This window comes from Chryseobacterium sp. WG14 (genome assembly GCF_024586945.1).
GTDB lineage: Bacteria > Bacteroidota > Bacteroidia > Flavobacteriales > Weeksellaceae > Chryseobacterium.
Genome location: NZ_JALCZD010000008.1, coordinates 115343 through 173013 on the forward strand (window position 1 = coordinate 115343; position 57671 = coordinate 173013).

Sequence of the window (57671 nt, forward strand, 5' to 3'; positions counted from 1 at the left end):
ACTTGAATATTTTTAAGATTTAAAGTCAAATCAGCCTGTCCAGAATAGATTTTATAGTCCACTGAAGATAGATTTCTGACCATTTGTTCTGAATGATCTGTCCTATTTATGGTTTTAAAATTGACCTGAGTATCCGGAAGGTTTCCATAATAATTAGCTCCAAAACTCAGCTTATGACCTCCTAGCTTTTGATCAAAATAAAGGTTCAGCATTTGGAAAGTATAATCAGAGCGGTGTTTAGAATCAGTTTGGGTCTGGAAGTTTAGAGTTTCACCGGTAACGTAGTTTTGCCCCGAATGAATATCCATATTGGAGTGTCCTTTCATCATATCATAAACCATTCCTATATTGGATTTTTCGGATAATGAGTAATCCAGTATCACATTAAACCCAAGCCCATCATTCATATCCCTCCTGTCATCTCTGCTAACCGAAGAACTTTTTCCTATGACCTGATAATTTTCTACAGAACGTTTTTCTTCATCAAATCCCTGTAGTTTTATTGCTGCTTTTAATTTTTCATTCTGATAATTAATTCCTGCCATACTCCCAAATCCGGCATAGGTTTTTTGTTTATAATACGTGGTAAGATAACCGTTCCAACCAATAAGTTGATTTTTTTTTAAAACAATATTAATAATCCCGCTGTTTCCTTGGGCTTCATACTTTGAAGGTGGAGTAGTGATGACTTCAATTTTCAGGATGTTCTCAGAACGTAGGTTTCTTAAATAATTGATGAGCTCAGTACCTGAAAGGGTAAGCATTCGGTCATTAACCATAACAGAGACTCCATTTTTGCCGGCAATAGAAAGAAGACCTTTATCTTCATCCACTTTAAGAAAAGGAGTTCCTGCTAATACTTCTGTTCCTGAGCTTCCCTGGGATAGCATAGAGTTCTGAACATTATAGACAAGACGATCTACTTTACGTTCTACCAAATTTTTTTTAGCGTTCACCGTAACTGTTTCGATCTTTTTTACCAGTGCCGAGTCTTTAGTCTGCCCTATCGCAAAAGAATAAAATAACACTGAGATATAGAAAATATTTCTTTTCATTGTATGTAAGAGAGTTTTTATTACAGCTCTGGGACAAAGGTATAAGGTGGGTATTCTTGTAAAAACAGGGATTAGACGAAGGCTTGTTTCATGGGTGTGAAAATAGTTTTATCGGAAAAAAAGAGCCTTTCATCGAAAACTGTAGATAAATTCCTTGGCGGAGCTTTATATTTGAGTATGAAAAAACAGCAAATTATCTGGCTTCAGATTATCTATTGGAGTTTTGATTTTTTTGGAACGGTTATTACTCCTAATTTCTTTTTCCCGGAGAGAAGTAGCTATGAAGTAAGTATCCTCAGGATTACTTTTTTTATGGTAAAGATTCTTAGTTTCTATATTTCATATATATTTATTTTCCCAAAGTTCTTCAAGCTGGATAAGCTTTACTCAGCTGTTATAGTTTTTGTATTGACTCTTCTTTGCTTTGCAGGACTGCGTTATATTCTTGAAGAAATAATTTTGCAGGAGATCGTTGGATTCCGAAACTATGGTGAAGGGACAGGACTTACATACTATTTTTTTGATAATATTTATAGCAGCTCTCTCACCACTTTCATTGCGGGAATTCTATGGATATTAGAGCAATATGGGGTGGCTGAAAATGATAAAAAACGACTTTTGATAGAGAAGAGACAAGCAGAACTTCAGGCATTGAAAACACAGATCAATCCCCACTTTATTTTTAATTCTTTAAATAATATTTACTCCCTTGTTTATCAGAATTCGGATAAATCATTACCCGCAATTGAAAAGCTGAGTGAGCTGCTCAGATACAGCACGAAAGATCTTGAAAAAGATGTGATCAGCCTGGATAAAGAAATTGGATATATTGAGAGCTTGATCGGGCTCGAAAAACTGAGAATTAAAAACGCTGAAATGCTGGTTTTTGAAAAAAATATCACCCATCCGAAACTCAATATTTCTCCTATGCTCTTGGTTCCATTTGTCGAAAATGCTTTTAAACATGGTGATTTCAGGGATAAAGGTTTTGTTCTGAAAGTTTCCGATAAAAACAGGACCCTTCACTTTTCTCTTCACAATTTTAAAAATCAAAGGATGAAAGATACAGCGTCCGGAATAGGTATTGAGAATGTGGAAAAAAGACTGGAAATTCTTTATCCTCAAAGATATGAACTGAATATAAAAGATTCAGAAACAGAATTTATGGTAGATTTAAAGATTGATTTACGAGATGAATACAATTAAATGCGTCGTTGTAGATGATGAGCCTCTGGCTATATCTCTCCTTGAAAATTATATCCGGAAGACCCCTTTTTTGGAACTGGTATTTTCTACAGAGAATCCTATACTGGCTTTGGAATATAGTAAAGATAATGATTCGGACCTTATATTTTTAGATATTCAGATGCCGGAGCTTACAGGGATTAATTTCATGAAAATTGTGGGAGCCAGGCAAAAGTATATCTTAACTACTGCTTATTCAGAATATGCACTGGAAGGATACGAACATAACATTATTGATTATTTGCTGAAACCTGTTTCTTTTGACCGGTTTCAAAAAAGTGCTCTAAAAGCCAGAGAGCGTTTCTCCGTTAATGAGAAAAAAGATTCCCATTTCTTTGTCAAATCTTCCGGACGGCAGCATCGTTTGCTCTTTAATGATATTCTTTATATTGAGAGCATTAAAGACTATGTAAATATCAGGACAGATGATGAAGAATATATTGTGCTGGATACGCTTAAATCAATGGAAAATCAACTTCCTGATCAATTTATACGTATCCATAAATCCTTTATTATCAATCTGGATAAAATAAAAAGCATAGGAGCAAAAAAGGTGATGCTTTCCAAGCAGGAAATTCCAATAGGAGATATCTACAGAGCTAACCTTTTGGATAAACTGAAATAAAAAGACGGCTTCAACAGAAGCCGTCTTTTATAGTAATCTAACAAGTAATCTTAATTTTCCTGTTGCTTAATCAGGTTCAGTGCAGAACCAGCCTTAAACCACTCGATTTGTTGGTCGTTATAAGTATGGTTGGCCATGATAATGTCCTTAGTTCCGTTAGCATGAACGAATTCTAATGTCAATTGTTTCCCTGGAGCAAACTGATCAAGATCTAAGAAATTAACCGTGTCATCTTCTAAGATTTTGTCATAATCAGCTTCATTAGCGAAAGTTAATCCAAGCATACCTTGTTTTTTAAGGTTGGTCTCGTGGATTCTCGCAAATGATTTTACCAGTACGGCTTTTACACCAAGATGTCTGGGCTCCATGGCAGCATGCTCTCTTGAAGAACCTTCACCATAGTTTTGATCCCCTACAACAATAGTTGGAATACCTGCCGCTTTATAAGCTCTTTGTACAGCCGGAACTTCACCATATTCACCGGTGATTTCGTTTTTCACGTGGTTCGTTTCCATGTTGTAAGCATTTACAGCTCCAATCAACATGTTATTTGAAATATTGTCAAGGTGACCTCTGTATTTCAACCATGGCCCAGCCATAGAAATATGGTCGGTAGTACATTTTCCGAAAGCTTTGATCAATACCTTGGCCCCTTCAATATTTTTACCGTCCCAGGCAGGGAATTCTTCCAATAGCTGAAGTCTGTCTGAAGTAGGACTTACATTTACCACAATACCAGATCCATCTGCTGATGGAGCCTGATAGCCATTGTCGTCTACTGCAAATCCTCTTGCAGGAAGCTCAGAACCTTTAGGCTCATCAAGTTTTACCTGCTCACCAGCTTCATTGGTTAATGTGTCAGAAATTGGGTTGAAGTCTAATCTACCGGATATTGCCACGGCAGCTACCATTTCTGGAGAAGCTACAAAAGCGTGAGTATTTGGGTTACCGTCAGCTCTCTTTGCAAAGTTTCTGTTGAAAGAATGGATGATAGAATTTTTCTCACCTTTATCAGCTCCTTCTCTGTCCCATTGTCCGATACATGGTCCACAAGCGTTCGTGAAAATTCTTGCATTTTCAAATTTTCTGAAAGAATCTAAGAAACCGTCTCTTTCAGCGGTAAATTTCACCTGCTCAGAACCTGGATTGATCCCTAAAATAGCTTTAGGTTTTACACCTTTTGCTACTGCATCTTCAACGATAGAAGCAGCTCTTGATAAATCTTCGTAAGAAGAGTTGGTACAAGAACCGATAAGAGCCCATTCCACTTCTATTGGCCATCCGTTTGCTTCAGCTTTAGCTCTGAATTCAGCAACCGGAGTTGCCAAATCCGGAGTAAAAGGTCCGTTTAAATGGGGTGTTAATTCAGAAAGGTTAATTTCGATTAATTGATCAAAATAGTGTTCCGGGTTTGCATATACTTCAGCATCACCTGTTAAATGTTCAGCAATTTTGTCAGCTGCATCTACAACATCCTGTCTTCCTGTTGCAGCTAAATATCTTCTCATGGAATCATCATACCCGAAAGTGGAAGTCGTAGCCCCGATTTCAGCACCCATGTTACAGATAGTACCTTTACCTGTTGCAGAAAGAGATTCTGCACCTTCACCGAAGTACTCTACAATACATCCTGTTCCTCCTTTTACAGTAAGGATTCCCGCTACTTTCAGGATTACATCTTTTGCAGAAGTCCAGCCGGACATTTTACCGGTCAGTTTTACACCGATAAGCTTGGGCATTTTAAGTTCCCATGCCATTCCCGCCATTACATCTACTGCATCAGCACCACCTACACCGATAGCAACCATTCCCAGACCTCCTGCATTTACTGTATGAGAGTCTGTACCGATCATCATCCCTCCAGGGAACGCATAGTTTTCTAATACTACCTGGTGAATAATACCTGCGCCGGGCTTCCAGAAACCTATTCCGTATTTATCACATACAGAACTTAGAAAGTTGAATACCTCGGAGTTTTTGTTGATACCTTCCTGCAAATCTTTATCAGCACCTACTTTCGCCTGGATCAGGTGATCTGCATGAGCAGTTGACGGGACAGCTACTTTCGCTTTTCCTGCCTGCATGAATTGCAAAAGTGCCATCTGTGCAGTTGCATCCTGCATGGCTACCCTATCTGGTGCAAAGTCTACATAAGAGTTTCCTCTTTCATGTGCCTGTGTAGCATTTCCTTCCCAAAGGTGGGTGTAAAGGATTTTTTCTGAAAGGGTAAGAGGTTTTCCCACGATCTGTCTTGCTGCTGCAATTCTTTCAGGGTAACGCTCGTACACTTTTTTGATCATATCAATATCAAAAGTCATATCTAAATTTAGTTTTTGTTCTTTTTCCGTTAATGCTTCTTCCTCTGATTTTGAGAGAAAACTGCTTGCAAATACATCAAAAAATGTTCCTATAATTTATAAATGAGGACATTTCTGATGCTAAATCAAGAGATTTTATAACTTTCAATTTAAGAAAAAATAGAATTTATTTTATCGGTTTTCTTGAAAAAAAATTGTATTACTCTTAAAATAGAAGTATTCTAAACAAAAAAATGAGAGATTTTAATCCTGGCAGGACTAAAATCTCTCAATTCTATACTTTTTAAAACTGTTGTCAAGCCTGTTAATGACCCACCTGAACCAATTCCTTAATAGGTGGAGCAAACTTAGTAAGGTCAATACCTTCAACTGCAGTTTTATATTCATCGATATTAGGAATACGTCCGAATATAGCTGAAAGAACAACTACCGGTGTAGAAGCTAATAAAGATTCTCCTTTTTTACGTTCAGAATCTTCAACCACTCTTCCCTGGAAAAGACGGGTTGACGTTGCCAACACGGTATCTCCTTTAGCCGCCTTTTCCTGGTTACCCATACAAAGGTTACATCCGGGACGCTCAAGGTACATTACATTTTTATATTCTGTACGGGCCTCGCCTTTAGGAGCCTTATCATCAAATTCAAAGGCTGAATATTTTTCTAACAGTTCCCAGTCTCCTTCTGCTTTTAATTCATCAATGATGTTATAGGTGGGTGCTGCCACTACAAGAGGAGCATTAAATTCTACTTTACCTTGTTGCTTTTCAATATTTCTAAGCATTTGAGAAACAATTTTCAAATCTCCCTTGTGAACCATACATGATCCTACGAAACCAAGATCTACTTTTTTCTCTCCTCCATAATAAGAAAGGTCCCTGATGGTATCGTGAGTATATCTTTTAGAAACATCATCATTGTTCACATCCGGGTCAGCAATCATTGGTTCAACGATGATATCAAGATCAACCACCACTTCAGCATAATATTTAGCATTAGCATCAGGGGTTAAAGCTGGTTTTTCACCAGATCTGATCTCTGCAATTCTTTTATCAGCTTTATTAATTAATCCCTGAAGAACCTGATTGTGATTATCCATACCTTTATCAATCATGATCTGGATTCTGCCTTTTGCAATTTCCAATGATTCAATTAAAGTATTGTCTTCAGAAATGTTGATCGAAGCTTTTGCCTTCATCTCTGCAGTCCAGTCTGTAAATGTAAATGCCTGGTCAGCAGGAAGTGTTCCGATATGAACCTCAATGATTCTACCCTGGAATACATTTTCACCTCCGAATTGTTTTAGCATTTGAGCCTGTGTTGCATGAACAACATCACGGAAATCCATGTGTTCTTTCATATTTCCTTTGAAAGTTACTTTCACAGACTCTGGAATTGGCATAGATGCTTCTCCGGTAGCCAGTGCAAGGGCTACTGTTCCTGAATCAGCTCCAAAAGCCACCCCTTTAGACATTCTTGTGTGGGAGTCTCCACCAATAATGATGGCCCATTCGTCTACGGTAATATCATTAAGAACTTTGTGAATTACGTCGGTCATAGCATGGTATTCCCCTTTAGGGTCACGAGCTGTGATCAAACCGAATTCGTTCATGAATTTCATTAATTTCGGAATATTTGCCTGCGCTTTTTTATCCCATACTGAAGCGGTATGACAGCCTGATTGGTAGGCACCGTCAACAATTGGAGAAATTACTGTGGCAGCCATAGATTCAAGCTCCTGAGAAGTCATAAGACCTGTTGTATCCTGAGACCCAACGATATTAACTTCTACACGAACGTCTGAACCTGCGTGTAACACTTTTCCAGGTGTTATTCCCACAGCATTTCTGTTAAAGATCTTTTCTACAGCTGTAAGACCTTGCCCTTCATGAGAAATTTCTTTTGATGGTGCAAAAACAGCCGGAGCTTCAACTCCCAGAAGCTGAGCTGCAAATGTCTGTAATTTTTTACCAAATACGATAGCGTAAGATCCACCAGCCTTAATGAATTCCATTTTCTGAGGGGTCAATGCCTTAGAAATGTCAATAAGCTCCTGATCTCCGTTATATAATTTTTTCTCTTTTATATTAATAGTAAGAACTGTACCTGTGGCAACAGAATAAGCCTGCTCCAGAATAGGTTCTCCATTTTCATTACGAACCGGATTTCCATCTGCATCCAGCTTTTTTACCCAGTTCTTAAGGTCGATACCGATACCACCTGTAACATCAACAGTGGTAAGGAAAATTGGAGAAATACCGTTTGTTCCCCCTACAATGGGAGCAATATTTACAAATGGCACATATGGACTTGCTTGTTTACCTGTCCAAAGAGCAACATTGTTTACTCCTGACATTCTTGATGAGCCTACACCCATTGTCCCTTTTTCAGCAATGAGCATAACGCTTGCGTCAGGATGTTTAGCCTGTAAAGCCTTGATCTCTTCCTGAGCCTGAGGCGTGATCATACACTTACCATGAAGTTCACGGTCTGATCTTGAGTGAGCCTGATTTCCCGGAGATAGTAAATCCGTTGAAATGTCTCCTTCACCAGCGATGAAGGTCACCACTTTAATTTCTTCAGCTATTTCCGGAAGTTTAGTAAAGAACTCAGCCTGTGCATAGCTTTCCAGGATTTCTTTTGCGATTTCGTTACCACTAGTAAATGCTTCCTTTAGACGGTTAGTATCTGCTTCATAAAGGTAGACTTGCGTCTTAAGAACTTTTGCTGCTTCTTTTGCAATAGCTGCATCATTACCTAAAGCGAGATCTAACAATACTTCAATAGAAGGACCTCCTTTCATGTGAGATAACAATTCAAAGGCATAAGCCGGTGATATTTCTTCTACTACGGATTCACCCAGAATGATCTCCTTTAAAAATTTAGCTTTAACACCCGCTGCGCTTGTTGTTCCCGGCAAAGTGTTGTAAATGAAAAATTTAAGAGAATCTGTTCGATCTGCATTACCTGAATCTTTAATTTGTGCAATGATTTCGCTTAGTAATTCAGCACCATCAATTGGCTTTGGATGAAGCCCCTGGTTTTTTCTTTCTTCAATCTCTTTGATGTAATCCTTATAAATATTCATAATAGAAGTCTTTCTCTTTTAAAGGTAGATATATGAAACAGCTGTTAATACTGTCACTCCTTTTTACCGGTCTGTATAATAACATTTTGAGTTTCCGCATTTTGGATATGCGATATAGTCCGGAGAAAAGCAAGTATAATCTACAATTTTTTTAAAGTTTTAAAATTATCAAACAATTCAAAATGTTCCCAAAATTACGAAATTTTACTATTTTATGGGAATGAATTTATTTAGATTCTTTATAAATATGAATTTGATAAATTCTATATTTGGCCGTAATTTTGCAGACAAATGACGAGTATGAAAAATATCCTGAATGTTTTGTGCATTTTTATTTCGATTTCCATTTTCTCACAGACCAAATCTGTGAAGAAATTGGCTGTTAAAAATGTTGCAAAAACCACGGTGAAGAAAGGAAGTACAGTGACAAAGCCTAATCCTGATCTGGTAGTTATTAATAAGGATCTTCCTCTTCTTATTCCTAAAAAGAAAGAAGATAAATTTGGATATGTGAACCAAAACGGGAAATTTATTATCCAGCCGGAATATCATATTGCTGTGTTTTTTTATGAAGATTGTAATCTTTTAAATTCTCCGAATGAAAAAATCAGAAAATTTGGGACGAAAAACTATGCAACAGTAGAGAAAGATATGATTTCTTACCGAATTGATGCCAAAGGAAAAAAAGTATATCAGTTCAAAGACTCAGATCTTGGAAAATGTAAGTTTGGAGACTACAAACAGCAGTTATTTCAGGCTTACGTTCTGAATGGATTTTACGGAATCATCGAAAAATCAAAATTCGTCAATGCCGCGGACTATAGAGATTATCAGATTTACCCTCAATATCAATACCTGTACATCATGGAAGGTGATGATGTGGCAGATCCCATGATCGTGGCTTCCCAGAATGATAAATTTGGGGTAATAGATGTGAATAATAAAGTGATTGTTCCTTTCGAATATTCCAATATAAAAAGAAATTTCAGCTGGAAACTGGGCAAAATGTTTGAAGTAACCAAGGACGGCAAAGAATATTATTATATTGACGCAAATAATAAAACCTACTAGTGATGAGCTATGAGTCGTAATCTGATAATCTACCATATTTTCTAAAACAAAAAACTTTCTATCTTAAGTCACCTACCCACATCCCGTACCTGATTCTCACATCTCGTATATTTTTTGTAATTTTGCAGCTGAAATAAAGGGGTGCTTTAACAGGCTGAGATTATACCCAATGAACCTGGAACAGGTAATGCTGTTTAGGGACACACCGACTGTTATAAGTCGAAATGTATAATATCTTATCGATCCCCTTTTATTCATTAAATGTTAAAGATTTATAGAATGAAAGGATTATTTTTTTTAGGGCTTACCGTAGGCTCAGCAGCCTTTATGCAGGCTCAACATAAGGACTCTCTGAAGATAAGAGAGATTGAAGGGGTAAATTTCACCAAGAGACTTCCGGTTGCGAAGGAGATTATTAATGTTCAGAAAGACTTAGACGGAAAAAACCTCGGTCAGGACCTTCCTATTCTTTTAAAAAATCAAACCTCGGTTATTGCTACTTCAGATGCTGGTAATGGCGTGGGGTATACCGGTTTTAGAATTCGTGGGGTATCAGGATCAGCAATTAATGTAATGATGAACGGGGTTCCTTACAATGATTCTGAAAGCCAGGGTACATTTTTCGTAAATGTTCCGGATCTTACAAGTTCTGCTTCACAGATTGTCATTCAAAGAGGTGTGGGAACTTCCAATAATGGAGTTTCTGCTTTTGGGGCAAGTATCAATGTGATCTCAAAGGAGCCGGAAGAAAAGTTTTATTTTAAAACAGATGATAGCTACGGTTCTTTTAATACCTATAAATATTCAGCTGAAATAGGTTCCGGAAAGTTCTGGAAAAATCGTCTTTCCGTGATGGGAAGATACACCCGTATTCATTCTGATGGATATATAGACCGGGCTTCATCAGACTTACATTCTTACAATTTTACGGCCTTATTTGAAGAAGGGAAAACAAAAATACGTTTAATGGCTTTTGGTGGAAAAGAAAAAACCTATCAGGCCTGGGGCGGGATTAGCCGGCAAATGTGGGAAACAAACCCTAAATTTAATGGTTCAGGGGCTATCTATGATGCCGGCTGGGAGAATGTTGTAGGATTCTATGATAATGAGACAGATAATTACAAACAGAATCATTATCAGTTGCTTTGGGAGCAAAAGCTAAATGATCGCTGGAATCTGGAAACAACTTTTCATTATACCAAAGGGAAAGGGTACTATGAAAATTATAAACAGGAAAATACTTTTTCAAGATATAATCTGCCTGATATTATTGAAAACGGACAAACCATTAAATATTCAGATTTTATCAGAAAAAAATGGCTGAATAATGACTTTTACGGAGTGGTTTCAACGCTTTACGGGAAGTTTGAAAATCTTGATTTAAATTTTGGAGCAGTGGCCAACCAGTATTACGGAAGACATTTTGGAAATGTTACCGGCGTATTTTATCCGCAGATTGATGAAAGTGAATATTACAGAAACCGTTCTGTAAAGAATGAAGTCTCAGGATTTGCAAAGGCTTTGTTTACAATGGATGATTTTGAATTTTTCGGTGATTTACAGCTAAGAAATATCAGTTACAATACCAAGATTTTAATGGCTGGAGACAAAGAAGGTGCTGATCTTGATAAAAACTGGCTGTTTTTTAACCCAAAAGCTGGGGTAAATTACAGGATCAGCGGAGGAAAAGTGTTTTTATCTTATGCCCATGCCCATCGTGAGCCAAACAGGGAAGATATAATGTCTAACCATGATATTAAACCTGAAAAGCTTCATGACTTTGAAGCCGGTCTGGAAAAGCAATTTGGATTTTTATCCTTTACAGCAAACATTTATTATATGTACTATGTCAATCAGTTAGTGTTGAATGGAGAGCTTAGTAATGTGGGGGCATTTATCAGAACCAACTCAGGAAAGAGCTACAGAAGAGGGATGGAAATCGGAGCATTGGCAAAATTATCAAAACAATGGGAAGTTTCAGGAAATGTAAGCTTAAGCCAGAACAGAAATCAGGATTTCAATGTCAAGAATGGAGAGGTGCCAGTAAACCTGGGAAATACTCAAATTTCATTCTCTCCGGATGTAGTTGCCAATCTAGGGTTAAAATTTAATCCAACTCAAAATTTCCAGTTTGCCCTGATGAATCAGTATGTTGGAAAACAGTATCTTGATAATACAGAAGATAAAAATTTCGAGCTTAAAGATTATTTCCTGACAGATTTTAATGCACAGTATCAATTTAAAATTGCTAACAATGATATTGCATTGAAGTTATTGGTCAATAATCTGTTCAATAAAAAATATGTTAACAATGGTTCCGTATATGAGGGAGCGCCTTATTATTTTTCGCAGGCAGGAACAAACTTTATGTTTGGAATCAGCTGGAAAATTCAATAATGTGTAATGAGTTGTGATAAAGAATTATAGAATTGTATAGTGAGTTATGTTTACAGCCTAATCTGATTTTGAATTTTATACAATAGCTTTTTGTAGTTAAAAGGTATTATAGGTAACGTTATCCCTATTTTAATAGATAATAGACAAAAGACTGTTCCGGCAGTCTTTTTTTATATAGGATTAAATGTCTTAAAAAGTCATGAAAAAGTTATAAATTTGCTGCCAAATGAATATTTCAGCATATATTTTAGAATACTTGAAACAATTTGGAACTGCTACAGTTCCAGGCTTTGGCGTGTTTTCCCTGAAAAATTCTAAGGCCATTATTAATTCTGAAAATGGGAGTATACTTCCGCCAGCCAGTCAGATTGATTTTACCATAGATTATGAAGTACAGTCTGAAGAGCTGATTGCTTTTATAGCCGGACAAAAACAAATGTCTTTGGAGGCTTCCAGAAGCGATCTTAAGATCCAGACTGATTTTTGGAAGAAAAAACTTCAGGCAGAACAGATTCTTGAAATTCAAAATCTTGGAAACATTTTCATTGAAGAAGGGCATACCCATTTCAAGGGAAAAAGAATAGAATCAGGACATCCTGATTTTTATGGATTAGAAGAAATCAGGTTTTCAGATATCAATAATGGAGAGAAAGTACAAGCTTCAGAAAACAGGGAAAAGGACTATAAATTCAAGAAAACAATCCTCTGGGTTTTTCTGCTGATTATTCCGGTGGCGGGAATTTTATACCTGGCCTATGCTAAACAGGAGTTTATTTTTGGAAAGAAATCCTTTAATAATGTTTCTGTACAGACTTCTACCCATAGAATTGTGAAAGATACAGTAAAAGTGGTAGCCCATACCCCGGAAATGGCTGTTTCAGATTCCCTGAAAAAAGATTCATTAGTAAAACCTGCCGTAAAAGGAACAAAACCTGCTCCGGCTGCCCGAAACAACACTAAGACTAGATGGCAAAAATAAAAAAAGCGTCAGAATCTCTGACCATTATGACTAACATTGTTCTTCCGAACGAAACAAATTCTTTAAGAAACCTTTTTGGTGGTGAGCTTTTAGCAAAAATGGACCGTTGCGCGTCTATTTCTGCAGCAAGACACTGTGAAAGAAGAGTGGTAACAGCTTCTGTAAATCACGTTTCCTTTAATCATCCCATTCCGGAAGGTGGAGTGGTAGTCCTGGAATCTAAAGTTTCCAGAGCATTTTCCACTTCTATGGAAGTTTATGTGGATGTATGGCTGGATGATCCGATCAATCAGAAGAAAATTCACACCAATGCGGGTATTTATACTTTCGTTGCAGTAGATGAATTTAACCGTCCTATTCCTATCCCGGAAATGGTTCCGGAAACAGAAGAGGAAAAAGAAAGATTTGCTGCGGCATTCCGTAGAAAAGAACTTTCTTTAATTCTTTCCGGAAGAATGAAACCGCTGGAGTCTGTAGAGCTTAAAAAATTATTTCAGGAGCCACAAGAGCCAAAGAAGGATAAAAAATAAAAATAAATATTTTATAGGAATAGATGCTTTTAAACTTTGCTGAGTGCTAACGCCTTTGCGAGCTTAAGAGCATTTGTTTTTTCTAAATCTTAGCGGAATTTGCGTTAAAATAAAATAGCTAATCATTCAGAAATAAGGATTGTTATTTTCTGAATTCCTAAATTTTATATTAAAATGAGAATACTTCTTTTAGATAAAAATCACCCTCTTATTACAGAACAGCTTCTGGCCAGGAGCTTTATTTTGGAAGAAGATTTTACTTCTTCTTATGATGAGGTTTGCCATAAAATCGAACATTATGATGGTATTATCATCAGAAGCAGAATTCCACTGGATAAAAATTTCCTTGAAAAAGGCAGGAACCTGAAGTTTATAGCAAGAGTAGGAGCGGGAATGGAGAATATCGATATTCCTGTTGCTGAAGAATTGGGAATTCAGCTGATCAACTCTCCTGAAGGCAACAGAGATTCTGTTGCAGAACATGTAGTAGGAATGCTGCTGGTGATAATGAACAGGTTGTTTATTGCTTCTCAGGAAGTAAAAAACGGTATCTGGAAACGCGAAGAAAACAGAGGTGATGAACTGTTGGGAAAAACAGTAGGCCTTATAGGATACGGAAATATGGGAAAAGCTACCGCCAAAAGATTCTCAGGCTTTGGATGTAAAGTGATTTTTCATGATATCCTTCCGGGACTTTCCGATGAATTTGCCACACAGGTTAGTATAGAAGAACTGAAGCAGTCTGCAGATATTGTAAGCCTTCATATTCCTCTTACTTCAGAAACTCATTACCTGATTGATGAAAGCTTTATTGCTGAGATGGAGAATGACTTTTATTTTGTGAATACAGCAAGAGGAAAGAATGTAAAGACTAAAAGTTTAGTAGAGGCTTTAAAATCAGGAAAAGTAAAAGGAACCTGCCTGGATGTTCTGGAATATGAAAAATCTTCTTTTGAAAATATAGAAACGGAAAATGAAGATTTAAAATTTCTTCTAGAATCAGAAAAGGCTATTGTAACACCTCATATTGCCGGCTGGACTCATCAGAGTAAAGAAAAACTGGCACAATTCATTGTAGATAAAATAATAGCCTCTTTTGGCTAACACAATAAAGAATCAGTAAATTTTCCTATTGCTGATTCTTTCGTTTATGTTAAATAATTCATAATATCACTCTATATTTATTATTTATTTTTGAGTTTTATTAAATTGCCGCTCATTTTTGAATCTCATGAAGACGCGTAATTTTGTATTTATTTTAACTGTTCTTTTATCCCTATTTTCCTGTAAAAAAAAGTCTGAGGCCAAAGAAGTTTCAGCGGAAAATGATACCAATCTCCCTAACTACGGAAATGTAGATCTTGGAAAGGTTTTTACCCAATCAGATAGCCAGGTTTTAGACAAACCAACAATGGTAAATTATATAGATCAGTATTACAAAAAGATCTGGGATGGAGGAGATCTTAGTGGCGGAATACTTGTTGCGAAAGGGGACGAGATTTTGTACGAAAATTACAGAGGTTTCGGAAGAGAAGGAAACCAGATGCCTATAGATAAAAATATACCTTTGCATGTTGCATCGGTATCAAAAACATTAACGGCGATGGCGATGATGAAGCTGGTGGAAGCAGGGAAAATAAAGCTTTCAGACCATCTTAGCCAATATTTTCCAGGGTTTCCATACCCGAATGTTACTATTCAGACCTTATTGGATCAAAGAAGCGGACTTCCGAAGTACGAATATTTTATCACCAAAATACAGCCTGCGCCAGCAGAACTTTCCAAACCTTTTATTACCAACCAGGATGTCCTGAATATGATTATCAAATACAAGCCGGATCTGGCTAGAGATACAGATACAGGATTCATGTACTGTAATACCAACTTTGCTTTATTGGCTTTATTGATTGAAAAAGTGACCAAAACTCCGTTTCCTCAGGCCATGAAAGAAATGGTTTTTACACCACTAAAAATGACTAATTCTTACATTTTTCAGGAAAAAGATATTCCTACAGCGGCACAGTCTTTCTACTATGGAGGAAGTAAATTATATCCTTTAGACAGATTGGATCTTATTTATGGGGACAAAAACGTATACACTACACCAAGAGATTTATACAACTTCTCAAAAGCAATGTTCTCAAAAGATTTCCTGAAGCCTGAGCTGATGCAGATGGTATTTACACCTTACAGCAATGAAAAGTCCGGAATGAATAACTATGGATTAGGGTTTAGGATGAAAATTTTTGACAATGGGGAAAAACTCACTTACCATAATGGATGGTGGCACGGTAGTAATTCTGTATTTGCCCATCTTCTGAAGTCCAAGGTTACTATTGTCGCAATTGGCAATAAATATTCAAGCAAAGTATATACGGCGCTTGCATTGTCCGGATTATTTGAAGATTTCCCTTTACAGAAAGATAAGCTTCATTCGGTAATGAACGACAATAAGGATACTTTGAATTCAGGACATGAAGTTTTTGGAGAATAATGTTTACTTTTGCCTAAACATTTTCATGAAAAGGTTTCTTTTATTATTCGTTATCAGTTTTCTTGTTCATTCATGTGCAAGAGTAGGTTCTCCTGTAGGGGGACCGAAAGATACTTTGGCTCCAAGATTTTTAAGTTCAAATATTGATACCACAAGAATCAATGTAAAAAGAGATATTCACGAACTCCGCCTGGATTTTGATGAGTACGTAACATTGAAAGATATCAATAAGAATCTGATCATTTCGCCGCCAATTAAGAATATAAAGCGAATTCTTCCTTCCAATATTGCCAATAAATATGTTCTGATCCAATGGACGGATACTTTACAGGCCAATACCACTTATAATTTCAATTTTGGAAATTCAATTGTGGATAATAATGAATCCAACCCACTGCGGTATTTTAATTTTGCTTTTTCTACAGGCGACAAATTGGATGACTTGTATGTAAGTGGTGAAATAAAAGACGCTTTAGACATCAAAAAGAAAACAGGAAGTACTGAAAATAAATTGGTGGTAGGGCTTTATCAGGTTAAAGATACCATGAATTATAAGCAGAAGCCTTATTATATTACGAAGGTAGACGATGATGGATATTATGAGATGAATTACCTTTCTCCGGGAAAATATAAAATTATAGCATTTGCTGATGAGAATGGAAATTCCGTTTACGATCCCGGAAAAGAGAAAATAGGTTTTCAAAAAGAAGCGGTAGAGGTGGAGAAGTCTGTTTCAGGATTAAACTTAAAGGTATATCCTTCTAAAAAGCCTTTGAAATATTCTGAAATGAAAGAGGCTCCGGGAGGAATTCTTATGACATTTGAAGGCCATCCGGATGATGTAAAAGTAGAATCACTGAATGACAAACTTAAAGATATAAAGGTAACACACAACCCAAAATCAGATTCTGTGAAAATCTGGTTTGATGCCGTGAAAAATAATGTAGGGCAAGAGACCACAGAAAAACTGGTGTTCACGCATGATAAGGGTCCGAAAAAAGACAGCGCCTATACTGTTTCCTTATTTTACAAATACAATAAGAAAAATGTGATGGATCTTAACAGTGACAACGGAGGAGGTTCACTAGCTCCGAAAACTGATTTTAAGATCTCTTCCAATTATTTTATTGATAAGATCGACCCTGCAAAATGGGTATTGAAAAGTGACAGTTTAACCACGCAGGAATTTACAGCCAAAATCTCTGAAACCAACCCGTATCAAATATTGATTCAGTCAGACTTTGTCAGCGGGAAGAAATATCAGCTTACCGTTCCAAAAGAAACAGTGTCATCTTTCTATGCTAAAAATACACAATCAAAACGTTTTGATTTTGACGTCGCTAAAGTAGACCAGTTTGGTAGCCTTGAATTTACCCTTCTGAATGCACCGTCTTCCAGCTATTGGATCCAGCTTCTTGACTCTTCTGAAAAAGCAATTTACCAGAGATATACAAAAGGGGATAAAGTGAAATTTGATATACTGAAACCTGAAGAGTATATTGTCAGAATATTGGTAGACAACAATGAAAATAAATATTGGGATGAGGCTGATTTTGCTACTGAAACTTTTGCCGAAGATGCCTATATTTTCTATAAAAAAGTTGTTATAAGAGGATTGTGGGAAACAAGAGAAGAATGGGACCTGAAAGATACCAGAACGCTTGATAATCCTAAAGCAGCGGTAGCTCCTGCTGAGCCTGTGGTTCCTGCTCCTGCTGATGACAAGAAGGAAGCCGTAGATCAGAACGTAAAAAAGGAGATTAAATCTGATAATGCCGTTCTAACTCCGGTAAAGTAAACGTATGAAAATCGCAAAAAAAATAGTGTTTTGGAGTTTGGTAGCTTTTGCTCTCATTCAGTTTATTCCTATTGACAGAGTAAACAAACCGGTAAATTCAAAAGTAAACTTTGTAGATTCCAGGAAAGCTCCGGAAAAGATTAAAACATTACTTAAAGGAGCATGCTATGATTGTCATTCCAATGAAACGGTTTATCCCAAATATGCTTTTATTGCTCCTGTTTCATGGTCTGTGAAAAGCCATGTAAATGAAGGTCGTCAGCATCTTAATTTTTCTGTTTGGGGTACCTATAATAAGGAATTAAAAGAGAATATGCTTGACAGGTCTATTGAGGCTCTTAAACATAAAACAATGCCGATGCCTGGTTATATTGTTTACCATAAAGAAGCAAATCTTTCGGAAGCAGAAAGATCACTGCTGATCCAGTACTTGGAAGAAATGCTGAAGGCCAAAACGTATTGATTTTAATAGGAGAGAGCGGATCAGTCTCAAAAGTCATGACTAAGCAAACTGAATTAAACTAAAACTTCTTGTTTGGATGACATTAAAATATGTGATTTTTATATTTTGACTTGAAAACAGGATGGAAATAACCTTTTATTCACGCAAAGGAAAAATAATTCGGATACTCTATTGTAAGAAAGCAAAAAAAAGCGACTTATCGCTGAATAAGTGATATAAAAAGTTAGCTTCATTAAAATAGATTTCTAATCGATTTATTCTTGGCTCACTTAAAATCAAGCGTAATAAAAATAGAACTTTGCGTCAAAGAGAAGGTTATTGATGTTAGTTTATATTACCCCCAACTTTTGCACCTGATCCGAGAGCGCACAGCGACTATCTGTTTTTTTCTGTTAAAATAAATTAGAATGCCTTCACAGCTGAAGCAGACTTCAAAAAGTAATTATCTGCCTGATCCTTAAAATTAGCAGGGAAAAAAAACTCCCACAGATTTTAAATCTGCAGGAGAATATATTACAAAAATTATTTCCTTACATAATTCTCAAAAAACCTCTTCTGAGAATCAAAAGCTATATCATCAAGGTTAAGTTCCCTTAAAGGAATCCATACCGCTTCTGATATTTCTGAAAGCTCAAGGTTTACCTCAAATTTTTCCGAAACAGTATACTCATAAAAAAGATCAATCGTATTATAATCAATTTCTTTATATTGATAGATGTTAGGAAGACTGGTAAGGTATTTTAAGTTTGAAATATTGATACTAAGCTGAAGCTCTTCAAAAAGCTCTCTTTTGCAGGTTTCTTCTGCGCTCTCTTTAGGATCGACAAATCCTCCCGCAAGATCGAGTTTTCCCTTTTTAGGATCTCTGTTTCTCCTGGTAAGATAAATTTCGTCACCACATCTGATCACCACAGCTACAGCGCCTGCTACATTATTATACAACCTGAAGTCACATTCAGGACAGTTCCATTTCTTTTCACCATCCCAGTGTAAAGATTCTTTGCCACAGCTTGGGCAATATTTCAATAATTTCATCTGTTTATAATTACTTTTTTAAAGTTCAGATGGAACTTTATTTCATTGAGTAATATTAATATTTCTCGGGTGATAACTCAAAATAACATCCCGCAATTCTTCAGTTTTTAAATGAGTGTAGATTTCCGTTGTTGTAATACTGGAATGTCCCAGCATTTCCTGAATATAACGCAAATCTGCTCCATTCTGAAGCAAATGTGTTGCAAAAGAATGCCTGAAGGTGTGTGGAGATATCTTTTTGTTAACCCCTGCTTTATCCGTAAGTTCTTTGATGATAAGAAATACAATAACCCTTGACATCGAGGTGCCACGGCTGTTCAGGAACAGTGTATCTTCATATTTCTTATTGATTTTACCTTTAGAACGTACTTCCTTGATATAATTTTCCAGTAATTCAGCTGTATAGTCAGCCAACGGAACGAAACGCGTTTTGTTTCCTTTTCCATTGACTTTAATATACTGCTCTTTGAAATTGATATTGGATATTTTCAAATCAATAAGTTCAGAAACACGGAGTCCGCAACCATACAGTACCTCAATGATACAGTTGTTCCTTTTCCCCAGATCTGTATTGATTTCAATAGCAGCAATAATTTTGTTGATATCAAGCAGGCTTAAAGTGTCTGGTAGATAGAGTCCTAATTTAGGACCTTCGAGTAACGCTGCAGGGTTGTCTTCCCGGAATTCATCCTCAAGCAGAAATTTAAAGAAAGCTTTAATGGAAGAGATCCATCTCGCTTGAGATCTCTCACTGAATTTCTGTTTAGAAAGATTGAAAATGTATTCCTGCAGGTTTTCGTAACCGATAGAATCTGGACCGACGTTTGCCAGATCTTCTTCTGCGTAATCTTTTAATTTTTTAATGTCCCGAACATAGGCGTCGAGTGTGTTGTCTGAAAAATTTCTTTCGAAGCGAAGAAATATTTCAAAATCTTTGATCTTTTCATCCCAAGTCATTTGTGCTTATTTTTTTAGTTCACAGTCCGATATTTGTTCTATTTCAATACCATGGTTTTTCAGGAACGAAATGCCGTCTTCATCCGAGTATTCATTAATATACACCAGTCTTGTAATTCCTGCCTGCAGGATTAGTTTACTGCATTCTTTACAAGGCGACAGCGTTAGATATAGCGTTGCCCCTTTTGCAGACTGAGTAGAAGCTGCCAGCTTTAATATAGCATTAGCCTCCGCATGCAGTACATACCAGTGCGTTTTTCCCTCTTCATTTTCACAGCAGTTCTCAAACCCCGAAGGAGTTCCGTTATAACCGTCTGAAATAATCATCCTATCTTTTACGATAAGAGCTCCCACCTGTTTTCTCTTACAGTAGGAGAGTTTTGCCCATTCCTGAGCCATTTTTAGATAAGCCTTGTCAAACTTATTCATACCGCAGCATTAGTTTTTTCGAAATAATTGGATTAAAAGCTTGAAAGTTTAGAAGTTCGGCTTTCTTTTCTCTAGGAAAGCAGTCACTCCTTCTTTCTTATCGTCCATTTCAAAAAGTTCCCCGAAATACTTGATTTCAGTTTCAAAACCTTTCTCCGTGTCAGATAAATTCACGGCGTGGATAGCCTTAGATATTGCCATTGGTGAATTGTGGGCAATAGTGTTCGCTAATTCTTTCGTTTTGGTTAATAATTCTTCAATAGGGTATACTTCATTTACCAATCCGATTTCTTTTGCTTTTTGAGCAGGAATCATTTTGGCTGAGAAGATCATTTCGTTGGCAATACCTTTTCCCACAAGCTTAGGAAGCCTTTGAGTCCCTCCGTATCCCGGGATTAATCCCAGCGTTACTTCAGGAAGACCCAATCTGGCGTTTTCCGATGCATATCTGATATGGCATGCCATAGCAAGCTCTAAACCTCCTCCCAATGCAAAACCGTTTACGGCTGCAATGACAGGTTTAGACATATTTTCAATTTTATTAAACAGTGAATTTTGTCCGTTTCGGGCAAGCTCTTCAGCTTTTTCTTGCCCAAACTCGCTGAATTCTTTGATGTCAGCACCAGCTACAAAAGACTTTTCACCACTTCCCGTAAGGATAATAACCCTGCAGGAATGGTCGGAATTAAGCTCGTCCATTGCTGTACTGATCTCTTGAATAGTTTTTGCATTTAACGCATTTAAACTCTCAGGTCTGTTTATGATAATGATAGATACTTTATCTTCTTTTTTTAATAATATATTTTCGTAACTCATTTTTCCACTTTGAAATATCATCCTCTGCAAATTATGAATTTTTTGCAAAAAAAAGGAAAAAATATTATTTTTTTTTCCTTTTTTTTAATTTATTGTTCAATATGATTATTTGGAATGATTCATCATATTTGCATCGATATTGACATTTAATTGGGAAGCCACTCTCATGCCAAGTTCGATATTAGCCCTAAAAAAGTGACATAATTGCCTGTTGATGATCTCTTCTCTCTTGGGCCCGGAGATCCCTTTCATGCTTCCTACGATGTTGTTAATCAGGTGTTCCCTGTCTTCAGTATTCATTGCTTTTGAGTAAAGAAGGCCCGGTTGAGTATAATGATCACTGTCGTTTTCATTTCTGTTATAGTTGGCGACATGAGCGCTGTCCAGTTCATACTCATAGTTTTTATAAGACGGATCAGGCGTGATATCATCAAAGCTGTTGGGGTGATAATTGGGTTTATCCTGATATTGGCTTGAATCTGCCATATAGCCGTCTCTCTGATAATTATTAACAGCAAAAGGACATCTGTTCACCTCCAGCTGATGGGCATTTACTCCAACCCTGTATCGGTGAGCATCAGGATAAGAAAACAGTCTTCCCTGAAGCATTTTGTCCGGTGAAAAGCTGATCCCGTTAATCAGGCTGCTGGGAGAAAACGTAGACTGCTCAACATGGGCAAAATAATTGACAGGAACTTCATTGAGCTCCATTTCACCTACCTCAATAAGAGGGAAGTCATCATGGAACCAAACTTTGGTAACATCAAAAGGATTCCATCTGAAATCTTTTGCCTGGTCTTCTGTCATCACCTGGATATACATAGTCCATTTTGGGAAATCTCCATTTTCAATAGAATTGCAGAGATCTTCCTGGGCAAAGTCAGGATTTTCTCCTGCCATTTTTACGGCTTCTTCATCCGTAAAGTTTTTTACCCCCTGTTTTGTTTTGAAGTGAAACTTTACCCATACTCTTTCGTTCTGCTCATTGATCATGGAAAAAGTGTGAGATCCAAAACCATGCATATGTCTGAAACCATAAGGTGTTCCTCTGTCTGACATTAAAATAAGAACCTGGTGAAGAGACTCCGGATTGAAACTCCAGAAATCCCACATCATAGTGGCACTCTTTAGATTGGTTTTAGGAAGTCTTTTTTGAGTATGTATAAAATCCGGAAATTTTTTAGCATCCTTAATAAAGAAAACAGGAGTGTTATTCCCTACAAGATCCCAGTTTCCATCTTCTGTATAAAATTTTAAAGCAAATCCCCTTGGATCTCTTGCCGTATCTGCACTTCCTTTTTCTCCTCCTACGGTAGAAAATCTTGCAAACATTCTGCATGAATTACCTACTTTTGAAAATAGCTTTGCTTTTGTATATTTACTGATATCATGGGTTACGGTAAAGGTTCCGTACGCTCCACTTCCCTTAGCATGTACAATTCTTTCAGGAATCCTCTCCCTAACGAAATGGGCAAGGTTCTCCTGAAGAACAAAGTCTTGCAGCAATACCGGGCCTCTTGGTCCTACCGTCTGGGAATCCTGATGCTCAAAATAAGGCGTGCCGTTACTTAACGTTAATTTTTTAGAATCCATATATCGATGATTTGAATAATTGTTTTCTTTATTTCTAAATACCTCTGTAAAGGTAGTGAATATCAAATTTACTTGAATTTTTAATTGCTAATAGCAAAAACATTATATCTTTGTAATAGATAATATTAATCAAATGAACATTCAGCAACTGGAGTATCTTATCGCTGTTGATAAGTATAAACATTTTGGAAAAGCAGCCCAGGCATGCTTCATTACCCAACCTACCTTAAGTGCAATGATACAGAAGTTTGAGGACGAACTGGATGTGAAGGTTTTTGACAGAACTACACACCCGATCCGTACCACGGATGTAGGTCTTCAGATCATTGATCAGGCTAAGGTTATTATAGAATCTGTCAATGAACTGAAAAATAAGGCCAATCTTTTGAATAATATTTTAGGAGGAACTATTAATCTGGGTATTATTCCAACTGTTTCTTCTTTTATTCTGCCTACAGAAATTTTTAAATTCCTGGAAGATAATCCTAAGATTCAGATGAATGTAAAGGAAATGACAACCGATAATATTATCAAAGCGTTAAAAGCAGGAGAACTGGATGCGGGCATTATTTCCACTCCTTATGATACGGCTGATGAGTTTTATCAGGATTTCCTATTCAATGAAGAGCTGATGATCTACAGTTCCAATACTGAAGCTAACAAAAAGAACTCTTATATTATTCCTGAAGACCTGAATGTAGAAAAGGTATGGTTGCTTGAAGAAGGAAACTGTCTTAGAAACCAGTTCGAAAATATCTGTCATCTGAAAGAAAATACATTAAAGCCTAAAAACTTAGATTTCTTGGCTTCCAATATTCAGACGTTGGTACATATGGTAGATAAAGTAGGAGGAATCAGTATTTTACCGGAACTTGCCTTAAGCCAGCTTTCAGAAGAGCAGAAAAAAAATGTCTTCAGATTTAAGAAGCCATTCCCATACAGAGAAATCAGTATTATATATTATAAGCCAACCTTTAAGCAGAAAATTATTGACGAATTATCACATTCTATCAAAACTTCTTTAGAGCTTAAATTGAACTATCATGAAAGTCCTAAAGAATTTGTAAGCATAAAGCCACAATAGTCAGGATGCTCTAAAATGATATAAGTCATTAATTTAAACAAAATTATAATTAGTAAACAAAATTTTTGAGTATTAGAAAAATAGTACTTAAATTTGCTGACGTTTACGACGAGGAAAAATTTGACCTGATTGCAACCTCTATAAAAAAATGCTAAAACAGTATTCTTTTTGGGCAATTTTATTCTTATTTTTCTTCAAATTTTTTTAATCTAAAAAACAAAGAATAATATGTCTTATTTATTTACATCTGAATCTGTTTCAGAAGGACATCCGGATAAAATCGCCGATCAGATTTCCGACGCATTAATCGACCACTTTTTAGCATACGATAAAAGTTCTAAAGTTGCCTGTGAGACTCTTGTGACTACAGGGCAGGTAGTATTGGCAGGAGAAGTAAAATCTGATGCTTACCTTGATGTTCAGACAATTGCCAGAGAAGTAATCAATGGAATTGGATATACAAAAGGGGAATATATGTTCAATGGAGATTCTTGTGGAGTAATCTCCGCCATCCATGAGCAGTCTCCCGATATCAATCAGGGTGTGGACAGAGCGGTAACAGATGAATCTTTTGAAGCCAAAGCCAACGCACAGGGAGCAGGTGACCAGGGGATGATGTTCGGTTATGCAACTAATGAAACGGCTAATTACATGCCTCTTGCTTTAGATTTAGCCCATACAATCCTTAAAGAACTTTCCAATATCAGAAGGGAAAATAAAGAAATCCCTTATCTTCGTCCGGATGCAAAAAGCCAGGTAACTATTGAATATTCTGATGATCACAAACCAATCAGGATTGATTCTATTGTCGTTTCTACGCAGCATGATGATTTCGGAACTGAAGAAGAAATGCTGAATAAGATCCGTGAAGATATCAAGAATATCTTAGTGCCTAGAGTGGTGGCACAGCAGACTGAAGAAATCAAAGCTTTATTCAATGATCAGATCAAATACCATATCAACCCGACAGGTAAATTCGTAATCGGAGGACCTCACGGAGATACCGGTCTTACAGGTAGAAAAATCATTGTTGATACTTATGGAGGAAAAGGAGCTCACGGTGGTGGTGCTTTCTCAGGAAAAGATCCTTCAAAAGTAGACAGAAGTGCGGCCTATGCAACAAGACATATTGCTAAAAACTTAGTGGCTGCAGGTATTGCTGACGAAGTTTTGGTACAGGTTTCTTATGCCATCGGTGTAGCAGAACCTTGTGGATTATATATTAATACTTATGGAACGGCAAAAGTAGATCTTCATGACGGTGAAATTGCTAAAAAAGTTTCAGGGATCTTTGATTTGAGACCTTATGCTATTGAGCAGAATCTAAAATTAAGAAATCCTATCTATTTGGAAACGGCTTCTTATGGTCACATGGGTAAAGATCATTATGTAGCTGATAAAACGTTCAATAAAGGACACAAAAATGAACTTACGCTGAAAGATCTTGAGTTTTTCACGTGGGAAAAATTAGACAAAGTAGAGGAAATTAAAGCCGCTTTCGGAATTTAATTTTTTCTTTACCATAATAAATGACTGCTTTATCTTCTGATAAGGCAGTTTTTTTTAATTTTACACTTTAATTAATTGAAAGATGATGAATTTTCGAACTGCAGTTGCTGTACTCTCCCTGTTTTTTCTAAGCACATTAGTAAAAGCCCAATATACCATGCATAAAATGATCAGTGTGGGATATACCTACCAGAATCAGAGTTTTGGGGAATTAGGGGGGAAATTGCTTTTTCTGAAAAATGATGATGTCATTTACAGATTGGGGGGGTCTGCCTTAATGGGAGTTGCAGACTCCAAGTTTGCCATTATGCCAAAACTGCAGGCTGATGTACTGCTTAATTTTCAAAAAAATGTAGACTTCTATCATTCTTATTATTTTTTAATGGGCGCAGAGGGAACAAATAAATATATTGCTCCCAAAATTGGTGTTACCTTATTTGGGATGCTGGACCTTACCGGAGGGTATGCTTTTCCTATCGGAGATACCCGTTTAAACGGAAAAGAAATGAAAGGTCTAAATATTAATTTTACATTAAATATCCCAACTGTATTTATTCATGACATGTTTAAGTAACTTTTTTTAAATTTTTCTTGTGAAAAATTAATAATAAGTTAACAGTTATTAAAAAATGATTATATTTACATCATAATATAATTGTGCCGCCTATTGAAGAGACTCTACTCTAAAAAACTGTTTTGTATATACAGCAAAAGCCAGATGAAATATCTGGAGGAAGCCTTGTCTACAAATATTTATATTGAGAAGAGTTATGAAATCAAATTCGGATAGTTTACTAATTTCATTGTACCAAAAAGGAGATGAGGAAGCGTTATCGGCTCTCATTCATCGCCATCAGAGAGAACTGTTTACATTCATTTTTTACAAAATTAATGATGAAGATTTAGCCAACGATATTTTTCAGGATACATTCATGAAAATTATTGTCATGCTGAAAGAAGGACGCTATAACGAAGAAGGGAAATTTATTCTTTGGGCAAAAAGAATCTCTCACAACTTAATCATAGATCATTTCAGATCTAAAGCAAAAAATATCAAAGTTTCAGAAACTACTTTTGAAACTGATGAATATTCTATTTTTGATTTAATACGTGAACCCTCGGAAAATATTGAAGATCAGCTTGTAACCAATCAGATCCAAGAAGATTTGTTGAGAATGCTGCAATTCCTTCCTCCCAACCAACAGGAAGTGATCAAACTGAGGTTTTTTGACGGACTAAGCTTTAAAGAAATTGCAGATCATACTGATATGAGCATTAATACGACCTTAGGAAGGGTAAGATATGCATTGATTAACCTGAGAAAAATCATGGACGAAAATAATATAATCTTAACCAGATAGATAATATTTTGTAAAAATTCACGTTTTAAGGAAAACATACTTCGCCTATGAAAAAAAATGATTCCTTAAAAGTGAAAACTTTGAAACCTAAAAAGCAAACCATTGATCTTTTACTCAATTTTTCTAAAAGCCTTGAGGTGGTGAAAAGCACGAGTAAAAATTATACGATCTTAAAAAATTAAAATCACTAACTTTGTGCTGTATGAAAATGCAGCACGTTTTTTTTGATCTGGACAATACGCTCTGGGATCACCGCAGAAATGCCTACCTTACCATCAAAGATCTTTTTGAAGACCAGAAGATTAACCCGAAGTATAATATTGACTTTGAGGAGTTTCACTCTGTTTACCATGATATTAATGAAGACCTTTGGGAAAAAATCAGAGATGGAATTATAGGCAAAGAATATTTAAGAGAACATCGTTTCTATGATACATTCAAATATTTTGGAGTAGAAAACAAAGAACTTTCCAATTATTTTGAAGAAAATTTCCTGGATAATATTGTTGGATATAATGAATTGGTAGATGGAGCTGAAGACATCCTCGTCTATCTGAAGGCAAAGAATTATAAGCTGCATATTATTTCTAATGGTTTTCAGGATGTAACAGAGAGGAAATGTACTTTATCGGGGATCGCTCCTTTTTTTGAAACGATTACCAGTGCAGATTCTATAGGGGTAAGAAAGCCTGATCCTAAGATTTTTGAATACTCCCTGGGGCTTTCGGAAGCTAAAAAAGAGGAAAGTATCCTGATTGGTGACGACTGGATTGCTGATGCCATGGGAGCAAAAAATTTCGGAATGGATTCTATTTTCTTTGATGTTTATAAAGAAGATAAGAAAGAAGCCGGATTAAAAGCTATTACCCACCTTCAGCAAATTAAAGAGTATTTATAAAGATTACCGGACTCTAAAGTCTACAACAAGCATATATAAACCATTAAGAAATCATTTCTTAATGGTTTTTTTATCTCCATTTTTTTTCTGTATTCCATTTTTCCCAATTCTTTCCTAAATTGATTTGGACCTTTGCTTCATAATAATAACGAAAAACTTAATGTTATGAAAAATGTAAAGAAAATCACAGGAGTATTTATTTTAATCTTCATGTTGGCGGGAGGCTTCATTTCTGCACAGGATAGAGCGATTCAGGCCAACCAGTTACCTAAAGCGGCAAAAACCTTTCTTGCTGTCCATTTTAAAGGGATACCTGTAAGTTCGGCCATTGAAGACAGGGAGATCTACGGAGTGGATGATTACAAGGTATACCTGAACAATGGAATGAAAATGGAATTTGACAGTAATGGAAACTGGAAAGAAGTAGATGGTAAGCACCAGAAGCTGCCTTACGGATTTATTCCTTTATCTATCAGGAACTATACAACCCGTAATTTCCCGAATACGTCCATCGTTAAGGTAGAAAAAAAGAGATGGTCTTATAAAGCGGAGCTTTCCAATGGACTGGAGCTGGAATTTGATAAAAACGGGAATTTTAAAAGAATTGATGACTAATTTGCCATTATAAATAACACCAAAATTTAAAAATATGATCAATTGGAATATCATAAGAAATACCGGAAGAGAGGTTTCTTCCAACAAGATTAGGAAGAGTATTGTATCTTTTATAACAAGGCACCATCCGTGCAGTGTGGTGAGTTCTATTGAAAAAAAATATGATGCCTATAAAATTCACCTGATGAGTGGGATCTGCCTTTTTTTTGATGCAGACGGGCGTTTTATAAAAATGAGCTAGTTGGTAAGATTCAGGAGGCTGGAAGAAAAATTTTGGGGAACCCCGAATGAAGTTTCTCTCCGGCTTCCCTCCTTATAATTTCATATATTTGATATAAGTTTTAACTGTTCAGCAGAGCGTAAACCATAGCAGAATGAAGATTTTAATAGTAGAAGATGAACCGGCTTTAAGAGATACCGTTCAGAAATTTCTGGAAGCAGAGCATTTTATTGTAGAATACGCAGATACCTACAGTTCTGGCCTTGAAAAGGTTATTTCCTACGAATATGACTGTATTTTACTGGATATTATGCTGCCGGACGGAAGTGGGATAGATCTGCTGAGAGAAATTAAAAAAATGCATAAAAAAGATCCTGTCATTATCCTTTCGGCTAAAGATTCTGTAGATGATAAGGTAACAGGTCTGGAGATAGGGGCAGATGATTATCTTGCCAAACCTTTTCATCTGGCTGAGCTGATGGCGAGGGTGAAATCTGTGATCAGAAGAAATAACCAGGATGGCGAAAATAGTATTACCTATAAGAACATAAGTATTGATCCCGACCTTAGAAAGGTTATGGTAGGAAAGGAAGAACTTGTACTGAACCGTAAAGAATATGACCTCCTGTATTATTTTGTCATTCATCCGGAAAAAACCTTACAGAAAACTACATTAGCCGAAGCGATCTGGGGAGATTATATAGATCAGGCAGATAGTCTTGATTTTATATATTCGCAAATTAAAAACCTTCGTAAAAAACTGAAAACCGTCAATGCTGAAGCTGATTTTCAGGCAGTATATGGGATCGGCTATAAATTTATCTGATGCAAGTTTCATTAAAATATTATACCATAAAATACCTTATTATGATCCTTCTGCTGATTATTGCAGTTTGGGCCGGGTTATTTTATGCCTATATCCTGGATGAAGTTCATGATAATGTGGATGATGGGCTTAGGGACAGAAAAATACAGATTATTAAAGCAGTATACCTGAATCCTCAGTTATTGAAGAATAATGATTTTGGATTTAATGAATTCAAAATTAATCCTATTACTGCCGGAGAATATAAAAATAAAAGCCGGCTCTATAATAAGATGTATTATATGGAGTATGACGATAAAGACCAACCCTATCGTGTACTTGAAGCAGATTTTATCGATCAGTATAAGATGAACCAGAGGCTTGTTATAAGAACTTCTACAGTAGAAGAGGATGAGTTGATCTATGACCTCACAACAGCCTTAATTGTCCTCTATATTGTTTTGGTCATAAGTATAGTGGCTGTCAATGGATATCTGCTGAATAAAGCCATGCGTCCATTCTATTTAATTTTAGATAAACTTAAAAAATACCAGTTTGGGATTCCTGCTGATCCGCAGAATGAGGAATATATAATTAAAGAGTTTGAAGAGCTGAATGTTGAAATTAATGAAATGATTGACCGCAATGAGCTTGTTTTCTATCAGCAGAAGCAGTTTATTGAAAATGCTTCCCATGAACTTCAGACCCCGCTTGCCATTGTTATCAATAAAATAGATCTGCTGATTCAGAATGATGATCTTGATGAAAAGAATCTGAATTTTCTTACCGGGGTAAAGAATGATCTGCGAAGAATGGTAGGCCTAAATAAATCTTTATTAATGCTTTCCAAAATTGAGAACAGCCAGTTTAACAAAACATCAGGAGTAGATTTTAATGCTTTGATCAGTAAGTTGGTTCAAAATTATGAAGATTTTATAGCGTTTAAAAAAATAGATGTCAATATCATAGAAAAAGGAAGTTTTGAAGCTGATTTCAATCGCGACCTTGCGGATATTCTGCTTTCTAATCTTCTTAAGAACGCCATTAAATATAATAATGAAGAAGGCACATTGAATATTATGATTGAGGATGACAGGATTACATTTCAAAACAGTGGAGCAACCGTGGGATTAGATCCATCCAGGATTTTTGACCGTTTCTATAAACAGAGTTCCGATCATACTTCTACCGGGCTGGGGCTGTCAATCATTAAAACCATCATCAAACAGTATCCCGACTGGGAAATTACCTATAAGTTTGAAGATAGAATGCATTACTTTATACTTGTAAAGAATGGTACTTAAGGATAGAATACTCACCGTGATAAAAGAAAGAAGCCCTTCGAAAATGAAGGGCTTCCATATGTTTTGAAAGTCAGAATTAAAATCCTAAGCTTGCTCTTACTCTTTTAAGCGTTTCCAGCGCTACAGGTCTTGTTTTTTCTGCACCCTGCTGTAATTTTTCTTCCAGTTCATCCAGGTTATTCATATAATAAGTGAATGTTTCTCTTTCTTGGGCAAAACGAACTAAGATAAGATCTAACAATTCTTTTTTAGCATGTCCGTATCCGAAATTTCCGGCCAGGTACTTAGCTCTTAATTCCTCAGTTTGTTCAGGAGTAGCAATAAGCTCATAGATCTGGAATGTTTTATCCGTTTCAGGATCCTTAGGTTCTTCCAACGATTTAGAATCCGATTCAATACTCATCACCTGTTTTTTCAGTTCCTTTTCAGGGAGAAAAACATTGATAATGTTTCCCATAGATTTAGACATTTTACGGCCATCAGTTCCAGGAACATATTTTGTGTCTTCCTGAAGCTCAGATTGAGGTAAAACAAAAACTTCACCCATCTGGCTATTAAATCTTGAAGCTACATCTCTGGTAATCTCCAAATGCTGAAGCTGATCCTTCCCTACAGGAACAATCTCTGCATCGTATAATAAGATATCTGCAGCCATCAGAATAGGATAGGTAAATAATCCTGCGTTCACATCCTGGAGGCGGTCCGCCTTATCTTTAAATGAATGGGCCAGTGTTAATCTTTGATAAGGAAAAAAACATGATAAATGCCAAGATAATTCACAGGTTTCAGCGATATCACTTTGTCTGTAGAAGAATGTTTTTTCAGTATCTAATCCACAAGCAAGCCAAGCCGCAGCAATCTCGTAGGTATTTTGTCTTAACGTCTGCGCATCTTTAATCTGGGTAAGTGTATGAAGATTCGCGATAAATAAAAATGATTCATTTCCTTCCTGCTTAGAAAGTTCAATAGCAGGAATAATTGCCCCAAGCAGGTTTCCAAGATGGGGGGTTCCGGTGGCTTGAATGCCGGTAAGAATTCTTGACATTTGTTTACAATATTTTAAAATTAATGAATTGCAAATTTACAAGGTTTGGTGGGATAATGGGTAAAAAAGATTAAAAGAATCAAGAATCAAGAATCAATCAAGAACCAAGACTTATTATTAAAATTCAATAGGAGCGGACTTTAGCCCGCTTTCATAATAAACCTACCAAATCTGGCTTTAGCCGAAACTTAAATCTAGCCTATAATCTCTAGCCCTATAAAAATTTGAAAACCTTTACGGGATTATAATCTTCTCTCCTCCAAATTTCGGTTCTACTCCGAAAATCAAATCCCAATATACTTTAGCTTTAGCAAGATACTCCCGCATATTGGTTTTTAAACCTGCATATTTGTTTACATCTGCAGCATTGTATCCAAATGCTTCCATTCCATTTTTTCTGGCCAGGAAAACAGCTCTTTCATTATGAAATTTTTGGGAAATAATAACCAGCTTTGTCTGTCCGAAGATCTCTTTTGCCCTTACTACAGAATCTAAAGTTCTGAATCCGGCGTGATCCATAATGATCTTATCCTGTGGAATTCCTTGCTGCATTAAAGTAAGCAGCATATCTTCCGGTTCATTATAATCTTTGGTGCTGTTGTCTCCACTTACGATGATGTACTGTATTTTTCCGCTTTTATAAAGATCTGTGGCTGCTTTGATTCTATTGTAGAAATAGGCGTTTGGCATTCCATTGCTTAGTGTTTTGCCGGTTCCCAAAAGCAAAGCTGTTTTTGCCTGGGGAACATCCTTTGTGCTATAAAATAGAAATGCTTCATTTTCTTTTTTTATACTATAATTTGCCCAGGCAATAAAAATAATTCCTGCCACAAAAAGAAGCAGGAAAATTTTAAAAATATTTTTGATTATTTTTTGCATCCGAAATATATCTTTTTAAAACTCAAGTCCATTCGGGAAAGCTTTCTTTCTGAAGATTAACAGCAACGCAGCTCCTACAGTAATAGCAGAATCGGCAACATTGAAAATATACTTGAAGAATTCAATATGTTTTCCGCCAATCAAAGGGATATTTTCAGGAACATACCAATCTACCAGCGGGAAGTGAAGCATATCAACCACACAGCCTTTCATAAAGGTAGAATACCCCTGGCCAAAAGGAACAAACTTAGAAATGCCGCCATATCCTATCCATCGGTCAATGCTTTGATCATAAATCGTTCCGCTGTCGAAGATCATTCCGTAAAACATACCATCAATAATATTTCCGATAGCTCCGGCAAATATAATAGACATAGGAATCAAAAGATAGTTTGAGGCCCCTTCTTTCAGCCATTTTTTAAACATATATACCATTCCTCCAATTAGGAAAAGTCTTAGGATAACCAAAAAGTATTTTCCGATGATCCCTCCAAAATGAAACCCATAGGCCATCCCGGGATTTTCCACAAAGGTCAGTTTAAATCCGGGAAGAACAGTCACGCTGTCGTCCAGATTAAAATGGGTTTTAATATAAATTTTAGAAGCCTGGTCAATTAACAATACCAAAAATGTGATAGCTACTATCTTTTTCATTACAGTCCTTTAGGTTTTGGCGGTTTTGAAGCTGTTTTTGCATTTTTATTATCGCTCGCTTTCTTAATCACTTTCTGTCCATTAAATGAACTTTTCACATGAGCCTTTTCAAATTTAATGTTCATTTCTTTCAAAACGCCTTTCAGAGCACTAAGCTCCATTGCATTTTTTGGGTGTACGATGATAGATTCCATTTCTTATATTTAAATGTTACATTTTGGACAATTCGTCAAGTCTTTTTCTTTCTTTTGCAGAAAGATCATTAATTCCGTTTTTGCCCATCTTACTCAAAAGCCTGTCGACTTCTTTTTCCCTTTCACGCTTATCAGAATTAAACTGATCATCTATCGTATAGTTTCTATGTTTATCAGGAAAGATCCTTTTTTTGATCCATTCTCTATTAAAAAACAATAAAACTCCTACGACGATAATTACTAAAATTAATAATTCGTTCATGGGTATACATTAAAAATTAGGTTTATAAAGTATCCGTGAATACGATATAAACCCAATATTATTTTACAAACCTTACGGTTATTTTTGCATGTTTTTCGCTTCGATGCTCAAGGTAGCATGGGGAACGGCCAATAGCCTTTCCTTAGGAATAAGCTTCCCTGTTACTCTACAAACACCATACGTTTTATTTTCGATTCTGATTAAAGCATTTTTAAGATCACGCACGAATTTTTCCTGTCTTCCTGCCAAAATAGAGTTCTGCTCTTTGCTCAATGTTTCAGCGCCTTCTTCAAAAGCTTTGAAGGTAGGTGAAGTGTCATCTGTTCCATTATTCTGGTCATTGATGAAACTCTCTCTGATCAGCTGAAGATCTTTTTCTGCTTTTTCTATTTTTTCTTTTATGATTGCCTTAAATTCCTGTAAATCAGCATCGCTGTATCTTACTCTTTCGTCTGACATATTCTTTCTCTTTTTTAATAAAATTATGAAATGGATTTTGAAATACAATAACTACATGTTAATTTTTTTCAATATTTATCTTAAAACTAACCTCATCTATTTCGATTTCGTTAAAATTTGAAAGTGAAGATACAATTTCTATTTTATTTGACAAGACTTCAGAAGAAATATATTCCTCATTTTTCTTAACATTTTCAATGAAAGGAGAATTCTCCTCAATGAAGATATTAATTCTGTCTGTCAGATCAAAATTCTTATCTTTTCGCAGGTTCTGAATTCTATTAATGAACTCTCTTGCGATCCCTTCAGATTTTAACTCATCAGTTAATGTCAAATCTAATGCCACAGTTGTTTTTCCATCAGAAGTTACCGTCCATCCCGGGATATCTTTTGTTGAGATTTCCACATCATCTAAAGTGATCTCATATCCCTGAATATCAAGTTTTCCTTCTCTCTCCAGATCCGAAATCTTTTCTGTACCAAGAGCACCGATCTCAGCCCCAACCACCTTCATGTCTTTTCCTAATTTAGGACCTAATGCTTTGAAGTTGGGTTTGATCTGTTTTACAATTAAATGAGATGCTTCTTCAGCATTGATTAACTGTAATTCTTTCACATTTACTTCCTGCTTGATCAGATCGGCAACAGCCAAAATCTGTTCCTCTGTTTTAGAGTCCAATACAGGAATTAATACTTTTTGTAATGGCTGGCGTACTTTTACGTTCTCTTTCTTTCTTAAAGAGAAAACCATACTGGTAATATTCTGAGCCAAATGGGTTTTTTCAACCAAATCCTGGTCTATTAAACTTTCATCAGCAACCGGGAAGTCCGTTAAATGCACAGACTCACAGTTTTCTTTACCTGTTACTTTATTCAGGTCCTGATACAGCTGATCCATAAAGAATGGAGCAATAGGTGCAGATAATTTGGTTACCACTTCGAGGCAGGTATATAAAGTCTGGTATGCAGAGATTTTATCATCAGAATATTCCCCCTTCCAGAAACGTCTTCTGCATAACCTTACGTACCAGTTGCTTAAATTATCATTCACAAATGTGCTGATCGCTCTTGCTACTCTGGTAGGTTCATAATCTTCATAGAATGCTTTCACTTCTTTGATCAGAAGGTTCAGCTCAGAAAGGATCCATCTGTCTATTTCAGGACGGCTTTCCACTTCTTTCTCTGAATAGTTGAATTCGTCAACATTCGCATAGAGTGCAAAGAATGAATACGTATTGTACAGGGTTCCAAAGAACTTTCTTCTTACCTCATCAATTCCTTCAATGTCAAACTTCAGGTTTTCCCAGGGATTGGCATTGGAGATCATATACCAACGGGTAGCATCAGGTCCATATACAGAAAGTGTTTCAAACGGATCCACTGCATTTCCTAAACGTTTTGACATCTTCTGCCCGTTTTTATCCAGAACAAGACCATTACTCATCACGTTTTTATAGGCTACAGAATCAAAAACAGCTGTTCCGATAGCATGAAGGGTATAGAACCATCCACGGGTCTGATCAACACCTTCAGCAATAAAGTCTGCAGGGAAAGCTTTATGGCTGTCTATTAATTCTTTATTTTCAAAAGGATAATGCAGCTGCGCATATGGCATCGAACCAGAATCAAACCAAACGTCGATCAGGTCACTTTCACGCTTCATGGCTCTTCCCGAATCAGAAACCAACACTACTTTGTCAACCACGTTTTTATGAAGATCTACCAGTTCATAGTTTGATTCAGACATATTTCCAATAACAAAACCTTTGAACGGGTTTTCAGTCATGAATCCTGCCTCAATAGACTTTTCGATTTCGTTGTAAAGCTCTTCTACAGAACCTATTATTTTTTCTTCTTTCAGATCCTCCGTTCTCCAGATCGGTAATGGAATACCCCAATACCGTGAACGGGAAAGGTTCCAGTCATTTACATTTTCAAGCCAGTTGGCAAAACGTCCTTCTCCGGTAGCTTTTGGCTTCCAGTTGATCTCTTTGTTCAGGTTTACCAATCTGTCTTTTACAGCGGTCATTTTTACAAACCATGAATCTAACGGATAGTATAATACCGGTTTGTCTGTTCTCCAGCAATGAGGATAAGAGTGGACATATTTCTCTACTTTGAAGGCTTTGTTTTCTGTTTTCAACAAGATTGCAAGCTCTACATCCCAGGATTTTTCAGGTGCAGTCCCTTCATCGTAATATTCGTTTTTGATATACTTTCCGGCATATACTTCAGGAACATTTTCTCCTTTGATGAATCTTCCCTGTAAATCTACCAACGGTACAAGGTTGTCATTTTCATCCTTTACCAACATCGGTGGAATTTCAGGCTGAGCCATCTTAGCAACCCTCGCATCATCAGCACCAAAAGTAGGTGCCGTGTGAACAATACCTGTACCATCTTCTGTTGTTACAAAATCTCCCAGGATTACTCTGAAAGCGTTTTCAGGGCTGTCATTGGGTGTAAACCAAGGAACTAATTGCTCATACCTTGTCCCAACAAGCTGTTCTCCCGTAAATTCTTTTAAAACTTTAAAAGGAATGACTTTGTTTTCCGAAGTATAGTTCGCGAAATCCTCATCCGTTCCTTCTGTATATTTTTTACCGAAAACCTTAGGTAATAAAACTCTTGATAAAACTACTGTTACAGGTTCAAAGGTATACTGATTGAAAGTTTTCACTACAACATATTCTATATCTCTGCCTACTGTAAGCGCTGTGTTGGATGGCAATGTCCATGGAGTAGTTGTCCATGCCAGGATATGCACATCTCCGTCAACATCACTGAATAAAGCAGACGAATCTTTCTTTACTTTAAACTGAGCTACGATCGTGGTATCTGAAACATCACGGTACGTTCCCGGCTGGTTCAGCTCGTGTGAAGAAAGTCCTGTTCCTGCTTTTGGAGAGTAAGGCTGGATGGTATACCCTTTATACAACAAGCTTTTGTCATATAACTGTTTCAGTAACCACCAAACGGTTTCCATATATTTTGACTTGTACGTGATGTACGGATCCTCAAGATCTACCCAATATCCGATTTTCTCAGTAAGGTTATTCCACACATCGGTATAGCGCATTACCGCTTCACGACATGCTTTATTGTAGTCTTCAATAGAGATTTTTTTGCCAATATCTTCTTTCGTAATTCCTAATTCTTTTTCTACACCCAGTTCCACAGGAAGACCATGCGTATCCCAACCCGCTTTACGGAAAACCTGTTTCCCGTTTTGCGTTTGGTAACGGCAGAAAATATCTTTCAATGCTCTTGCCATTACGTGGTGAATTCCAGGCATACCGTTTGCTGAAGGCGGACCTTCATAAAAAACAAACTCAGGATTGCCCTGACGAATCTCAACACTTTTACTGAACGTATTATTCTGTTTCCAAAATTCCGCTACATTGTCGGCTATGTCAATAAGGTTGAGGTTTTTGTATTCTTTAAATTGGCTCATTGTAAATATCTCAATATCGTTGATTAATTAAGTCTGCAAATTTACTAAATTTTGTCGGTTTATAATATATGTTTTATTTTGATATCATCTATTAAAAAGTTCAATTTCAGAAATATAAATGAAGGCCAAGCATAAAAGTGAATGATGAATGGTGAATTAGTCAGTTTTCAGTCTGTTTTTACAATAAAATTTAACAGCCTTTATTCGATAGAAGTGGGCTTTGGTTAATCTAAAATGTAAATTTACTTCGTCCATCGGATTTAGCCCAAATGTAAATATGGTCTATTGCAGATCGCTCAGATTTTTATTCACATCTTTGAAAACCCGGGTGCATCTGGGTTAAAAATACAATCTACAAGAGGAAAATAGCACAATCATTGCTTGAAATTCTGTATATTTAAGTAAATCTAAACCCAAATGCTGTATGAAAATCTTTTATAAACTGATGTTGATTGTTTGTTTTATCAACAGCTTCTCTACCCAGGCTCAAGATAATTATCCACAAAACTACTTCCGCAATCCCTTAAATATTCCCATGCAGCTGGCTGCCAATTTTGGGGCAGTCCGGGCTAACCATTTTCATATGGGATTGGATTTACGGACGAACAGTAAAGAAAACCTGCCGGTAGTGGCAGCAGCAGACGGGTATGTAAGCAGGATAAAAGTGGAGCGGTATGGTTTTGGGAATGCAGTCTATATTACGCATCCCAATGGCTATACCACAGTGTATGCTCATTTAAATAAATATTTTGACAGGCTTGAGGAGTATGTAAAAGAAAGACAATATAAAGATGAAAAGTGGGAGCAGGATATTACATTTCAACCCGGGCAGTTTCCTGTAACGAAAGGACAGCTTATTGCTTTGAGTGGGAATACAGGAGGTTCCGCAGGGCCCCATTTACATTTTGAAATAAGAGATACCAAAACGGAAGAATGTCTTAACCCTCTGCTCTTTGGTTTTGCCATTCCGGACTCTGTAGCTCCCATTATTAGTGGGCTGTACTGGTATGACAGAAGTTTCAGTACGTATGAACCGGGAGCAAATGGTGTGGCTGTAAAAAAAGCAGGAAACATGTATACAACGGACCTGGTCACGGTAAATTCGCCGGTGATAAGCTTCGCTGTTAAAGCGGTGGATAAAGCCAATCAGGGATTTAACCTGGGTGTTTACCATGCAGAATTATTAATGGATGGTAAGCTCATCTATAGTTTTTCCATTGATAAAGTAAGCTATGATGACACCCGCTATCAGAATGGCTGTATAGATTACACCAAATTCACCAGGGATAAAATGAATATCCAGCATTTATCTGTTTTACCGGGAATGAAACTACAGAACTACAGCCTTCCCAATGTATCGGGAGTTATTAATCTTCAGGACAAAGAGGTCCATCATATTGAAATTGTTTTAAAAGACGTGAACGGAAATACAAGCCGGTTGGCAACAAAAATGCAGCTGAATACTACCGGAAATAATATTCCGTCTACTCATAAAACGGTAAAGCCGGATGAAGGAAAAACGATTGCCACAGAAAATGCTGAAATAGTTTTGAGTAAAAATGCAGTGTATGATGCTGTGAACTTTAGCATGTACGAAAAACCCGATGCTGAAGAAAATGTAATTTCCAATGCCATTGTGCTGCACAATCCATATGTTCCCATTCATGATCGATACACTGTAAAAATAAAACCCAACCGGAAATTGACCAAAGAGGAAAAAGATAAAGTAGTGATATTGCTGGATTATGGAAGTGATAAAGATGCTGTAAAAGGAAACTGGACCGGAGACTGGGTACAGGGGGAATTCAACAGATTGGGCTCGGTGAAATTGATCTTAGACAAAAGTTCTCCATTTATTACTACGGAATGGAAAGATGGAGCGCTTATAAATAGCGGGACTTTACGTTTGAAAGGAAATACAAGTGTGGGTGACATCGTTTCATTTAGGGCAGAACTGGATGGGAAATGGCTTCGCTTTGCAAGAGTAAAAGATTATTTTATCTATACTTTTGATGAAAAGTGCCCCAAAGGATCCGGTAAGCATACTTTAGAGATAACGACAGTCAATACTGCAGGAAATACCAATACCCAAACTTTAACGTTTCAGAGATAAATCAATGGAGGGTAGTAATCTTTTAACCTTTTCATGTTTCAGTCTTTTATTTTTAAATAAATTTGTCTTCTAAAAATTAAAATCATTGGAATTTCATCCATCCATCGAAAGATCATCCATTCAGGAAATTAAAAAGTTTCAGGAGAGAAAACTTCAGGAGCTATTGGCTTATCTTGAAACTCATTCACCTTTTTATAAAAAACTATTCACAGAAAATGATATCCATATAAAGAATATCATCACCCTGGAAGATCTGCAGAAAATCCCTACGACAACAAAAAATGATTTACAACAGTATAATCATGACTTTTTCTGCATTCCTCCGGATAAAATTGTTGATTATAGCACAACTTCAGGAACACTGGGAGATCCGGTGACATTTGGATTGTCGGACAGTGATCTTGAGAGACTGGCTTATAATGAAGCCATCTCTTTTGCCTGTGCAGGAATTCAGAAAGGAGATGTGGTACAGATGATTACAACCATTGATAAACGCTTTATGGCTGGCCTTGCCTACTTTTTGGGTTTAAGAAAAATGGGGGCAAGCGTTGTGAGAATGGGACCGGGAATTCCGGAACTTCAATGGGATTCTATTTTTAGGTATCAGCCTAAATACCTGATTACTGTGCCTTCTTTTTTGCTGAAAATGATTGATTATGCCGAAAAACACGGCCTTGATTATAAAAACTCCAGTGTTTACGGTGCCGTCTGTATTGGAGAAAGCATCAAAAATCAGGATTTTACAGATAATATTCTTTCGCAGAAGATCAAAGAAAAATGGAATATCAATCTTTTTTCAACCTATGCATCTACCGAGATGAGCACTGCATTCACGGAATGTGAGTTTCAGATGGGCGGGCATCATCATCCTGAACTTATTATTACAGAAATCCTGGATGATCACGGAGATCCAGTGGGAGAAGGAGAAAGCGGTGAGCTTACAATTACAACGCTGGGAGTGGAAGCAATTCCTCTGTTGAGATTTAAAACAGGAGATATTGTAAAAGCTCATTATAAGCCTTGTCAGTGTGGAAGAAATACCATGAGATTGGGTCCTGTAGTAGGCAGAAAACAACAGATGATTAAATATAAAGGAACAACATTATATCCTCCGGCCATGAATGATATCCTGAATGATTTTAATGGTATTCTCTGTTATCAGATCGTTATTCAGGCTAATGAAATAGGACTTGATGAAATTATAATCAGGATAAGTACAGAAGAAAACAATGAAAACTTTGTACATGAAGTAAGGGATCACTTTCGGGCAAAACTCAGGGTAAGTCCTAAGATTGAAATGGTAGATTTTGAGATTTTGTCTAAAACTGTTTACCATCCAAATAGCAGGAAACCAATCACTTTTATTGATTTAAGATAAAAATAAAAACAAATATGAAAAAAATATTATTTCTGATCTTGATCGCCTTTTCTGCTTATCTGATGGCTCAGAGGGTCAAGGTCATTTCGGGAGATTATGACTTTTTAAAAGGACAAAAATTCATTAAAGTAGTTTTTAAATTTGAAGGAGTAACTTTTAACAGGAAAAAGATTACTGAAGAACAATATGTTGCTGAAAGAATGGCTGAGATAGAAAAGAGAAGTGGTAAAGATAAAGCTCAAAAATGGAAGGATGATTGGGAGTTTTCAAAAGCCAAAACCTTTCAGGATAAATTTCTGGCTTCCTGGAATAAAAATACAGATATTAAAGCGGCTACCAATTTCGAAATGACTGCATATACCTTAATAGTAGAACCTACGTGGATTTCTCAGGGCGTTTTTGTTGGAATAGGTAATATTCCAGCACAGATGAATTCTAAAATTACTTTTGTAGAAACTAATAATCGCGATAATGTTTTAATGGTAGTTGAAGGAATGAAAGCTACAGGAGATAATGTTGTCGGAATTCCAAATAACAATGACCGTATTGCTGAATGTTTTGCAAAAACGTCAAAGATGCTCGCTTTAAAGGTTGATTATTATACCAGAAAATAAAAACTAATAATTCTTCAGATTAAACTTACTATGAAAAATCTACTGTTGCTACTATTCATGGCAATTACAACTCCTTTGTTTGCACAAAGCAAATTAAATTATGAAAATGGAAATTTTGATTTTCTTAAAGATCAGAGCGATGTAATGTTCAGTATAAATTTGAAAATGTTACTTTTCAGGTAGATAACTATACCGAAGCACAATATCTTGAAAGAAGAAAGACAGAGACATTGGCTAAAGAAGGTGAGGATGCTTGGAAAGAGTGGAGTGGAAATTGGAATGAACATAGAGAATCTGTCTTTATACAAAGATTTATTGAAGGATTAAATGCTAAATCAAAGAAAATTAAGTTTGGAAAAGATTTAAAAACAAAATATACCCTACTTGTAGAAACAAAATGGGTGTATCCGGGATGGAGTGGTGGAATGATTATGCAGCCAGCTAAATTATCAACTGTGGTAACTTTTGTTGAAACTGAAAATCCAGCTAAAGTGATAGCCAAGATCCAAACTGATAAAATTGAAGGGGTGGGAAGTAAAGTTGATTATGGAATGGAGTATGGAAGAATATCAGCAGCTTATGAAAAAACAGGCAAGGAATTGGCAAAAGAGATTAAAAAAACTTTAAAATAAAACAAAAACAGTCTGAATTTCAGACCGTTTTATTATTGTTGATTTTGCTTTTCCTGTTTGATGAGGTTGGCAAGATTCTTAATTACTGTATCATGCTTTTTTACAAAAGGATTGTCTTTATTCCACACATATCCAGCCAATACTGCACATATCTTTTTCTTGACATCAGGGTTTTCCGGTTGGTGGAAGAATAATTCCTGAAGATTACCCGTATACCATTCCTTTACATAGGTGGTGAAAACATCTACACCATATAAGATATAATCTGTGTATTCTGTTTGCCAGTCAATTTTTTCTCCGTTGAGCTGTCTAAACGCTAATTTTGCAGCAAGCATTCCCGATTCTGTGGCAAAAGCCATTCCCGATGAGAAAACCGGGTCAAGAAACTCAGATGCATTACCCGTTAAAGCAAACCCATCTCCAAATAAACTTTTTACCGAACATGAATAATCTTTCAGATGTTTGGGCTCAAAGAGAAAATCTACTTCTCCAAAACGTTTTACGTAATAGTCAGATAGAGAAATTGCTTTTCTTAACGCCTCAGCAGGATCTCCGTTTTCAGACAACTTATCAATATATTCTGTAGGACCTACAATTCCTACACTTGTATTTCCGTTAGAAAAAGGAATGACCCAAAGCCATACCTCTGTTTCAATGATGTCGAAAGATATTAATGTTCCCTCTTCGCCCTCTTCTCTGTTGATATCCTTTACATGAGAAAAAATAGCAGAGTGGGGAGATAATTTTGAAGGCTTTTCAAGATCTAGTAAACGAGGAAGTACTCTTCCGTAACCGCTGGAATCAATAACAAACTTGGCGTGGATCTCTTTTGTCTTTCCATCCTTGGTTCTTACCGTTGTAATAGAATCCGTACCGTCAAATCTGATGGCTGTAACCTCGGTTTCAAACTCAAGGTCAATCCCTTTATTAATGACTTCCTGGGCCAGTGTATGATCAAAATCAGCTCTCGGAACCTGCCAGGTCCAATCCCAGCCTTCTCCGAATTTATCACTAAAATCAAAAATGCAGACCTCATCTCCACGCAGGAAACGTGCACCCAGTTTTTTTTCAAAACCCATTTTGTCTAATGCAGGGAAAAGTCCGGCTTCATCAAAGTGGTCCATTACCCTTGGAATTAGGCTTTCTCCTACTACCAATCTTGGGAATTTTGTCTTTTCAACCACCTTTACGTTGACATTATTCTTCTTAAGGTATGAAGAAGATACGCATCCGGAAGGTCCAGCTCCGATTACAAGAACGTCAACAAATTCTTTGCTCATCTTGATTTTTTATTTTAATAATAACTTCTATCTTTGCCGCAAAATTAGTGACAAATAATTAATATTTTACAAAATTATCAACTATTACTTTTGATTAATGAAAATAAATAACTTTTTAGGACTGAAAGATTTTCAAAAAATTATCATTGAAAATGAGAAAATTGAACTGGATGAATCACTTTTATCAAGAGTCGATACAAGCTTTCAGTTTTTAAAGGAATTTTCAAAAAATAAAGTAATATATGGAGTAAATACGGGGTTTGGTCCGATGGCTCAGTTTAAAATCAGTGATGAGGATACCCACCAGCTTCAGTATAATTTAATTAGAAGTCATTCTTCTGGATTAGGAAACCCTTTACCGGCACAGGAAGTGAAAGCCTGTATGCTGGCAAGGCTGAATACCTTATCTTTAGGGAATTCCGGAGTACATCAGTCTGTTATTTATCTTCTTCAGGAATTGATCAACAGAGATATTACCCCTTTGATTTTTGAACACGGTGGAGTAGGAGCAAGTGGCGATCTTGTTCAGCTGGCACACCTGGCTTTGGTACTTATTGGAGAAGGAGAAGTTTTTTACAAAGGAGAAAGAAAATCTACAAAGGATGTTTTTGCAATTGAAGGACTTGAGTCTATAAAAGTGGAGATCCGGGAAGGGCTTGCTTTAATGAACGGAACTTCTGTAATGTCCGGAATAGGGATTGTGAATGCCTATAAAGCAAATCAGCTGACCGATATTTCCATAAGGCTTTCCTGTGCAATTAATGAGATTGTTCAGGCTTATGACGATCATCTTTCGGAAGCTTTAAACGGTACAAAAAGACATTATGGTCAGCAGAAAGTGGCAGAAAGAATGCGTACACATCTTGCAGACAGTAAGCTGATCAGAAAAAGAGCAGACCATCTTTATACTCACTTTGAAGAACAGGAAAAAGTATTTAAGGAAAAAGTTCAGGAATATTATTCTTTAAGATGTGTTCCCCAGATATTAGGCCCAGTGCTGGATACATTGGAATATACAGAAAAAGTGCTTGAAAATGAGATCAATTCTGCCAATGATAACCCGATTATCAATGTTGAAGACCAGCATGTTTACCACGGTGGAAATTTTCATGGAGATTATATCTCTTTAGAAATGGATAAGCTTAAAATTGTGGTTACCAAGTTAACCATGCTTGCAGAAAGACAGCTGAACTATCTTTTAAATGCTAAGATCAACGAAATTTTGCCTCCTTTTGTAAATTTAGGTAAATTAGGTTTCAATTTCGGAATGCAGGGTGTACAGTTTACGGCAACCTCTACTACGGCAGAAAGTCAGATGCTGTCAAACCCTATGTATGTTCACAGTATTCCCAATAATAATGATAATCAGGATATTGTAAGTATGGGAACCAATGCAGCTGTGATCTGCAGAAAAGTAATTGAAAATGCATTTGAAGTTTTGGCGATAGAAGCAATTACTGTCGTTCAGGCAATTGAATACCTGGGCTTCCCGGATGAGGTTTCATCATCTACAAGAGTGCTTTATGATGAGATCAGAAAAATTATTCCTGCGTTCTCAGATGATATGGTGATGTATCCTTATTTAGAGAAAGTAAAGATGTATTTAAAAGCAATGTAATTATTAACGGTAATAAATTGTCTTTACATTTAGGAGTAAACTAACTAAAAAACTAAAACGAAATAAACACTAACGCATGAAATGTGCAATTGTAACAGGAGGCTCCAGAGGAATCGGGAGGGCAATCTGTATAAAACTGGCTGAAGAAAAAAAATATCATATACTGATCAACTATACCTCTAATGAGGCTGCAGCTAAGGAAACATTGGCCAAAGTGAAAGAGCTTGGTTCTACAGGAGAAATTCTTAAATTTGATGTAGGAAATGCGGAGGAAACACAGAGTGTCCTTACAGAATGGCAGGAAACAAATCCTTCTGCCATAGTAGAAGTGATTGTAAATAATGCAGGAATCACCAGAGACGGCCTGTTTATGTGGATGCCTAAAGAAGACTGGAACAGTGTAATCAATACAAGTTTAAACGGTTTCTTCCATGTGACGAACTTTTTTATCCAAAAACTGCTTCGTAACAAATACGGGAGAATCATTAATATGGTTTCGGTTTCCGGGGTAAAAGGAACAGCCGGACAGACCAATTATTCGGCAGCAAAAGGAGCTCTGGTAGGAGCTACAAAAGCGCTTGCCCAGGAAGTGGCGAAAAGAAATATTACAGTAAATGCTGTGGCACCGGGTTTCATCAAAACAGATATGACTCAGGATTTTAATGAAGATGAGCTTAAAGCGATGATTCCTGCAAACAGATTCGGAGAAGCAGAAGAAGTAGCTGATTTAGTAGCGTTTTTAGCTTCCCGAAAAGCTTCCTACATTACAGGAGAGATAATTAATATTAACGGAGGAATTTATTCATAAGATGGAAAATAGGGTTGTGATTACCGGAATGGGAATTTATTCCTGCATCGGGACGTCTTTAGAAGAGGTCAGGGAATCCCTATATCAAGGAAAATCCGGTATTGTTTTAGATGAAGACAGAAAAAATTTCGGTTTCAGATCAGGTCTTACGGGGGTGGTTCCAAAGCCAGATTTAAAGAATCTTCTTAACAGACGCCAGCGTGTAAGCATGGGAGAAGAAAGCGAATATGCTTATCTTGCAACCATTGATGCTTTGAAGCAGGCGAATCTTGACGAAGCTTTTTTAGATACCCATGAAGTTGGAATTTTATACGGAAATGACAGTGTATCCAAGGCGGTCGTTGATTCTATCGATATTGCCCGGGAAAAAAAAGATACCACATTGATGGGATCCGGAGCGATCTTTAAATCAATGAATTCAACAGTGACCATGAACCTTTCTACGATTTTCAAGTTGAAAGGAATTAATCTTACCATCAGCGCAGCCTGTGCAAGTGGGTCGCATTCTCTGGGATTGGCTTTTATGATGATCAGGAACGGTTTTCAGGATATGATCATCTGTGGGGGAGCGCAGGAAACCAATAAATATTCAATGGCAAGTTTTGACGGATTAGGAGTTTTCTCAACAAGAGAAGACGAGCCGGCAAAAGCCTCAAGACCTTTTGATACAGCGAGAGACGGTTTGATACCAAGTGGAGGTGCGGCTACTTTAATTGTAGAAAGCTTAGAATCAGCACAAAGAAGAGGTGCTCCTATCCTTGCTGAAATTATAGGCTACGGCTTTTCTTCAAATGGAGGGCATATCTCAACTCCTAATATTGACGGGCCGGCTTTAGCAATGGGGCGAGCTTTACAACAGTCCGGATTAACGGCTTCAGATATTGATTATATTAATGCTCATGCTACCTCCACGCCTATTGGAGATGCTAACGAAGCAAAGGCTATCTATGAGATTTTCGGAAGTGAAGTTCCCGTAAGCTCTACGAAATCTATGACAGGGCATGAATGCTGGATGGCAGGGGCAAGTGAAGTTATTTACTCTATTCTGATGATGCAGAATGATTTTGTAGCTCCCAATATTAACCTTGAAAATCCTGATAATGAAGCTCAAAAGATAAATTTAGTCTCCAAAACAAAAAATCAAAAAATTGATGTATTTTTGTCGAATTCTTTTGGGTTTGGGGGAACCAATTCTGCATTAATAGTTAAAAAATTTGATTAAAAACATGGAAAGGGAAAAAATAGTGGCCATCGTTAACGATTTTCTGGTAAATGAATTCGAGGTAGACGGAGACGAAATCAGTAATGAGGCCAATCTTAAAACTACATTAGGCTTAGACAGTTTAGATTATATCGATATGGTTGTTGTGATTGAATCCAATTTCGGAGTGAAATTAGGAGAAGCCGACTTCAAGAAAATGGTGACATTTGATGATTTTTATACAACCATTGAACATAAAATTACTGAAAAAAACGCTTAATTATTGAATAAATATTTATTAATTGAATGTATCAATGTATGCATACTGTGCATTTTTTAAATTAAAATAATTGTTACATTGGTATACCGTTACACCGGTAAATTGTATATATGAACAAATGGAAAGGTAAATCTAAAGGAACGGTATCAGGATACAGAATATTCGTTTGGTGTATTAGAAATATCGGAATCAGGAGTTCATATGTTGTTCTTTATTTTGTGGCTGCTTATTACTTTCTGTTCCAGAAAAAAAGCAACCGATACATCCTTTATTATTTTCAAAAAAGATTAAACTACGGATATGGTAAGGCTTTACGCTCCGTATTTCACAGCTATTTCACTTTCGGAAAAGTACTGATTGACAAAACAGCTATTTCTGCCGGATTAAGAGAAAAATACACCTATGAATTTGATGGGATTGAAAATCTCAGAAACCTTTTAGCCGCGAAAAAAGGAGGTGTTCTGATCAGTGCCCATATCGGTAATTTTGAAATTGCAGAACATTTTTTTGCAGATATAGATTTTGACTGCCAGATCAATCTGGTGACTACAGATCAGGAGGTTACCGTGATCAAAGAGTATCTGGAAAGTGTTGCCGTAAAAGAGAGTTCCATTAAATTTATTTATGTCAGAGAAGATATGTCGCATATCTTTGAGATTAATCAGGCATTATCAAATAATGAACTGATCTGCTTTACCGGCGACCGTTATTTTGAAGGATCCAAATACCTGGAAGCCGAATTGCTGGGGAAAAGTGCAAAATTTCCGGCAGGCCCTTTTCTTATTGCTTCCAGATTGGGAGTTCCTGTAGTATATGTGTATGTAATGAAAGAAAATAACCTTCATTATCATCTCTATGCAAGAACTGCCCAGAATATTAAAAACAGGGATTCTCAGGGGCTTTTACAATCTTATGTTCAAAATCTGGAGACCATGGTTAGAAAATATCCGCTCCAATGGTTTAATTATTTTGATTTTTGGGATGATGTTGATTAATTTTTCTATTTTTATCCCTGAAAACTAACAAAAACTGAAACCAATTAGATTAAAATCAGGATTAGCCTGTCTATTGATCTCTAAAGGACCGGAGGCAGATCATCTTTTGATGAACATTCTTAATTTCTAAATTAAAATACATTCTCCTTGAAGAAAGAATATGACATACTTGTAATCGGCAGCGGATTGGGAGGTCTTGTTTCGGCTCTTATTTTGGCGAAAGAAGGGCTTAAAGTATGTGTATTGGAGAAAAACAATCAGTACGGAGGCAATTTACAGACTTTTTCAAGGGATAAGCTCATCTTTGATACGGGAGTTCACTATTTGGGTGGGCTGTCAAAGGGACAAAATCTAAACACTTTTTTTTCCTATCTGGAAATTATGGATGATCTGGATCTCCAGCAAATGGATGAAGACGGATATGACAGAATCTCCTTTGGTGATGATCCTATTGAATATCCACATGCCCAAGGATATCAGAACTTTGTTGAGCAGTTATCGGTCTATTTTCCGAACGAAAGAGAAAATCTTGAAAATTACTGTGAAGAAATTCAATATGTATGCAGCCAGTTCCCAAGATATAATGTAGTGGGGAAAGATAGTTACAATGAAGAAATTCTGCATCTGAATACCCGAAGATTTATAGAATCAGTGACCTCAGATAAAAAACTGCAATCGGTGTTATTAGGCTCTAATTTCCTTTATGCCGGAGATTCTGACAATATTCCTTTTTATGTTCATGCTTTAACGGTAAACTCTTATATCCAGAGTGCTTACAAATGTGTAAAAGGGGGAAGTCAGATTTCAAAATTATTGATCAGGAAGCTTCGTCAGTATGGGGCGGAAGTTCATAAACATACCGAAGTAACCGGGTTTATTTTTGATGAAAATAATGTACTGACCTCAGTGAAAACCGCTCCAGGTAAAGAATACACAGCAAAAAAAATAATTTCAAATATTGAAATCCGCTCTACGATTAAATTAATAGGAGAAGAACGGTTAAAAAAATCTTTTCTCAACAGGGTTTTAAGCTGGCAGCCTGTTCCATCATGTTTCAGTGTATATCTGGTCTTAAAGCCACATACACTTCCGGATTTTAATTATAATATATACCATTATTCCTCAGGGGAACAGGTTTGGAGTGCCTTCCGTTACAGAAAAGAAGCATGGCCGGAAACCTATATGCTTTCGGCATCACCGTCCAGGAGCTATCCTGGGTTTGCAGAAAGCCTGACGGCTATTTCCTATATGGACTTTGATGAGGTTAAAGACTGGGAACACACATTCAATACAGTAGCTGATGATCACGAAAGAGGAGAACAGTATGAAAGGTTTAAGCTGGCAAAAGCAGAGAAAATGCTTGATGCCCTGGAAAAGAAAATTCCCAACCTTAAACAGGCTGTCAAAAAAATATATACTTCTTCACCGTTGTCTTATCGTGATTATATTGGTAGTTTTGAAGGAAATATGTATGGTTACATGAAAAACTCAGAAAACCCGCTTAAAACGATGGTTTCTCCACGCACTAAAATAGATAATCTGTTTCTTACAGGTCAGTCTGTAAATATGCACGGGATTTTAGGGGTAACTATCGGAGCTTTCAATACCTGCTCTGAAATTGTAGGCAAAGAAACGATAGACAGACATTTAAGTCAAATGATGTAATAAGAACCCAACGTGAAAAAAGCTGATACCAACCCTCTGTTCTATAAAAGACTTTTTCTGTATGCTCTTTTTTGTTGCATTCTGATCTCATGCGGAGTATCAAAATCTGTTCATCATCTTCCCGATGTAAAACAATATTCACTGGAAATTCCAAAAGTGAATATAATAAATGATACGACCTTTAGCTTTAAGCACAATTATCTGACTAAAAATAAGCAGCAGCTCTGGGAGCTTTATATAACAGGAAATCCGCTTCAGTTAGGGTATAATAATGGGGCTTTAACACAAAATCTTATGCAGAAGCAGGAGGCAATTTTCTTTTCGAAGGTGGAAGGATTTGTCCCTTCAAAATTCAGACAGAAGTTGTTGAGAGGCTTTTTAAAATGGTACAACAGAAAAATGTATCTTAATGTAAGAGAAGATTACCAGGCCGAATTGTATGGATTATCACAGTATTCCTCAGATCAATATGACTTTATTGCCCCAAAATATTTACGGAATCTTTACCTGCATGGAGCGCATGATATTGGACATGCTATGCAGGATCTGGCCATGGTTGGCTGCTCTTCACTGGCTGTCTGGAATGAAAATACAGAAGATGGAGATCTTCTGATAGGACGGAATTTTGATTTTTATGTAGGTGATGATTTTGCGAAAAATAAGCTGGTGGAATTTGTAGAACCGGAAGATGGAATTCCTTATATGTCAGTAAGCTGGCCGGGGATGATAGGAGTAGTCTCGGGGATGAATAAAGAAGGAATTACGGTGACCATCAATGCAGGGAAATCAAAAATTCCTTTAACAGCCAAAACCCCTATTTCTTTGGTGACGAGAGAGATCTTACAGTATGCAAAAAATATAGACGAAGCCGTTGATATTGCAAAAAAAAGAAAGGTTTTCGTTTCAGAATCCATTTTGGTCGGAAGTGCTCATGATAAAAAGGCAGTAATCATTGAAGTATCTCCCAAAAACTTTGGAGTTTACAGCGTACAAAATACAAGCAGGGTTCTTTGTACTAATCATTTTCAATCTGAGGCTTATAAAGATGATACAAAGAATCAGAAACATATTGAAGAAAGCCATTCAGAATATAGGTATGAAAAACTGCAGGAGCTTCTTCAGGAGGAAAAAAAACTTACTCCACAGAAAATGGCTTCCATTTTAAGAAACAGATCAGGGTTACATGGTGAAAGTATTGGCTATGGAAACGAAAAATCTCTGAATCAGTTGTTGGCACATCATGCAGTTATATTTTCTCCTCAGAAGAAATTGGTCTGGGTATCTTCAAATCCTTATCAGCTGGGAGAATTCGTATGTTATGATCTGAATACCATATTTTCAGATAAAGGATTACAGCATAGCGATTTTTCAACATCACAGCTCAATATTGGGAAGGATCCCTTTGTAGAATCTCAGGAGTTTAAAAACTATGAGGAATACAGAGTGTTGAATACAAAAATAAACGATGCGATTCAAAATCGTGAGCTTCTTACAGATAGCTATATTACCCGCTATCATTCTTTAAATCCCGATTTTTGGAAAGTATATTATATGGCTGGAAAATATTATTTTTACAGGAAAGAGTATGCAAAAGCAAAGACGGAATTTGAAAAAGCCCTGACAAAAGAAATTACAACAGTACCTGATAGGAAGGACACTGAGAAATTTCTGAAAAAAACTTTAAAGAAACTGAAATGATCCCTAAATATATAAAAGTCTTGTTCTGCATTCCCATTGTCATTATTCTGTGTTATTCTGTTTATCTTCTCTCAGTATATAGCTCCGTTCCGGAAATTATACCGATTCACAGCTATGGAGGAAGAAAAGATGAGTACGGGAGCAAAATATTTCTGTTTTTACCGGTAGTATTAAATTTGATCATTCTTATCTTTACCTGGTTGATTATCAGAAGACCGGATAAGATTAAATTTACCTTTGAGATCAATGAAAATGACCGTGAAAAAACCTATCATACCATCCAGATGATTTTAGTAATTCTTTCCATATTTGTCACAATCATGATGAGCCCTTTATCATTTTTCGATGTTGTTTATAAATAATTTATTTTGACTTAAATCATTATTATTTTATAAAAAATAGGATTTAAATACATTTTAATTAAGCTATTTACCTATTCTTTTGAAAACTATGTAACCTTTTTATGGTTTTCTCTACTAACTGGTGAAATAATTATAATAATACCAGTTAAAAGTAGAATCAATGAAAAAAATTCGACTTAGTGTTAAGTTTTTATTGCTTTGTTCTTTTTTTGGCTTTGGAGCACTTTCCGCTCAGAAGTATGAACAAGTAATAAAAGATTATGTTAATTCTGAAAAAGGCTCTTTCCAGAGAGTTGATGAAAAACTTAAAGTTTTTAAGATCATCAATGTAGATCCCTCTACAAGTTTGAAAGGTGATGTTGTAGGAATACAGCAGACCGTGAATGGGATTCCCGTATTTGGAAGCTCGGCAAACGTTTTGGTAAGAGAAGGAAAGGTATTGAGCTTTGCAGATACTTTTGTTAAAACAATTGCAGGGATCAGAGGAAGTGAAAGTTCTAAAAAAGATACTTTTATTGCGGAAACAGCTAAAAAGTTTAAAGGACTTGCTACTGTGAAAAATAGCGAAGGAAAAGAAGAGCCAATAAAGGCTAATGCGGTTTATTTTGCAAAAGGAGGGGATTTATTACTTGGGTATCAGTTTTATATTGAAGAAAAAGCGACAAGCAACGTATGGAATGTTGTTGTAAGCACAGAAGACGGTTCTGTTCTATACCAGGAGAATACAACCCTTTCCTGTGATTTCCATACAGATGCTTTTGAACAGCTTCCACAAAGCTTGTCTCAGACAGATTGGGCTACTCAGCCTGCAGGCGTTTCATTTAATAATGCAGTCGTTCAGCAACAACAAACCAATTTTGTGCTGGCTCCTGATAATGCGTCCTATAACGTATTTGCATTTCCTGTTGAGGCGCCTACTTTTGGAAGTAGAACACTGCTTACCAACCCTTGGGATCTGACAGCATCCCCTGAAGGATGGCATTCTGACGGAACCAATCATTATACCATTACAAGAGGTAATAATGCTTTTGCCTATACTGATGAATTGCATCTCAATACACCACAGTTTTCACCTGACGGAGGAGCTGCAAGAGCTTTTGATTTCCCGGTGGATGTTACGTTAATGCAACAAAATTATACCTCTGCAGCGGTTACAAATCTGTTTTACGTTAACAATAAAATGCATGATGTATTTTATAAGTTCGGATTTACAGAAACCGCAAGAAACTATCAAAAAAATAACTTTGGAAAAGGAGGTGCCGGAAATGATCCTGTCTTGGCTGAATCAAGAGATGGCAGTGGTCTGAATAATGCTAACTTTAATCCGGGAGTTGACGGAACCAGCGGAAGGATGCAGATGTATCTTTTTGTTCCCAATGGAGCAAGATATCTTTATTATAATGCCCCTACAAATTATGTAGCAAGAACACCGGCAGCTGGAACAGCTAATTTTGGTCCACAGCTTATCGGTGGAGCACCGGTAACCGGTGATTTAGCTCTTTCCGTACCGGCTGATGCCTGTACTGCTGTAACACCAGGAAGTCTTACTGGCAAAATAGCTGTAGTAAGTGCCGCAGGATGTAATTTTTCCAATAAAACAAAAAATCTTCAAGATGCGGGAGCAATAGGAGTTATACAGTATCATCCAAGCAGTGACCAGCCAATAGGTTTGGGAGGTGATGATAGTACCATTACAATTCCTACCATTATGGTTGGAAAATCAGAAGGACAGTTTTTAGTCAATGATTTGAATAATGGCATTGTAAGTAACGCTACATTGAAGACCGAGGCAGTCTATAAAGATGCAAGTTTAGATAATGGTATTATCAGTCATGAATATGGACATGGAATTTCTAACCGCCTTACAGGAACAGGAAGCTCTTGTTTATCTTATCCCACCTCCAATGAGCAAATGGGAGAGGGATGGTCTGATTTCTTTGCCTTGATGTTAACTACAAAGCCGGGGGATAATGCTTCTATAGCAAGAGGAGTGGGAACATTCTCTTCAGGAGAAACAACAACCGGAGCGGGGATAAGACCTGCCAAGTATTCTCCGGATTTTGCAGTTAATAACTATACCTACGGGCGTACCAATGGGATGAAGACTAATGGTAGTATCAATGGAACTGCTGTTACCGTACCGGATGTTCATAGTATTGGATTTATCTGGGCTTCCATGCTATGGGATCTTAACTGGAAATATGTTGAGAAATATGGATACAGCAGTGATGTTTTAGCGAATCCTAACAGTGGAAGTGCAAAAGTTCTTCAGCTGGTAATGGATGCCCTTAAATTACAGCAGTGTAATCCCACCTTTGCACAGGGAAGGGATGCTATTCTGGCAGCCGATCAGGCAACAACAAATGGGGAGAATAAATGTATGATCTGGAGTGCGTTTGCAAAAAGAGGGCTAGGTGTTAATGCATCGGCGGGCAACCTTAACGGATTAGTGATCGGTGCCAACCAGCCTTTACCGGATATCAATGATCAGGTAGAAGATTTTACAGTACCTGCAGAATGTGCCAACCTTGCGGTAAAAGAAGCTTCTGCTTCTAAGGGTATTTCTATTTATCCTAACCCGGTAAAAAGCGAATTTACCATACAGGTACCTGACGGAATGAATGCCTCAGGAATCACTACAGTGTCTATTTATGATTTTACAGGAAAATTGATGACTACGGAAAATATTAATCTTAATAAGCAGACTAAAATTAGTGCTGATAAGTTGATCAACGGAGTATATATTGTAAAAATCAAAAATAACACAATTGATTACTCGCAAAAGATTATTGTTTCAAAATAGAACATTAAAATATTATATGAATAGCCCTGAAATACTTTATTTCGGGGTTATTTCTTTTTAAGGCTCGGGATTCAGTTTGCTCAGAAAAAGGAAAGTGGTTATTCCTGCAATTACAGATAAGGTGGTGCTTAGGATAAGGCTCCCAATTACATACTGAAGGAGATTATTCCTGATCAGCTCAAAATTAAAGTCCTGGCTCAGGATATTACTGTCACCTTCCACAAATGGAGCGCCCAGAAATAAAGAGGCAGCAATGATAAAAGGAATAAAGGGAGGAAGACTCACATTGGAAGCGATGAATGCAAGAACCTTATTCAATTTGAAAAGAACCGATACGCTAATCACAAGAAGGGTCTGAAATCCCCAAAAAGGAGAAAGCCCGATGAAGACTCCCAGTGCAATGGAAAAAGCTTTGGTACGGTTGCTTCCGTCGCTTTCTAAGACATCTTCCTGGATGAACCTTTTAAAACTTTTTTTTTTGAAATTATTGATGAAGTTCCTCGGAATGATATAAAATAAAGTAATCGTCACCAGAATTGTATTCAGGATGCTGATTCTTGTGAAATCCCTGAAAGGCCTGAAATGGGAAACCCGCTCTGCAGGATCGTACAAAACTTTTATAGGGACATTCTTTACCGGAATATGTCTCCATGCGGTTCTTACAATGATCTCAATCTCAAATTCAAATTTAGGAGTAAAATATTTCTTTGGAATTTTGTGTAAAGGATAAAGCCTGTAGCCGGATTGGGTGTCTTCCAGCTTAATTCCGGTCTCAAACCAAAACCAAAAATTGGAAAAACGGTTTCCAAAACTGCTTTTCTTCGGAATACCGTCTTGAGACATATTTCGGTTTCCAATAAGAAGGACATCTTCCTTTTCCTGAAGAAGCGCTTCTACAAACACCGGAATATCATCCGGATAGTGCTGCCCGTCCGAGTCGATGGTGATAGCATAATGATAGCCTGATTCCTTAGCATTTCTAAAGCCTGTTTTTAAGGCGTTTCCCTTTCCTTTGTTCTCAGGTAAGGTAATCACAGTTATTTCAGGATATTGAGAAAGGATAAGTGGCGTAGAATCGGTAGAGCCGTCATTGACAATAATGATACTTCCGGTGTAGCTGAGAACGCCGTCAATTACCCTTTTCAGGGTTTTTTCATTATTATAGGTGGGTATTAAAATGCAGATCTTCTTTTTGGAAATTGCATTTTGTACTTCAGCAACGGACATGGTTTTATTTTAAAGTGGCTCTTTCGGCTCCGGTAATGGTTTTAGACTGCATCGCAAACCTTTTGATATAGTTTTTCAGGGCTGTATTCTGTTTGCTGTAATTATTCAGAAGGAAGGTTTTATCTTCTTTAAGACTTCCCCGGTATCCTACTATTTTTGGAATGTTTTCCTGAACGCTTAATCTGATCAGACGCAGTTCTGCATTATTAGGATTGCTTTTTATGATACTTTCAAGACTTGTAGCGCCTGTTTTTACCATAGATTTTCTGTTTCCTTTGGCCACCTTGGCTTCCATGATCTTAGCTGCTGCTTTGTATCCTAAAGTTACCGCATCAGAGCCGGATTGCTTTGCTGCAGTATCAATAAAAATTTGTGTATTGGCATTAGATTCGTTGGCTTTGGCATAGCTGTTTCTCACCGTTTCCAAATCAGACTGAAAGAAAAAAATAAATGCCGCTAAGAAAGATAAAATAAGTTTCATGATGGTATTTTTTTATAGCTTACAGACATTTTTAATGCAATAGTCTCGCCAAAAGAAGTGATGTTTTTTACTTTAACATCTTCTCCGTTTACATCAATATCCAGCTGAAGTTTCAGATCAGGCGTCTCAAAAGGATTGATAATTGCCATGAATTTAACGTTGGATGCTGTTTTTAAAAATAATTTTGAACCCACAAATTCTTCGGTAAGTTCTTTTACAATCTGCATCATACATACTCCTGGTGTAACCGGGTTTCCCGGAAAATGCCCCTTGAAAATATCATGATCTTTGTTTAAGCTGATATCAGCAATAAAACTTCCGTTTTCTGATTTTTCGTATGACTCTAATGTATAAAAATCTGTAAGAATGCTCTGCATGATCTTATTTTTTAAGATTAAAAGTATAATAAACTCCAGCCTGGAAAACAACATTAGCGTGTTTACCCTGGTAGTTGTTGATTGTGTGTAAAAAACCGTGTTTTACCCTGGCTTCCACTCCGAAATTTTTGGTGATATCATAGCCTGCTCCTGCTGTAATCCCTAAGTCGAAATCATAGGAAGCATCAAAATCTTTCTCTACAGCAATATCAATTGTAGGGCCAACCAATATATTGAAGTTTTTAAAATAAAATTTATTTATCAGCTGAGTTCCAAAATAGGAAATTTTATATTCATTTCTGTCATTTCTACCGGAACTTTCCACTTTTGCTCCCTGTCTTGAATAATTAAATTCAGGCTGCAGAGCATAAAATTTTGTTAATCTCACGTTTCCAAAGAATCCAATATAAAAGTCGGTGCGGTTACTGAATTGATAAGAAGCCTGTACTTCTTCATAAGAATGGGTATCTTCATTATAATACAGGTAATCCTGAACACCATTACCC

52 protein-coding genes (2 of these 52 running past the window's edge) are annotated in these 57671 nt (G+C 36.7%); 32 read left to right on the forward strand and 20 right to left on the reverse strand.

Features of this window, described 5'->3' with window-relative positions; all coding sequences use genetic code 11:
• Positions 1–1055: the start of an outer membrane beta-barrel family protein gene (locus tag MP478_RS14565; RefSeq protein ID WP_257200842.1), read on the reverse strand. The gene continues 1069 nt to the left of window position 1, outside the view; the window shows 1055 of its 2124 coding nt (coding positions 1–1055); its start codon is at positions 1053–1055; its stop codon lies off the left edge, out of view.
• Positions 1056–1232: 177 nt separating this feature from the next.
• On the opposite strand from MP478_RS14565, the gene MP478_RS14570 reads away from it, so the two are divergent.
• Together MP478_RS14570 and MP478_RS14575 are read left to right on the forward strand one after the other, a co-directional pair.
• A complete protein-coding gene (locus tag MP478_RS14570; protein ID WP_257200843.1) occupies positions 1233–2261 on the forward strand; it encodes a sensor histidine kinase in 1029 nt (342 codons plus the stop codon).
• Positions 2248–2925 carry a LytTR family DNA-binding domain-containing protein gene (locus MP478_RS14575; RefSeq protein ID WP_257200844.1) on the forward strand — a complete coding sequence of 226 codons (678 nt, stop codon included), beginning with the start codon at positions 2248–2250 and terminating at the stop codon, positions 2923–2925. Before MP478_RS14570 ends, MP478_RS14575 begins: the two co-directional genes overlap by 14 nt.
• A gap of 50 nt (positions 2926–2975) precedes the next feature.
• On the opposite strand, the gene MP478_RS14580 is transcribed toward MP478_RS14575, so the two are convergent.
• Together MP478_RS14580 and MP478_RS14585 are read right to left on the reverse strand one after the other, a co-directional pair.
• Positions 2976–5243 (reverse strand): aconitate hydratase, encoded by a 2268-nt coding sequence (locus MP478_RS14580; protein ID WP_230032560.1) that lies wholly within the window; start codon positions 5241–5243, stop codon positions 2976–2978.
• Between the two features lie 304 nt (positions 5244–5547).
• Positions 5548–8328 (reverse strand): bifunctional aconitate hydratase 2/2-methylisocitrate dehydratase, encoded by a 2781-nt coding sequence (locus MP478_RS14585; protein WP_257200845.1) that lies wholly within the window; start codon positions 8326–8328, stop codon positions 5548–5550.
• Between the two features lie 300 nt (positions 8329–8628).
• On the opposite strand from MP478_RS14585, the gene MP478_RS14590 reads away from it, so the two are divergent.
• The 8 genes from MP478_RS14590 to MP478_RS14625 all read left to right on the forward strand — a co-directional run bounded on the left by MP478_RS14590 (position 8629) and on the right by MP478_RS14625 (position 18060).
• Positions 8629–9399 (forward strand): WG repeat-containing protein, encoded by a 771-nt coding sequence (locus MP478_RS14590; RefSeq protein ID WP_230032555.1) that lies wholly within the window; start codon positions 8629–8631, stop codon positions 9397–9399.
• 279 nt (positions 9400–9678) lie between these two features.
• The gene (locus MP478_RS14595; RefSeq protein ID WP_257200846.1) at positions 9679–11796 is read left to right on the forward strand and encodes a TonB-dependent receptor; all 2118 of its coding nucleotides are present in this window, start codon (positions 9679–9681) and stop codon (positions 11794–11796) included.
• 226 nt (positions 11797–12022) lie between these two features.
• Entirely contained in the window at positions 12023–12775 is a 753-nt protein-coding gene (locus tag MP478_RS14600) for a hypothetical protein (RefSeq protein WP_257200847.1), read from the forward strand.
• Positions 12763–13305 (forward strand): acyl-CoA thioesterase, encoded by a 543-nt coding sequence (locus tag MP478_RS14605; RefSeq protein ID WP_047492349.1) that lies wholly within the window; start codon positions 12763–12765, stop codon positions 13303–13305. The genes MP478_RS14600 and MP478_RS14605 overlap by 13 nt, the downstream gene beginning before the upstream one ends.
• Before the next feature lie 174 nt (positions 13306–13479).
• Positions 13480–14409, forward strand: a complete 930-nt coding sequence (locus tag MP478_RS14610) for a 2-hydroxyacid dehydrogenase (RefSeq protein ID WP_257189698.1) — start codon at positions 13480–13482, stop codon at positions 14407–14409.
• Between the two features lie 127 nt (positions 14410–14536).
• On the forward strand, positions 14537–15799 hold the full coding sequence (locus tag MP478_RS14615; RefSeq protein WP_257200848.1) for a serine hydrolase: 1263 nt from the start codon (positions 14537–14539) through the stop codon (positions 15797–15799).
• A gap of 25 nt (positions 15800–15824) precedes the next feature.
• A complete protein-coding gene (locus MP478_RS14620) occupies positions 15825–17597 on the forward strand; it encodes an Ig-like domain-containing protein (RefSeq protein WP_257200849.1) in 1773 nt (590 codons plus the stop codon).
• 4 nt (positions 17598–17601) lie between these two features.
• On the forward strand, positions 17602–18060 hold the full coding sequence (locus MP478_RS14625) for a heme-binding domain-containing protein (protein ID WP_257200850.1): 459 nt from the start codon (positions 17602–17604) through the stop codon (positions 18058–18060).
• Positions 18061–18582: 522 nt separating this feature from the next.
• Here MP478_RS14625 and MP478_RS14630 read toward each other — a convergent pair.
• The 5 genes from MP478_RS14630 to MP478_RS14650 all read right to left on the reverse strand — a co-directional run bounded on the left by MP478_RS14630 (position 18583) and on the right by MP478_RS14650 (position 22890).
• Positions 18583–19095 carry an NUDIX domain-containing protein gene (locus MP478_RS14630; protein ID WP_257189702.1) on the reverse strand — a complete coding sequence of 171 codons (513 nt, stop codon included), beginning with the start codon at positions 19093–19095 and terminating at the stop codon, positions 18583–18585.
• Between the two features lie 42 nt (positions 19096–19137).
• Positions 19138–20052: a site-specific tyrosine recombinase XerD gene (gene xerD / locus MP478_RS14635; protein WP_230032533.1), complete on the reverse strand. Its 915-nt coding sequence runs from the start codon at positions 20050–20052 to the stop codon at positions 19138–19140.
• A 6-nt stretch (positions 20053–20058) separates the two neighbouring features.
• On the reverse strand, positions 20059–20481 hold the full coding sequence (locus MP478_RS14640) for a dCMP deaminase family protein (protein WP_047492363.1): 423 nt from the start codon (positions 20479–20481) through the stop codon (positions 20059–20061).
• A 48-nt stretch (positions 20482–20529) separates the two neighbouring features.
• Positions 20530–21297, reverse strand: a complete 768-nt coding sequence (locus MP478_RS14645; RefSeq protein WP_230032530.1) for an enoyl-CoA hydratase/isomerase family protein — start codon at positions 21295–21297, stop codon at positions 20530–20532.
• A gap of 105 nt (positions 21298–21402) precedes the next feature.
• Positions 21403–22890, reverse strand: a complete 1488-nt coding sequence (locus MP478_RS14650) for a catalase (RefSeq protein ID WP_257189703.1) — start codon at positions 22888–22890, stop codon at positions 21403–21405.
• Positions 22891–23023: 133 nt separating this feature from the next.
• Here MP478_RS14650 and MP478_RS14655 point away from each other — a divergent pair, with 133 nt between their 5' ends.
• The 9 genes from MP478_RS14655 to MP478_RS14695 all read left to right on the forward strand — a co-directional run bounded on the left by MP478_RS14655 (position 23024) and on the right by MP478_RS14695 (position 30686).
• A complete protein-coding gene (locus MP478_RS14655; protein WP_047428937.1) occupies positions 23024–23974 on the forward strand; it encodes a LysR substrate-binding domain-containing protein in 951 nt (316 codons plus the stop codon).
• A 228-nt stretch (positions 23975–24202) separates the two neighbouring features.
• Positions 24203–25483 (forward strand): methionine adenosyltransferase, encoded by a 1281-nt coding sequence (gene metK, locus MP478_RS14660; RefSeq protein ID WP_047492368.1) that lies wholly within the window; start codon positions 24203–24205, stop codon positions 25481–25483.
• Positions 25484–25565: 82 nt separating this feature from the next.
• The gene (locus tag MP478_RS14665; RefSeq protein ID WP_230032526.1) at positions 25566–26057 is read left to right on the forward strand and encodes a hypothetical protein; all 492 of its coding nucleotides are present in this window, start codon (positions 25566–25568) and stop codon (positions 26055–26057) included.
• Between the two features lie 196 nt (positions 26058–26253).
• On the forward strand, positions 26254–26844 hold the full coding sequence (locus tag MP478_RS14670; RefSeq protein ID WP_230032524.1) for an RNA polymerase sigma factor: 591 nt from the start codon (positions 26254–26256) through the stop codon (positions 26842–26844).
• A 202-nt stretch (positions 26845–27046) separates the two neighbouring features.
• Positions 27047–27742, forward strand: coding sequence for a YjjG family noncanonical pyrimidine nucleotidase (locus tag MP478_RS14675; protein WP_257200851.1), 696 nt, complete (start codon positions 27047–27049; stop codon positions 27740–27742).
• A gap of 165 nt (positions 27743–27907) precedes the next feature.
• Positions 27908–28357: a PepSY-like domain-containing protein gene (locus MP478_RS14680; protein WP_230032522.1), complete on the forward strand. Its 450-nt coding sequence runs from the start codon at positions 27908–27910 to the stop codon at positions 28355–28357.
• Positions 28358–28391: 34 nt separating this feature from the next.
• Positions 28392–28598, forward strand: coding sequence for a hypothetical protein (locus MP478_RS14685; protein ID WP_257189706.1), 207 nt, complete (start codon positions 28392–28394; stop codon positions 28596–28598).
• A gap of 133 nt (positions 28599–28731) precedes the next feature.
• Complete coding sequence (locus MP478_RS14690) at positions 28732–29403, forward strand: response regulator transcription factor (RefSeq protein WP_230032519.1); 672 nt, start codon at positions 28732–28734, stop codon at positions 29401–29403.
• On the forward strand, positions 29403–30686 hold the full coding sequence (locus MP478_RS14695) for a HAMP domain-containing sensor histidine kinase (protein ID WP_257200852.1): 1284 nt from the start codon (positions 29403–29405) through the stop codon (positions 30684–30686). Before MP478_RS14690 ends, MP478_RS14695 begins: the two co-directional genes overlap by 1 nt.
• Positions 30687–30762: 76 nt before the next feature.
• On the opposite strand, the gene trpS is transcribed toward MP478_RS14695, so the two are convergent.
• The 7 genes from trpS to ileS form a co-directional block, all read right to left on the reverse strand.
• A complete protein-coding gene (trpS, locus tag MP478_RS14700; RefSeq protein WP_257189708.1) occupies positions 30763–31731 on the reverse strand; it encodes a tryptophan--tRNA ligase in 969 nt (322 codons plus the stop codon).
• 234 nt (positions 31732–31965) lie between these two features.
• Positions 31966–32610: a vancomycin high temperature exclusion protein gene (locus MP478_RS14705; RefSeq protein WP_257189709.1), complete on the reverse strand. Its 645-nt coding sequence runs from the start codon at positions 32608–32610 to the stop codon at positions 31966–31968.
• A gap of 15 nt (positions 32611–32625) precedes the next feature.
• Complete coding sequence (locus MP478_RS14710; RefSeq protein WP_230032507.1) at positions 32626–33264, reverse strand: lipoprotein signal peptidase; 639 nt, start codon at positions 33262–33264, stop codon at positions 32626–32628.
• The gene (locus tag MP478_RS14715; protein WP_047492401.1) at positions 33264–33458 is read right to left on the reverse strand and encodes a DUF2683 family protein; all 195 of its coding nucleotides are present in this window, start codon (positions 33456–33458) and stop codon (positions 33264–33266) included. Before MP478_RS14715 ends, MP478_RS14710 begins: the two co-directional genes overlap by 1 nt.
• A gap of 16 nt (positions 33459–33474) precedes the next feature.
• Positions 33475–33720: a DUF6576 domain-containing protein gene (locus tag MP478_RS14720; RefSeq protein WP_257200853.1), complete on the reverse strand. Its 246-nt coding sequence runs from the start codon at positions 33718–33720 to the stop codon at positions 33475–33477.
• A gap of 78 nt (positions 33721–33798) precedes the next feature.
• A complete protein-coding gene (locus MP478_RS14725; protein ID WP_002983772.1) occupies positions 33799–34179 on the reverse strand; it encodes a TraR/DksA C4-type zinc finger protein in 381 nt (126 codons plus the stop codon).
• 58 nt (positions 34180–34237) lie between these two features.
• On the reverse strand, positions 34238–37633 hold the full coding sequence (gene ileS / locus MP478_RS14730) for an isoleucine--tRNA ligase (protein WP_257200854.1): 3396 nt from the start codon (positions 37631–37633) through the stop codon (positions 34238–34240).
• A gap of 424 nt (positions 37634–38057) precedes the next feature.
• Between ileS and MP478_RS14735 the strand changes: the two genes are divergently transcribed.
• The 4 genes from MP478_RS14735 to MP478_RS14750 all read left to right on the forward strand — a co-directional run bounded on the left by MP478_RS14735 (position 38058) and on the right by MP478_RS14750 (position 42370).
• Positions 38058–39746 (forward strand): M23 family metallopeptidase, encoded by a 1689-nt coding sequence (locus MP478_RS14735; RefSeq protein WP_257200855.1) that lies wholly within the window; start codon positions 38058–38060, stop codon positions 39744–39746.
• 85 nt (positions 39747–39831) lie between these two features.
• The gene (locus MP478_RS14740) at positions 39832–41124 is read left to right on the forward strand and encodes a phenylacetate--CoA ligase family protein (RefSeq protein ID WP_257200856.1); all 1293 of its coding nucleotides are present in this window, start codon (positions 39832–39834) and stop codon (positions 41122–41124) included.
• Positions 41125–41138: 14 nt separating this feature from the next.
• Positions 41139–41738, forward strand: coding sequence for a hypothetical protein (locus MP478_RS14745; RefSeq protein WP_257200857.1), 600 nt, complete (start codon positions 41139–41141; stop codon positions 41736–41738).
• Between the two features lie 230 nt (positions 41739–41968).
• Entirely contained in the window at positions 41969–42370 is a 402-nt protein-coding gene (locus MP478_RS14750; protein ID WP_257200858.1) for a hypothetical protein, read from the forward strand.
• 32 nt (positions 42371–42402) lie between these two features.
• Here the strand turns inward: MP478_RS14750 and MP478_RS14755 are convergent, their stop codons facing one another.
• The gene (locus tag MP478_RS14755; protein ID WP_230032483.1) at positions 42403–43650 is read right to left on the reverse strand and encodes an NAD(P)/FAD-dependent oxidoreductase; all 1248 of its coding nucleotides are present in this window, start codon (positions 43648–43650) and stop codon (positions 42403–42405) included.
• Positions 43651–43747: 97 nt separating this feature from the next.
• Between MP478_RS14755 and hutH the strand changes: the two genes are divergently transcribed.
• The 9 genes from hutH (at position 43748) to MP478_RS14800 (ending at position 55080) form a co-directional block, all read left to right on the forward strand.
• Entirely contained in the window at positions 43748–45268 is a 1521-nt protein-coding gene (gene hutH, locus MP478_RS14760) for a histidine ammonia-lyase (protein WP_257189717.1), read from the forward strand.
• A 76-nt stretch (positions 45269–45344) separates the two neighbouring features.
• Positions 45345–46076, forward strand: coding sequence for a 3-oxoacyl-ACP reductase FabG (gene fabG, locus MP478_RS14765; protein WP_257200859.1), 732 nt, complete (start codon positions 45345–45347; stop codon positions 46074–46076).
• A 1-nt stretch (position 46077) separates the two neighbouring features.
• Positions 46078–47298: a beta-ketoacyl synthase gene (locus MP478_RS14770; RefSeq protein ID WP_257189719.1), complete on the forward strand. Its 1221-nt coding sequence runs from the start codon at positions 46078–46080 to the stop codon at positions 47296–47298.
• A gap of 4 nt (positions 47299–47302) precedes the next feature.
• Positions 47303–47557 (forward strand): acyl carrier protein, encoded by a 255-nt coding sequence (locus MP478_RS14775; protein ID WP_257200860.1) that lies wholly within the window; start codon positions 47303–47305, stop codon positions 47555–47557.
• Between the two features lie 110 nt (positions 47558–47667).
• The gene (locus MP478_RS14780) at positions 47668–48552 is read left to right on the forward strand and encodes a lipid A biosynthesis acyltransferase (RefSeq protein ID WP_257200861.1); all 885 of its coding nucleotides are present in this window, start codon (positions 47668–47670) and stop codon (positions 48550–48552) included.
• 147 nt (positions 48553–48699) lie between these two features.
• Positions 48700–50217, forward strand: coding sequence for an NAD(P)/FAD-dependent oxidoreductase (locus MP478_RS14785; RefSeq protein ID WP_257200862.1), 1518 nt, complete (start codon positions 48700–48702; stop codon positions 50215–50217).
• Positions 50218–50229: 12 nt separating this feature from the next.
• Positions 50230–51915: a C45 family autoproteolytic acyltransferase/hydolase gene (locus MP478_RS14790; protein ID WP_257200863.1), complete on the forward strand. Its 1686-nt coding sequence runs from the start codon at positions 50230–50232 to the stop codon at positions 51913–51915.
• Positions 51912–52277: a hypothetical protein gene (locus MP478_RS14795; protein ID WP_257200864.1), complete on the forward strand. Its 366-nt coding sequence runs from the start codon at positions 51912–51914 to the stop codon at positions 52275–52277. Before MP478_RS14790 ends, MP478_RS14795 begins: the two co-directional genes overlap by 4 nt.
• A gap of 160 nt (positions 52278–52437) precedes the next feature.
• The gene (locus MP478_RS14800; protein WP_257200865.1) at positions 52438–55080 is read left to right on the forward strand and encodes a T9SS-dependent M36 family metallopeptidase; all 2643 of its coding nucleotides are present in this window, start codon (positions 52438–52440) and stop codon (positions 55078–55080) included.
• A 57-nt stretch (positions 55081–55137) separates the two neighbouring features.
• Here the strand turns inward: MP478_RS14800 and MP478_RS14805 are convergent, their stop codons facing one another.
• The 4 genes in view from MP478_RS14805 to MP478_RS14820 are tightly spaced (at most 4 nt apart) and all read right to left on the reverse strand, a layout consistent with a single transcriptional unit that may run on beyond the window.
• Positions 55138–56307 carry a DUF2062 domain-containing protein gene (locus MP478_RS14805; protein ID WP_257200866.1) on the reverse strand — a complete coding sequence of 390 codons (1170 nt, stop codon included), beginning with the start codon at positions 56305–56307 and terminating at the stop codon, positions 55138–55140.
• Positions 56308–56311: 4 nt separating this feature from the next.
• Entirely contained in the window at positions 56312–56788 is a 477-nt protein-coding gene (locus MP478_RS14810) for a hypothetical protein (protein WP_257200867.1), read from the reverse strand.
• A complete protein-coding gene (locus tag MP478_RS14815) occupies positions 56785–57165 on the reverse strand; it encodes a 3-hydroxyacyl-ACP dehydratase (protein WP_257189727.1) in 381 nt (126 codons plus the stop codon). The genes MP478_RS14810 and MP478_RS14815 overlap by 4 nt, the downstream gene beginning before the upstream one ends.
• Before the next feature lie 4 nt (positions 57166–57169).
• Positions 57170–57671, reverse strand: partial view of a porin family protein gene (locus MP478_RS14820; RefSeq protein WP_257200868.1) — the 3' portion only. Its footprint extends 110 nt past the window's final position; the window shows 502 of its 612 coding nt (coding positions 111–612); its start codon lies off the right edge, out of view — the gene reads right to left on this strand; its stop codon occupies positions 57170–57172.

Excerpts from the sequence above, each read along its gene's own strand:
- MP478_RS14630 (WP_257189702.1), bottom strand. The coding sequence starts at position 19,095 with ATGAAATTATTGAAATATTGCCCAAGCTGTGGCAAAGAATCTTTACAC.
- MP478_RS14815 (WP_257189727.1), bottom strand. The coding sequence starts at position 57,165 with ATGCAGAGCATTCTTACAGATTTTTATACATTAGAGTCATACGAAAAA.
- MP478_RS14710 (WP_230032507.1), bottom strand. The coding sequence starts at position 33,264 with ATGAAAAAGATAGTAGCTATCACATTTTTGGTATTGTTAATTGACCAG.
- MP478_RS14595 (WP_257200846.1), top strand. The coding sequence starts at position 9,679 with ATGAAAGGATTATTTTTTTTAGGGCTTACCGTAGGCTCAGCAGCCTTT.
- trpS (WP_257189708.1), bottom strand. The coding sequence starts at position 31,731 with ATGTCAAGAATTCTTACCGGCATTCAAGCCACCGGAACCCCCCATCTT.
- hutH (WP_257189717.1), top strand. The coding sequence starts at position 43,748 with ATGAAAATAAATAACTTTTTAGGACTGAAAGATTTTCAAAAAATTATC.
- MP478_RS14615 (WP_257200848.1), top strand. The coding sequence starts at position 14,537 with ATGAAGACGCGTAATTTTGTATTTATTTTAACTGTTCTTTTATCCCTA.
- metK (WP_047492368.1), top strand. The coding sequence starts at position 24,203 with ATGTCTTATTTATTTACATCTGAATCTGTTTCAGAAGGACATCCGGAT.
- fabG (WP_257200859.1), top strand. The coding sequence starts at position 45,345 with ATGAAATGTGCAATTGTAACAGGAGGCTCCAGAGGAATCGGGAGGGCA.
- xerD (WP_230032533.1), bottom strand. The coding sequence starts at position 20,052 with ATGACTTGGGATGAAAAGATCAAAGATTTTGAAATATTTCTTCGCTTC.
- MP478_RS14690 (WP_230032519.1), top strand. The coding sequence starts at position 28,732 with ATGAAGATTTTAATAGTAGAAGATGAACCGGCTTTAAGAGATACCGTT.
- MP478_RS14650 (WP_257189703.1), bottom strand. The coding sequence starts at position 22,890 with ATGGATTCTAAAAAATTAACGTTAAGTAACGGCACGCCTTATTTTGAG.
- MP478_RS14655 (WP_047428937.1), top strand. The coding sequence starts at position 23,024 with ATGAACATTCAGCAACTGGAGTATCTTATCGCTGTTGATAAGTATAAA.
- MP478_RS14795 (WP_257200864.1), top strand. The coding sequence starts at position 51,912 with ATGATCCCTAAATATATAAAAGTCTTGTTCTGCATTCCCATTGTCATT.
- MP478_RS14800 (WP_257200865.1), top strand. The coding sequence starts at position 52,438 with ATGAAAAAAATTCGACTTAGTGTTAAGTTTTTATTGCTTTGTTCTTTT.
- MP478_RS14745 (WP_257200857.1), top strand. The coding sequence starts at position 41,139 with ATGAAAAAAATATTATTTCTGATCTTGATCGCCTTTTCTGCTTATCTG.
- MP478_RS14810 (WP_257200867.1), bottom strand. The coding sequence starts at position 56,788 with ATGAAACTTATTTTATCTTTCTTAGCGGCATTTATTTTTTTCTTTCAG.
- MP478_RS14610 (WP_257189698.1), top strand. The coding sequence starts at position 13,480 with ATGAGAATACTTCTTTTAGATAAAAATCACCCTCTTATTACAGAACAG.
- MP478_RS14805 (WP_257200866.1), bottom strand. The coding sequence starts at position 56,307 with ATGTCCGTTGCTGAAGTACAAAATGCAATTTCCAAAAAGAAGATCTGC.
- MP478_RS14600 (WP_257200847.1), top strand. The coding sequence starts at position 12,023 with ATGAATATTTCAGCATATATTTTAGAATACTTGAAACAATTTGGAACT.
- MP478_RS14725 (WP_002983772.1), bottom strand. The coding sequence starts at position 34,179 with ATGTCAGACGAAAGAGTAAGATACAGCGATGCTGATTTACAGGAATTT.
- MP478_RS14640 (WP_047492363.1), bottom strand. The coding sequence starts at position 20,481 with ATGAATAAGTTTGACAAGGCTTATCTAAAAATGGCTCAGGAATGGGCA.
- MP478_RS14680 (WP_230032522.1), top strand. The coding sequence starts at position 27,908 with ATGAAAAATGTAAAGAAAATCACAGGAGTATTTATTTTAATCTTCATG.
- MP478_RS14720 (WP_257200853.1), bottom strand. The coding sequence starts at position 33,720 with ATGAACGAATTATTAATTTTAGTAATTATCGTCGTAGGAGTTTTATTG.
- MP478_RS14625 (WP_257200850.1), top strand. The coding sequence starts at position 17,602 with ATGAAAATCGCAAAAAAAATAGTGTTTTGGAGTTTGGTAGCTTTTGCT.
- MP478_RS14670 (WP_230032524.1), top strand. The coding sequence starts at position 26,254 with ATGAAATCAAATTCGGATAGTTTACTAATTTCATTGTACCAAAAAGGA.
- MP478_RS14645 (WP_230032530.1), bottom strand. The coding sequence starts at position 21,297 with ATGAGTTACGAAAATATATTATTAAAAAAAGAAGATAAAGTATCTATC.
- MP478_RS14735 (WP_257200855.1), top strand. The coding sequence starts at position 38,058 with ATGAAAATCTTTTATAAACTGATGTTGATTGTTTGTTTTATCAACAGC.
- MP478_RS14580 (WP_230032560.1), bottom strand. The coding sequence starts at position 5,243 with ATGACTTTTGATATTGATATGATCAAAAAAGTGTACGAGCGTTACCCT.
- MP478_RS14685 (WP_257189706.1), top strand. The coding sequence starts at position 28,392 with ATGATCAATTGGAATATCATAAGAAATACCGGAAGAGAGGTTTCTTCC.
- ileS (WP_257200854.1), bottom strand. The coding sequence starts at position 37,633 with ATGAGCCAATTTAAAGAATACAAAAACCTCAACCTTATTGACATAGCC.
- MP478_RS14620 (WP_257200849.1), top strand. The coding sequence starts at position 15,825 with ATGAAAAGGTTTCTTTTATTATTCGTTATCAGTTTTCTTGTTCATTCA.
- MP478_RS14695 (WP_257200852.1), top strand. The coding sequence starts at position 29,403 with ATGCAAGTTTCATTAAAATATTATACCATAAAATACCTTATTATGATC.
- MP478_RS14590 (WP_230032555.1), top strand. The coding sequence starts at position 8,629 with ATGAAAAATATCCTGAATGTTTTGTGCATTTTTATTTCGATTTCCATT.
- MP478_RS14575 (WP_257200844.1), top strand. The coding sequence starts at position 2,248 with ATGAATACAATTAAATGCGTCGTTGTAGATGATGAGCCTCTGGCTATA.
- MP478_RS14755 (WP_230032483.1), bottom strand. The coding sequence starts at position 43,650 with ATGAGCAAAGAATTTGTTGACGTTCTTGTAATCGGAGCTGGACCTTCC.
- MP478_RS14585 (WP_257200845.1), bottom strand. The coding sequence starts at position 8,328 with ATGAATATTTATAAGGATTACATCAAAGAGATTGAAGAAAGAAAAAAC.
- MP478_RS14605 (WP_047492349.1), top strand. The coding sequence starts at position 12,763 with ATGGCAAAAATAAAAAAAGCGTCAGAATCTCTGACCATTATGACTAAC.
- MP478_RS14780 (WP_257200861.1), top strand. The coding sequence starts at position 47,668 with ATGAACAAATGGAAAGGTAAATCTAAAGGAACGGTATCAGGATACAGA.
- MP478_RS14715 (WP_047492401.1), bottom strand. The coding sequence starts at position 33,458 with ATGGAATCTATCATCGTACACCCAAAAAATGCAATGGAGCTTAGTGCT.
- MP478_RS14665 (WP_230032526.1), top strand. The coding sequence starts at position 25,566 with ATGATGAATTTTCGAACTGCAGTTGCTGTACTCTCCCTGTTTTTTCTA.
- MP478_RS14675 (WP_257200851.1), top strand. The coding sequence starts at position 27,047 with ATGAAAATGCAGCACGTTTTTTTTGATCTGGACAATACGCTCTGGGAT.
- MP478_RS14570 (WP_257200843.1), top strand. The coding sequence starts at position 1,233 with ATGAAAAAACAGCAAATTATCTGGCTTCAGATTATCTATTGGAGTTTT.
- MP478_RS14775 (WP_257200860.1), top strand. The coding sequence starts at position 47,303 with ATGGAAAGGGAAAAAATAGTGGCCATCGTTAACGATTTTCTGGTAAAT.
- MP478_RS14770 (WP_257189719.1), top strand. The coding sequence starts at position 46,078 with ATGGAAAATAGGGTTGTGATTACCGGAATGGGAATTTATTCCTGCATC.
- MP478_RS14705 (WP_257189709.1), bottom strand. The coding sequence starts at position 32,610 with ATGCAAAAAATAATCAAAAATATTTTTAAAATTTTCCTGCTTCTTTTT.